67 protein-coding genes (2 of these 67 running past the window's edge) are annotated in these 55920 nt (G+C 52.3%); 19 read left to right on the top strand and 48 right to left on the bottom strand.

The genetic code is table 11. The features are described 5' to 3' along the window. The 5 genes from FFS57_RS06955 to FFS57_RS06975 form a co-directional block, all read right to left on the bottom strand. Positions 1-240 carry the 5' end (the start) of a hypothetical protein gene (locus FFS57_RS06955; protein WP_137937049.1) on the bottom strand. The gene continues 279 nt to the left of window position 1, outside the view, so only the first 240 of its 519 coding nucleotides appear in the window; its start codon is at positions 238-240; its stop codon lies off the left edge, out of view. A 175-nt stretch (positions 241-415) separates the two neighbouring features. Continuing rightward, on the bottom strand, positions 416-760 hold the full coding sequence (locus FFS57_RS06960) for a glycoside hydrolase family protein (RefSeq protein WP_137937050.1): 345 nt from the start codon (positions 758-760) through the stop codon (positions 416-418). A gap of 218 nt (positions 761-978) precedes the next feature. Further along, positions 979-2325 carry a sigma 54-interacting transcriptional regulator gene (locus FFS57_RS06965; RefSeq protein WP_137937051.1) on the bottom strand — a complete coding sequence of 449 codons (1347 nt, stop codon included), beginning with the start codon at positions 2323-2325 and terminating at the stop codon, positions 979-981. 4 nt (positions 2326-2329) lie between these two features. Beyond that, positions 2330-2929, bottom strand: coding sequence for a hypothetical protein (locus FFS57_RS06970; RefSeq protein ID WP_137937052.1), 600 nt, complete (start codon positions 2927-2929; stop codon positions 2330-2332). After that, positions 2926-4371: a HAMP domain-containing sensor histidine kinase gene (locus FFS57_RS06975; RefSeq protein ID WP_171013706.1), complete on the bottom strand. Its 1446-nt coding sequence runs from the start codon at positions 4369-4371 to the stop codon at positions 2926-2928. Before FFS57_RS06975 ends, FFS57_RS06970 begins: the two co-directional genes overlap by 4 nt. A gap of 195 nt (positions 4372-4566) precedes the next feature. On the opposite strand from FFS57_RS06975, the gene trhP reads away from it, so the two are divergent. Then, complete coding sequence (gene trhP / locus FFS57_RS06980) at positions 4567-5919, top strand: prephenate-dependent tRNA uridine(34) hydroxylase TrhP (protein WP_137937054.1); 1353 nt, start codon at positions 4567-4569, stop codon at positions 5917-5919. A gap of 105 nt (positions 5920-6024) precedes the next feature. Here the strand turns inward: trhP and FFS57_RS06985 are convergent, their stop codons facing one another. From FFS57_RS06985 to FFS57_RS07010, 6 genes are all read right to left on the bottom strand, one after another. Beyond that, positions 6025-6228, bottom strand: coding sequence for a cold-shock protein (locus FFS57_RS06985; RefSeq protein ID WP_137937055.1), 204 nt, complete (start codon positions 6226-6228; stop codon positions 6025-6027). 159 nt (positions 6229-6387) lie between these two features. Beyond that, positions 6388-7041 carry an SCO family protein gene (locus FFS57_RS06990; RefSeq protein WP_137937056.1) on the bottom strand — a complete coding sequence of 218 codons (654 nt, stop codon included), beginning with the start codon at positions 7039-7041 and terminating at the stop codon, positions 6388-6390. 3 nt (positions 7042-7044) lie between these two features. Then, positions 7045-7941: a heme o synthase gene (gene cyoE, locus FFS57_RS06995; RefSeq protein ID WP_137937057.1), complete on the bottom strand. Its 897-nt coding sequence runs from the start codon at positions 7939-7941 to the stop codon at positions 7045-7047. A 2-nt stretch (positions 7942-7943) separates the two neighbouring features. Further along, a complete protein-coding gene (locus FFS57_RS07000) occupies positions 7944-8936 on the bottom strand; it encodes a COX15/CtaA family protein (protein WP_137937058.1) in 993 nt (330 codons plus the stop codon). A 210-nt stretch (positions 8937-9146) separates the two neighbouring features. Then, positions 9147-9749, bottom strand: coding sequence for an SCO family protein (locus FFS57_RS07005; protein WP_137937059.1), 603 nt, complete (start codon positions 9747-9749; stop codon positions 9147-9149). Further along, positions 9709-10446, bottom strand: a complete 738-nt coding sequence (locus tag FFS57_RS07010) for an SURF1 family protein (protein WP_137937060.1) — start codon at positions 10444-10446, stop codon at positions 9709-9711. Before FFS57_RS07010 ends, FFS57_RS07005 begins: the two co-directional genes overlap by 41 nt. A gap of 31 nt (positions 10447-10477) precedes the next feature. Between FFS57_RS07010 and FFS57_RS07015 the strand changes: the two genes are divergently transcribed. Then, on the top strand, positions 10478-10675 hold the full coding sequence (locus FFS57_RS07015; protein WP_137937061.1) for a twin transmembrane helix small protein: 198 nt from the start codon (positions 10478-10480) through the stop codon (positions 10673-10675). 72 nt (positions 10676-10747) lie between these two features. Here the strand turns inward: FFS57_RS07015 and FFS57_RS07020 are convergent, their stop codons facing one another. From FFS57_RS07020 to bioB, 14 genes are all read right to left on the bottom strand, one after another. After that, entirely contained in the window at positions 10748-11602 is an 855-nt protein-coding gene (locus FFS57_RS07020) for a cytochrome c oxidase subunit 3 (RefSeq protein WP_137937062.1), read from the bottom strand. A 30-nt stretch (positions 11603-11632) separates the two neighbouring features. Beyond that, positions 11633-11794: a DUF2970 domain-containing protein gene (locus tag FFS57_RS07025; protein WP_502705899.1), complete on the bottom strand. Its 162-nt coding sequence runs from the start codon at positions 11792-11794 to the stop codon at positions 11633-11635. Between the two features lie 46 nt (positions 11795-11840). Continuing rightward, a complete protein-coding gene (locus FFS57_RS07030; protein ID WP_137937064.1) occupies positions 11841-12374 on the bottom strand; it encodes a cytochrome c oxidase assembly protein in 534 nt (177 codons plus the stop codon). Beyond that, entirely contained in the window at positions 12371-12466 is a 96-nt protein-coding gene (locus tag FFS57_RS25585; protein ID WP_212749159.1) for a cytochrome oxidase small assembly protein, read from the bottom strand. The genes FFS57_RS07030 and FFS57_RS25585 overlap by 4 nt, the downstream gene beginning before the upstream one ends. Before the next feature lie 71 nt (positions 12467-12537). Next, complete coding sequence (ctaD, locus tag FFS57_RS07035; RefSeq protein ID WP_137937065.1) at positions 12538-14187, bottom strand: cytochrome c oxidase subunit I; 1650 nt, start codon at positions 14185-14187, stop codon at positions 12538-12540. Positions 14188-14196: 9 nt separating this feature from the next. Next, positions 14197-15234 carry a cytochrome c oxidase subunit II gene (coxB, locus tag FFS57_RS07040; protein ID WP_502705901.1) on the bottom strand — a complete coding sequence of 346 codons (1038 nt, stop codon included), beginning with the start codon at positions 15232-15234 and terminating at the stop codon, positions 14197-14199. 925 nt (positions 15235-16159) lie between these two features. Next, positions 16160-16471, bottom strand: coding sequence for a hypothetical protein (locus FFS57_RS07045; RefSeq protein ID WP_137937066.1), 312 nt, complete (start codon positions 16469-16471; stop codon positions 16160-16162). A gap of 4 nt (positions 16472-16475) precedes the next feature. Then, a complete protein-coding gene (gene bioD / locus FFS57_RS07050) occupies positions 16476-17153 on the bottom strand; it encodes a dethiobiotin synthase (RefSeq protein ID WP_137937067.1) in 678 nt (225 codons plus the stop codon). 2 nt (positions 17154-17155) lie between these two features. Then, complete coding sequence (gene bioC, locus FFS57_RS07055) at positions 17156-18055, bottom strand: malonyl-ACP O-methyltransferase BioC (protein ID WP_137937068.1); 900 nt, start codon at positions 18053-18055, stop codon at positions 17156-17158. Between the two features lie 53 nt (positions 18056-18108). Beyond that, entirely contained in the window at positions 18109-18870 is a 762-nt protein-coding gene (gene bioH / locus FFS57_RS07060) for a pimeloyl-ACP methyl ester esterase BioH (RefSeq protein ID WP_137937069.1), read from the bottom strand. 3 nt (positions 18871-18873) lie between these two features. Continuing rightward, a complete protein-coding gene (locus tag FFS57_RS07065) occupies positions 18874-19371 on the bottom strand; it encodes a hypothetical protein (RefSeq protein ID WP_137937070.1) in 498 nt (165 codons plus the stop codon). Further along, complete coding sequence (locus FFS57_RS07070; protein WP_137937071.1) at positions 19371-19889, bottom strand: LpqB family beta-propeller domain-containing protein; 519 nt, start codon at positions 19887-19889, stop codon at positions 19371-19373. The genes FFS57_RS07065 and FFS57_RS07070 overlap by 1 nt, the downstream gene beginning before the upstream one ends. A gap of 34 nt (positions 19890-19923) precedes the next feature. After that, entirely contained in the window at positions 19924-21078 is a 1155-nt protein-coding gene (gene bioF, locus FFS57_RS07075) for an 8-amino-7-oxononanoate synthase (protein WP_137937072.1), read from the bottom strand. Positions 21079-21275: 197 nt separating this feature from the next. Continuing rightward, entirely contained in the window at positions 21276-22265 is a 990-nt protein-coding gene (bioB, locus tag FFS57_RS07080; RefSeq protein WP_137937073.1) for a biotin synthase BioB, read from the bottom strand. A gap of 115 nt (positions 22266-22380) precedes the next feature. Between bioB and FFS57_RS07085 the strand changes: the two genes are divergently transcribed. Further along, positions 22381-23037, top strand: coding sequence for a ComFC family protein (locus tag FFS57_RS07085; RefSeq protein WP_249383927.1), 657 nt, complete (start codon positions 22381-22383; stop codon positions 23035-23037). Positions 23038-23051: 14 nt separating this feature from the next. Here FFS57_RS07085 and FFS57_RS07090 read toward each other — a convergent pair whose 3' ends face one another. After that, on the bottom strand, positions 23052-23672 hold the full coding sequence (locus tag FFS57_RS07090) for a phosphohydrolase (RefSeq protein WP_137937075.1): 621 nt from the start codon (positions 23670-23672) through the stop codon (positions 23052-23054). Between the two features lie 157 nt (positions 23673-23829). On the opposite strand from FFS57_RS07090, the gene FFS57_RS07095 reads away from it, so the two are divergent. From FFS57_RS07095 to FFS57_RS07105, 3 genes are all read left to right on the top strand, one after another. Beyond that, complete coding sequence (locus FFS57_RS07095; RefSeq protein ID WP_137937076.1) at positions 23830-24561, top strand: transporter substrate-binding domain-containing protein; 732 nt, start codon at positions 23830-23832, stop codon at positions 24559-24561. A 90-nt stretch (positions 24562-24651) separates the two neighbouring features. Next, positions 24652-25116: a tRNA (cytidine(34)-2'-O)-methyltransferase gene (locus tag FFS57_RS07100; RefSeq protein WP_137937149.1), complete on the top strand. Its 465-nt coding sequence runs from the start codon at positions 24652-24654 to the stop codon at positions 25114-25116. Continuing rightward, on the top strand, positions 25113-25844 hold the full coding sequence (locus tag FFS57_RS07105; RefSeq protein WP_171013710.1) for a DUF481 domain-containing protein: 732 nt from the start codon (positions 25113-25115) through the stop codon (positions 25842-25844). Before FFS57_RS07100 ends, FFS57_RS07105 begins: the two co-directional genes overlap by 4 nt. A gap of 100 nt (positions 25845-25944) precedes the next feature. Here the strand turns inward: FFS57_RS07105 and FFS57_RS07110 are convergent, their stop codons facing one another. The 6 genes from FFS57_RS07110 to FFS57_RS07135 form a co-directional block, all read right to left on the bottom strand. Further along, positions 25945-26940 (bottom strand): NAD(P)H-dependent glycerol-3-phosphate dehydrogenase, encoded by a 996-nt coding sequence (locus FFS57_RS07110; protein ID WP_137937078.1) that lies wholly within the window; start codon positions 26938-26940, stop codon positions 25945-25947. Then, the gene (locus FFS57_RS07115) at positions 26940-27401 is read right to left on the bottom strand and encodes an SH3 domain-containing protein (protein WP_137937079.1); all 462 of its coding nucleotides are present in this window, start codon (positions 27399-27401) and stop codon (positions 26940-26942) included. The genes FFS57_RS07110 and FFS57_RS07115 overlap by 1 nt, the downstream gene beginning before the upstream one ends. Further along, on the bottom strand, positions 27370-27837 hold the full coding sequence (gene secB, locus FFS57_RS07120) for a protein-export chaperone SecB (RefSeq protein WP_137937080.1): 468 nt from the start codon (positions 27835-27837) through the stop codon (positions 27370-27372). Before secB ends, FFS57_RS07115 begins: the two co-directional genes overlap by 32 nt. A gap of 278 nt (positions 27838-28115) precedes the next feature. Further along, entirely contained in the window at positions 28116-28538 is a 423-nt protein-coding gene (gene trxC, locus FFS57_RS07125) for a thioredoxin TrxC (RefSeq protein ID WP_137937081.1), read from the bottom strand. Positions 28539-28557: 19 nt separating this feature from the next. After that, positions 28558-28803: a glutaredoxin 3 gene (grxC, locus tag FFS57_RS07130; protein ID WP_171013716.1), complete on the bottom strand. Its 246-nt coding sequence runs from the start codon at positions 28801-28803 to the stop codon at positions 28558-28560. Positions 28804-29004: 201 nt separating this feature from the next. Then, a complete protein-coding gene (locus FFS57_RS07135) occupies positions 29005-29325 on the bottom strand; it encodes an ArsR/SmtB family transcription factor (protein WP_137937083.1) in 321 nt (106 codons plus the stop codon). Positions 29326-29585: 260 nt separating this feature from the next. On the opposite strand from FFS57_RS07135, the gene gpmI reads away from it, so the two are divergent. The 4 genes from gpmI (at position 29586) to FFS57_RS07155 (ending at position 34380) form a co-directional block, all read left to right on the top strand. Continuing rightward, positions 29586-31112: a 2,3-bisphosphoglycerate-independent phosphoglycerate mutase gene (gene gpmI / locus FFS57_RS07140; protein ID WP_137937084.1), complete on the top strand. Its 1527-nt coding sequence runs from the start codon at positions 29586-29588 to the stop codon at positions 31110-31112. Then, on the top strand, positions 31109-32416 hold the full coding sequence (locus tag FFS57_RS07145) for a murein hydrolase activator EnvC family protein (RefSeq protein ID WP_137937085.1): 1308 nt from the start codon (positions 31109-31111) through the stop codon (positions 32414-32416). Before gpmI ends, FFS57_RS07145 begins: the two co-directional genes overlap by 4 nt. A 54-nt stretch (positions 32417-32470) precedes the next feature. After that, positions 32471-33919: a S41 family peptidase gene (locus FFS57_RS07150; RefSeq protein ID WP_137937086.1), complete on the top strand. Its 1449-nt coding sequence runs from the start codon at positions 32471-32473 to the stop codon at positions 33917-33919. A 62-nt stretch (positions 33920-33981) separates the two neighbouring features. Next, entirely contained in the window at positions 33982-34380 is a 399-nt protein-coding gene (locus tag FFS57_RS07155) for a hypothetical protein (protein ID WP_137937087.1), read from the top strand. A 34-nt stretch (positions 34381-34414) separates the two neighbouring features. Here FFS57_RS07155 and FFS57_RS07160 read toward each other — a convergent pair whose 3' ends face one another. Next, entirely contained in the window at positions 34415-34786 is a 372-nt protein-coding gene (locus FFS57_RS07160) for a PilZ domain-containing protein (RefSeq protein WP_137937088.1), read from the bottom strand. A 38-nt stretch (positions 34787-34824) separates the two neighbouring features. Here FFS57_RS07160 and FFS57_RS07165 point away from each other — a divergent pair, with 38 nt between their 5' ends. Both FFS57_RS07165 and FFS57_RS07170 read left to right on the top strand, forming a co-directional pair. Beyond that, positions 34825-35760: a carbohydrate kinase family protein gene (locus FFS57_RS07165; RefSeq protein WP_137937150.1), complete on the top strand. Its 936-nt coding sequence runs from the start codon at positions 34825-34827 to the stop codon at positions 35758-35760. A 35-nt stretch (positions 35761-35795) separates the two neighbouring features. Next, a complete protein-coding gene (locus FFS57_RS07170) occupies positions 35796-36266 on the top strand; it encodes an outer membrane lipoprotein (RefSeq protein ID WP_137937089.1) in 471 nt (156 codons plus the stop codon). A gap of 78 nt (positions 36267-36344) precedes the next feature. Here FFS57_RS07170 and FFS57_RS07175 read toward each other — a convergent pair whose 3' ends face one another. Together FFS57_RS07175 and queG are read right to left on the bottom strand one after the other, a co-directional pair. Further along, complete coding sequence (locus tag FFS57_RS07175; protein ID WP_137937090.1) at positions 36345-37112, bottom strand: substrate-binding periplasmic protein; 768 nt, start codon at positions 37110-37112, stop codon at positions 36345-36347. Between the two features lie 148 nt (positions 37113-37260). After that, positions 37261-38382 carry a tRNA epoxyqueuosine(34) reductase QueG gene (gene queG / locus FFS57_RS07180; protein ID WP_137937091.1) on the bottom strand — a complete coding sequence of 374 codons (1122 nt, stop codon included), beginning with the start codon at positions 38380-38382 and terminating at the stop codon, positions 37261-37263. Positions 38383-38520: 138 nt separating this feature from the next. On the opposite strand from queG, the gene tsaE reads away from it, so the two are divergent. The 3 genes from tsaE to FFS57_RS07195 all read left to right on the top strand — a co-directional run bounded on the left by tsaE (position 38521) and on the right by FFS57_RS07195 (position 42173). Further along, positions 38521-39006 carry a tRNA (adenosine(37)-N6)-threonylcarbamoyltransferase complex ATPase subunit type 1 TsaE gene (gene tsaE / locus FFS57_RS07185; protein WP_137937092.1) on the top strand — a complete coding sequence of 162 codons (486 nt, stop codon included), beginning with the start codon at positions 38521-38523 and terminating at the stop codon, positions 39004-39006. Then, positions 38976-40334, top strand: a complete 1359-nt coding sequence (locus FFS57_RS07190; protein WP_137937093.1) for an N-acetylmuramoyl-L-alanine amidase — start codon at positions 38976-38978, stop codon at positions 40332-40334. Before tsaE ends, FFS57_RS07190 begins: the two co-directional genes overlap by 31 nt. Positions 40335-40889: 555 nt before the next feature. Continuing rightward, a complete protein-coding gene (locus FFS57_RS07195) occupies positions 40890-42173 on the top strand; it encodes a diguanylate cyclase (RefSeq protein WP_137937094.1) in 1284 nt (427 codons plus the stop codon). On the opposite strand, the gene FFS57_RS07200 is transcribed toward FFS57_RS07195, so the two are convergent. The 13 genes from FFS57_RS07200 to FFS57_RS07260 form a co-directional block, all read right to left on the bottom strand. Further along, a complete protein-coding gene (locus tag FFS57_RS07200; RefSeq protein WP_137937095.1) occupies positions 42100-42576 on the bottom strand; it encodes a hypothetical protein in 477 nt (158 codons plus the stop codon). The genes FFS57_RS07195 and FFS57_RS07200 overlap by 74 nt on opposite strands. Positions 42577-42665: 89 nt before the next feature. Continuing rightward, entirely contained in the window at positions 42666-44504 is a 1839-nt protein-coding gene (locus tag FFS57_RS07205; protein WP_137937096.1) for a nitric oxide reductase activation protein NorD, read from the bottom strand. Between the two features lie 11 nt (positions 44505-44515). Beyond that, positions 44516-44983, bottom strand: coding sequence for a bacterioferritin (gene bfr / locus FFS57_RS07210; RefSeq protein ID WP_137937097.1), 468 nt, complete (start codon positions 44981-44983; stop codon positions 44516-44518). A 14-nt stretch (positions 44984-44997) separates the two neighbouring features. After that, entirely contained in the window at positions 44998-46008 is a 1011-nt protein-coding gene (locus FFS57_RS07215) for a 4Fe-4S binding protein (protein ID WP_137937098.1), read from the bottom strand. Between the two features lie 7 nt (positions 46009-46015). Continuing rightward, positions 46016-46393, bottom strand: coding sequence for a hypothetical protein (locus tag FFS57_RS07220; RefSeq protein WP_137937099.1), 378 nt, complete (start codon positions 46391-46393; stop codon positions 46016-46018). 2 nt (positions 46394-46395) lie between these two features. Then, positions 46396-47199 (bottom strand): CbbQ/NirQ/NorQ/GpvN family protein, encoded by an 804-nt coding sequence (locus FFS57_RS07225; protein WP_137937151.1) that lies wholly within the window; start codon positions 47197-47199, stop codon positions 46396-46398. Positions 47200-47234: 35 nt separating this feature from the next. Beyond that, positions 47235-47480, bottom strand: a complete 246-nt coding sequence (locus tag FFS57_RS07230; protein ID WP_137937100.1) for a cytochrome C oxidase subunit IV family protein — start codon at positions 47478-47480, stop codon at positions 47235-47237. 10 nt (positions 47481-47490) lie between these two features. Continuing rightward, positions 47491-48072 (bottom strand): cytochrome c oxidase subunit 3 family protein, encoded by a 582-nt coding sequence (locus FFS57_RS07235; RefSeq protein ID WP_137937101.1) that lies wholly within the window; start codon positions 48070-48072, stop codon positions 47491-47493. Between the two features lie 241 nt (positions 48073-48313). Beyond that, a complete protein-coding gene (locus FFS57_RS07240; protein WP_137937102.1) occupies positions 48314-48958 on the bottom strand; it encodes a hypothetical protein in 645 nt (214 codons plus the stop codon). 78 nt (positions 48959-49036) lie between these two features. Next, on the bottom strand, positions 49037-49495 hold the full coding sequence (locus tag FFS57_RS07245) for a putative adhesin (protein ID WP_137937103.1): 459 nt from the start codon (positions 49493-49495) through the stop codon (positions 49037-49039). A 101-nt stretch (positions 49496-49596) separates the two neighbouring features. Continuing rightward, positions 49597-50379: a GNAT family N-acetyltransferase gene (locus FFS57_RS07250; RefSeq protein WP_137937104.1), complete on the bottom strand. Its 783-nt coding sequence runs from the start codon at positions 50377-50379 to the stop codon at positions 49597-49599. A gap of 250 nt (positions 50380-50629) precedes the next feature. Beyond that, on the bottom strand, positions 50630-52006 hold the full coding sequence (locus FFS57_RS07255; RefSeq protein ID WP_137937105.1) for a cbb3-type cytochrome c oxidase subunit I: 1377 nt from the start codon (positions 52004-52006) through the stop codon (positions 50630-50632). A 118-nt stretch (positions 52007-52124) separates the two neighbouring features. Continuing rightward, complete coding sequence (locus tag FFS57_RS07260; protein WP_137937106.1) at positions 52125-52550, bottom strand: c-type cytochrome; 426 nt, start codon at positions 52548-52550, stop codon at positions 52125-52127. A gap of 352 nt (positions 52551-52902) precedes the next feature. Between FFS57_RS07260 and FFS57_RS07265 the strand changes: the two genes are divergently transcribed. The 4 genes in view from FFS57_RS07265 to FFS57_RS07280 are tightly spaced (at most 53 nt apart) and all read left to right on the top strand, a layout consistent with a single transcriptional unit that may run on beyond the window. Next, positions 52903-54642 (top strand): nitrite reductase, encoded by a 1740-nt coding sequence (locus FFS57_RS07265; protein WP_137937107.1) that lies wholly within the window; start codon positions 52903-52905, stop codon positions 54640-54642. Positions 54643-54695: 53 nt separating this feature from the next. Beyond that, a complete protein-coding gene (locus FFS57_RS07270) occupies positions 54696-55028 on the top strand; it encodes a c-type cytochrome (RefSeq protein ID WP_137937108.1) in 333 nt (110 codons plus the stop codon). Positions 55029-55037: 9 nt separating this feature from the next. After that, the gene (locus tag FFS57_RS07275; RefSeq protein ID WP_137937109.1) at positions 55038-55373 is read left to right on the top strand and encodes a c-type cytochrome; all 336 of its coding nucleotides are present in this window, start codon (positions 55038-55040) and stop codon (positions 55371-55373) included. Continuing rightward, positions 55339-55920, top strand: the beginning of a protein-coding gene (locus FFS57_RS07280; RefSeq protein WP_249383929.1) for a cytochrome D1 domain-containing protein. Its footprint extends 696 nt past the window's final position; the window shows 582 of its 1278 coding nt (coding positions 1-582); it begins with the start codon at positions 55339-55341; its stop codon lies off the right edge, out of view. The genes FFS57_RS07275 and FFS57_RS07280 overlap by 35 nt, the downstream gene beginning before the upstream one ends.

The following is a 55920-nucleotide window of genomic DNA, read 5'->3' on the forward strand; positions in this document are numbered from 1 at the left end:
GCGCACATTCAACTGGAACCGCGACATTTGCGCCCATCGTTTGAGCGCAGACAGACCAAGCAGCAGTTCCAGATGAATCTGCTCCGCCGCTGCACGAGGATGTTTCGTTACAGCGTAAAGATAACGTTTCAACTGCTCACAATAAGGGTTCATCAACAGAACACGTAATTCGCGAAAGGTTGACTCACTCGTCAACGGGAAATCCGATAACTCGGCTCCCGTTCCACCTACAAAATACATGACAGCGTGTCGACTTGGCTGATGCCACAGGCTTTGTCGCTGTTTTGCACGATCCCTTTGGACCTGTGCCGGAAAATGTTCAGAACGCAACATCCGGTTAAAGTCTGCCAAATCGCGCACCTCGTTTTTATCTGCTGTTATTCAGGCCCGCAGCCAACAACACTCAATAATTCAATTACTTCTTAGTCCAACTATCGCCGTTGCCAACCACCACAAAATCACCGCTATGGGTTTGGGGCGTCTCAACGGCGATCTCTTTTCCCGGCTTCACCGTTTTTTCCAAGGCAACCACTGCCGTTTTTCTGGACTTCTCATCTACTACACCAGACAACTGCGGCGCCACGGCAGGCTGTGCTACCTCTATTGGATGCACCGGAGCGACATTGTCCGCTTGCTCCGCCAATCGCACTGACTCAGGCTTGTACTCGACTGCCTCATAGGCAGACAGCAGATTCAACCCGATCATTGCCATACCGGCGGTTAGGCTGACTGCATAAAGTGTGGTGTCAAATCGTTTCATGTTTCGCCTTTTCAGGCCGGTGAAATCAGCACCGGCAATCCTGTATAAGCACATTCCATGCCAAAAACGAAAATTCACGCAATATCAATTACATATAAAATAAATCTAATTTACCAAAACAAAAGACTGTCGCCGTTTAGCGACAGCCTTTTTTCGTAAAAAAATAAATCAATTAAAAACAACATATTACAGTGTCGCCAATCGACGACAAATTTGATTCATTTGTCATCTTTAAACGACGCAGGATCCAGCTCGTGACGCTCAAGTAATTTATAAAACTCAGTCCGGTTACGTTTTGCCAATTTTGCTGCCTGCGACACGCTGCCATTGGTAATCTTCAGCAGTTGTATAAGGTAATCTCGCTCGAACCCTCGACGGGCCTCTTCAAACGAAGTGATCCCTTCCCCCTGGCGAGCCAGCACCATTTCCACAGCAGCACCAGACACCACTGATGTGGTACAAAGCGCTACTACCTGCTCAATTACATTCTGCAACTGACGAACATTGCCAGGCCAGGTACTGGTAACCAAATGTTCAATCGCTTCTGGTGAAAAACTGTTGATCTCCTTGCGATAACGAGGTGCCAGCATCTGCAGAAAATGCATGGCAAGCAATGGAATATCCTCACGTCGCTTATCCAGTGACGGCAAACTCAATGACACCACGTTAAGCCGGTAATACAGATCCTCCCGGAACACCGCATCGCGAATAGCTGCCAGCAGATCCCGATGTGTGGCAGAAATGACCCGCACATCGATATCCACCAACTTGACCGCTCCAACAGGACGAACCTGCCGATCTTGCAACACCCTCAATAACTTGACCTGCAGACTCAATGGCATATCACCGATTTCATCCAGCAACAGGGTGCCACCATTTGCAGCCTGAAACAGTCCAGTATGGTCACGTTGCGCACCTGTGAACGCCCCCTTCACATGACCAAACAGCTCAGACTCAAGCAGATGCTCCGGAATGGCACCACAGTTGATGGCGATAAATGGCTTGTCATGACGATGGCTAGCGGCATGAATCGCACGGGCCAATACCTCCTTACCTGTACCACTCTCGCCCTGGATTAGTATGCTGGCATCACCCTGCGCAACCAAAGCCGCCTTGGTCAGCACTTCTTGCATCTGCGGATTGCGGGTTTGAATTGCATCACCAAAAGGCGTGGCATGCAGCCCTTCCACAACCGGGGCTGATGTACGAAGCGCCTGGGCCACCTCATCGAGCAAGACCTTGCCATCCACCGGTTTTGCCAAGTAACCAAACACCCCGCGGCGGGTCGCGGCCACGGCGTCAGGAATGCTGCCATGCGCAGTCATGATGATGACCGGTAGGCCAGGATGTGTACGATGCACAACATCAAACAATGCCAGGCCATCCATACCTGCCATCCTCAGATCGGTGACAATCAGTGACGGTCTAGTTTGTGCAAGTGTCACCAGCGCCTCCTCCGCGCTGCTCGCTGCAATCACGTCATGACCAGCACTGGTCAAACGAAGATTGAGCAAGCGCAATAAGTCAGCATCGTCGTCAACTATCAGAATACGTGTCCCAGGCATCTATTCAGCTCTTTCTTCCAGCCTTGCGGAGCTGCAGCTCCAAGGTTTTCAGGGCTTCCAGCTTGGTCTGCAGATCATTGGCCCGCAGGGCTTGCTGTTCAGCTCTCTCCTGTGCCGTTTCGGCCTTACGTTGCTCTTCCTTGATCCGAATGGCCGCTTGCTCTGCACCGTCTTCCAGACGCTTCATTTCACCGGCCATTACCGCGAGCAAATTGACCAATGGACGCCTTACATCATCACCACGACCTTCACGTTGTGCGAGATCCAGCAACATCATGGCACGCTCCAATTCCTTGGCACGTGCACCGGGCTGCAAATACAGCATGGCCAGCTGAATACGCCGCTGATCGTTACGATCTCTGACGTAAGCAACACGTACCGCCTCCAATTCCCGTGCCAGTTCCGCAGAAGGTAATTTACGAACCCGCTCCCAATATTGCAGCAACTCATCCAGATCATTACGTGGTACAACCGCTGCGGCTTTAGCATCGGTTTCAACCTTGATGGGCCTGTTTGCATCCCCCCGCTCTGACTTGCCAGTCAGAACATGACAACCGGTCAGCCACAACGTAGCCAGCAATGCAATCGTGCAGTGCTTTGTCATAGTGCTTCATCAGTCCAATATGAAATAGGCAAGCGCACACGAAAATGCGCACCCTGTTCGCGATCACAGACTTCAATCGAACCGGCCAATGCCCGCACGAATTCAGCCACAATAGCCAACCCCAAGCCTGAGCCGGGTACAGGTCCTTGCTCAGGGGCTGCCCGATGATAAAAACGCTCAAAGATCTTCGTCCGCTCACTGCGTGGGATGCCAGGCCCTTCGTCAATCACATCCACCCACAACTGATCATCATGTTGCGCCAAGCCAAGTTGAATCGCAGACTGCGGCGGTGCATGTTTGATGGCATTGGATAGCAGATTATCGATGATCACCCTCAGCTTCTCCGCATCCGTTTCGGTGACGGCACGCGGGCAAACCAACTGAATGTCGATGGACTTGTTCAGTGCCTGCATTTGCAAGCCACTCATAACCTTGCGCACCAATTGTTTGAGTGGCACCAGCTCCAACTTGACTTGGCGTGCTTGCGACTGCACGGCACCGTATTGCAACAGCTCCTCAATCTGACGTTGCAAGCGGATGGCATTCTGTCGAAGAATACCAGCGACCTCTTTCTGGGTTGGTGTTAGTGCACCCAATGAGCCATCAGACAGTAGATCCGCCCCCTCGCGCAAAGCGGAGAGTGGTGTTTTCAAATCATGTGACACCTGCTGTAAAAAGCGGGTTTTCTGCTCTTCCACTTCTCTCAACTGTTCACGCAACCAGTCCAATCGTTGCCCTAAGCGGCGCAGATCCTGTGGCCCATCCACCTCAATCGGTGTACGCAGATCCCCCCGCCCCAATTGGGCAATCGCGGCCTCAATGCCACGTACAGGCCGCGCCAGCATCATTGCAAATACAATGATCAGGCCCAGTGCAACCGGCATCATCATCCATAGTTGCTTTAGCACGATGTTGCGAGAATGTGCCGCCATATCACTCATCGACTCCACTTCCCGCTCAATGAGTGCATCGCTCTCCTTCAATACGATGCTCATTGCCTGCCCAAGTTCCTCATATCGATCCAGCGCTGCCACCAGCCGATCGATTGATGCTGCGTGGACATTGACCTCGGTATCGATCTGAGCCTCCAACTGGCCCAGATTCTGCAAGTAGTGGCGATATCGCTGACGAAGAGCCAGTTGCTTGAGCGATGCCATGGTCTTACCAAAATCGGCATGTGCACTACGATAGGCATCCAGAAAGTCTGCATCGCCCAAAATAGCGTATTGCCTGATATTCCGCTCCATCCGGTCCGTCTCGTCCGCAAGTTCGCGGGCTCCCTGTGCGAAGCGAGTGGCTTGTATTACTGCCCGCTGACTTTGCTTGGAAAGCTTGTCGATAGACAACGCACTGGTGATCAAGGCAAGGGCCAGCGGCAATCCCACCAGCGTAAAACCGATGACAACCAGCATGAGAAACGACTTGGGATAACGGACCTGCATGCTCTTGTCGAATTTGATGTTAGCCAAACATCATATGGCAACTTGATTGAAAGCTACAATGGCTTCATTAAATTAAAGAAAAACGGACTGATTCATGCGCTTTGAAATACCCCTACAAAACAAAGACAATTAAACTTATTTATCAGAGGGTTAAATACGCGTATAATCGCGCCCCTCCTCTTCAAAGCCGAAATCATGTTGAAAGCTCCTGAACTTTTGTTACCTGCCGGTACGCTCGACAAAATGCGTGCGGCGTTCGATTACGGTGCCGACGCAGTCTACGCTGGCCAGCCGCGCTACAGCCTGCGGGCGCGCAATAACGAGTTCAAGCTGGAACAGTTGCAACAAGGCATCGAGGAAGCACATGCGCGCAGCAAGTTATTCTTTGTTGCCAGCAACATTCTGCCGCACAATGCCAAGGTGAAAACCTATCTGGCGGACATGGAGCCGGTCATCCAGATGAAGCCAGATGCCTTGATCATGGCCGATCCAGGCCTGATTGCCATGGTAAGGGAGAAATGGCCGGAAGTACCCGTCCATTTGTCGGTTCAGGCCAGCACCACCAATTATGCGGCAGTCAAATTTTGGAAAAGTCTGGGATTGACCCGCATCATCCTGTCCCGTGAACTGAGCTTGGACGAAGTTGAGGAAATCCGTCAGGAATGCCCGGACATGGAACTGGAAGTATTCGTGCACGGTGCACTTTGTATCGCCTATTCCGGCCGCTGTCTGCTATCCGGCTACTTCAACCACCGTGACCCGAACCAAGGTACCTGCACCAACTCCTGCCGCTGGGACTACAAAGTCCACAATGCCGAAGAAACCGATGGTGGTGACTATGAAGTCATCAAGTTCGACTTCAACAAGGCATTAGAGCAAGCCAACCAGAGCTTCTCTTCAATGGGCAACCAGCAGCGCCATCCACTAGCAGATCGTGTCTATTTGATTGAAGAAGGCAACCGACCCGGTGAAATGATGCCGGTGATGGAAGACGAGCACGGCACCTACATCATGAACTCGAAGGATCTACGTGCTGTAGAACACATCGAGCGCCTGGTGAAAATGGGCGTGGATTCATTGAAGATTGAAGGCCGTACCAAGTCGCTGTATTACGTCGCCCGTACCGCGCAGGTTTACCGCCAGGCCATTGACGATGCCGTGGCAGGCCGCCCGTTCAACCCGGCATTGTTGGCCGATCTTGAAAGCCTGGCGAATCGTGGCTACACCGATGGCTTCTATGTCCGTCATCACACTCAGGAATACCAAAATTACATCAACGGCCACTCACAGGCGCATCGCAGCCAGTATGTGGGCGATATCATCGGAGTGGACCCGGAAACTGGCTGGGCAGAGATTGCGGTGAAGAATCGATTCCAGATTGGCGACAAGCTGGAAGTCATCCATCCGTCTGGCAATCGCACCATTGAGCTGAAAGAAATGAAGACCAAGGAAGGTCTGGCGTTGAACGTGGCCAGCGGTAACGGTTATATCGTTTATGCACCGCTGGGCGAGAACGTGGAGAAAGCGCTGCTGGCGCGCTTCATGTAATACCTTGGCAGCCAGTCTCCATTCCCGGTTGGCGGCGGCGACTACAGGCAGACAAAAAAAAGCCCGTCTTGCGACGGGCTTTTTTTCATCCGGTTCAATCTGCGATTAAGCAGCTTGAATATTCGATGCTTGTTTACCCTTCGGGCCTTGAGTGATTTCGAACGAAACCTTTTGGCCTTCCTTCAGGGTTTTGAAGCCTGGCATATTAATAGCCGAGAAATGGGCAAACAGGTCTTCACCACCACCATCAGGAGTGATAAAGCCAAAACCTTTAGCATCATTGAACCACTTAACAACACCAGTCGCCATTGCGATCTCCTAAAATTACAAAGTTCTACAACATATTACGGTTTCAGTTTCAAGACCGCAAACGGCTTAACCAGTGATGCAGAAAGCTTGAATCCAAATACCAAGGCGCATTTGTACGCTTGTGATACACCGTCGTCAAGCTATTTCTGGTAGCCGTATTTATCTAACACTGTTCACTTTTAACAACTGTCTTAAATCATTCTCAAAGACAGCCGCACCAGCACCATAATTTACGAAAACACGAATATTACCTTCACGATCAAACAAGTAAGTCCCAGCGCTGTGATCCATGGTATATCCCCCTCCTTCGGTGGGCGATTTCTGCGCCACGATCTTGAATGCACGCGTCACTTCGGTAAGCTGTGCTGGCGTGCCATACAGACCGATAAATGACGAATGAAAGGCCGGAACATATTGTTTAAGCACTTCGGGCGTATCTCGCTCAGGATCTACTGTCACGAACAGCACTTGTATGTCTTTAGCAGCTGCGCCCAATTTTGTCATGACTTTTTTCAGCTCGATCATGGTGGTAGGGCATACATCCGGGCAATGGGTATAGCCAAAAAACATTACCACTATCTTGCCACGATAATCGCTAAGCCTCCGTGGCTGGCCATGGTGATCTGTCAGCTGAAAATCACCACCAATGGTCGACCCAGTCACATCTGTAGCTTGAAAGGCTAGCTTAGGTGCTTCTGGAGCACGTTCGCAGCCCAGCAATAGGCTCGCAGCCAATGCTACCACCGACAGCTTCAACACCACACGACGACGACCAAGCAAGCCAGTCTTAAAACGATTTACTACAGGTAACATAAATTATGACCAGTTAAGTGGCAGATAATGATCCACCATCAGCGCGCTGAATAGCACACTCAAATAAAGAATCGAATAGCGGAAAGCGCTGCGGGCCAGCGTATCGCTATAGTTCACCAAAATGCGCCAAGCGTATATCAGATAGATCAAGTCCAACACCAGAGCCGTGATCAGATAGATGGCGTGGCTCATGCCTGTGGCTACCGGCAGCATGGTCACTGCGGTCAAAATAATGGTGTAAAGCAACACCTGCAGGCGAGTGTATTCATCACCATGTGTCACTGGCAACATTGGCAGGCCTGCACGAGCGTATTCCTGCTTGCGATACAGTGCCAGCGACCAGAAATGGGGGGGAGTCCAAGCAAAAATGATCAGAAACAGCAACAACGCATCATGTGAGATGTTACCCGTCATGGCCGCCCATCCCAACACGGGAGGCATAGCACCTGATGCCCCGCCAATCACGATATTTTGTGGAGTTGCCGGCTTCAGCAATACCGTATAAATGATAGCGTAACCGACAAAAGTCCCCAATGTCAGCCACATGGTCAATGGATTGACCAGCACATAAAGCAGCCATAGCCCGGTCCCGCCCAACAATCCGGCAAACAGCAAGGTCTGGCTGTTTGTGATTTGCCCGCGTGGTAATGGTCTGGCACGGGTACGTGCCATCACCGCATCAATTTTCTGTTCAACCAAGCAGTTAATAGCAGCAGCGCTCCCCGCAACCAAGCCAATACCCAATGTTGCAGCCATTAGCGGCACCAAAGGCGGCAAACCGGACGTAGCCAGGAACATACCAATGACGGCACAGAATACGATCAGCGTCACCACCCGCGGTTTGGTCAGTGCCCAGAACTCACGTGCGCGGCCACGTGGTAAAGATAATGTTACGGACATGGTCAGAGCTCCTTGGCAGAAAGACGGTAGTTAACGGTAACCAGACTGATCAGCAACAACGCTGCACCAGCGTTGTGTGCCACAGCTAGTGCCAGTGGCAGATGCAAGAGCACATTCGCGATACCAAGCAGCACCTGACATGCCAGTGAGGCCAATAACAACCAGCCGAATGGTTTCAGTTTGGGGTTATTGATTAACCTTACAGCCAGCCAGCCAGCCACCAAAGTGGTCAGGACAGCGCCGACACGGTGGGTAAAATGAATGGCCGTCAGATTGTCATGGCTCAGCAGAGTACCGTCAGGAGTCATGCCTAGTTCACGGAAAATATGAAAGGCATCTGCAAATGCCATATCAGGCAGCCATGTTTGATGACAGGTCGGGAAATCGGTACAGGCCAAGGCTGCGTAATTGGTGCTCACCCAGCCCCCCAGCACGATCTGGGCACAGGTCACAACCAGCGCCAGCCAGCCCAAAGGACGAAGCGAACGTAATCCGGCAATCGGCCTAGGAATTGGGAACAACTGACGTAACAACAGCCACGTCAGCAATGCCAATGTCGTCATGCCACCGATCAGATGAGCAGTCACGATGGCCGGCTTCAGCAGCAACGTCACGGTCCACATCCCCAACAGCCCCTGGAATACGATCACGACTACCAACCCGCTAGGCAACCAGGGTGATTGCCGAAGCGATTGGCGCTTCATCCAAGCAATAACCGCGATCAGTAAAACCAACAAACCCAATGTACTGGCGAAATAGCGGTGCACCATTTCCTTCCAGGCCTTGGGCATGGAGACTGGACCATGAGGCTGCTCTGCCATGGCCGCCGCAATTTCATCCTGCGCATGAACCGGGGTAAGCTTGCCATAGCAGCCCGGCCAGTCCGGGCACCCCAAGCCCGCATCCGACAAGCGAACATAAGCCCCCAGCACCACAACAAACAAGGTCAGCAGCATGGCCACCAACACCAGTCTTCGATACCAACCTACTGCCATATACTCCCGCTCCCCATATTGCTTCTCAGAAATGATGTGCAACCTCTGCGTGCTGCGACATCAGCCGGCATGACCCGGCTTGTTGCCTAGTTCCGTTGAATGGTTTCATGGCTCACGCCAATCCAAGTCTTCTGGCAAAACGAGATGTCACAAGCGCCGCTTAGCAGGCTTTCTCAGCGCGTAGCAACAACGGATTGCCAAAGGATAGACCTAACCCAGTGCCTCGTTGTTCTTCAGTAATTTGGCAATTTCCTTAAGCATGCGAACCGGGTCTTGATCCAACCGATAACGCATCACTTGATTACCGAGCGGGTCCACCAAATACACATAGTCCCGACGGTCTCTATCACCGGGTACTGGCAAGGCTTGTATCAACTCCGAACCAGCAGCTCTCCAGACATGCACACCCCGTACGGTCTCCGGCGTTGTTACTGGTTGGGTGTCATCAACCAACCACAGTCGCTCCACCCTGACCCGCTCCTTGCCTTGAGCCGTGCGGACTTGCTGTAACAAATAAGACTTCCGTTGGCAGCGCGCATCGCAGGCAGCACCATCGGCCATCAGCAAGATCCATTTTCCGCGCATATTCATCAACGAGACCGGCTGCCCAGCCTGATCCACCATCAAGACCGTTGGCAATGGCTGGATAGTCAGTAACTGGCCATGAGTCTTGGACTGCGTGGGTTTCCACACGTAATAGGCAAGGTAGGACGCAACAAAAGGCGCGACAGATACCAGCAACAACAGCGACATGACACGCCGGTTGGCCGGTTTATTGGCCGACAGGCTGACGTTTGATATTGAGGACGACATACAACACCACCACCGCAAGAGCGATGCAATACCACTGCACCGCATAAGCCACATGTTTATGGACGCCGGCATCCGGCTTCTTCCACTCCCGAATCAGCCCGTCATCCTTTGAACTGGCTTGCTCCACCAGTACCGGCATGACGGACATGACGTAACGCCGTGCATAGCGTTCTACTGACAGGTTCTGCCAGATCGGCCCAGACACGGTTTGCTGCGACAACTCCACATAGCTTCCAGGCGGCGGTACCGACCGGCCCAATACCTCCACCAAACCGTCTGGCACCGCTGCCATTCTGGCCAAGTTGGCAGAACGCGGTACCCAGCCACGGTTTATCAATACATAGCGGTCTGTGCCAGGAAAATGCAGTGGCATGATCAGGTGATATCCCGCTAGCCCCTGGTGTGTGCGGTTATCGATCCAGATTGCCTTTTCCGGCACCCACGAGCCCAGCAATCGAACGTGGCGGTATGCCACCTGTTGCAACGTTTCCGTGCCAACAACCAGTCTACGTGGCTGTTGCTCTGCCAAGTCATATCTTGCCTGCAACGTGCGTTTCTGTTGTGCTCGGCCTTGCTGCCACTGTGCAGCAGTCAATGCCAGCGCCACCATGGCTATCGTCGCCAGCGTGGTCATCCACTTCGGGCGATACACGAAACGGCCAAAACGAAAGACTGGAGGCATGGTGACCGATGGCATACACTAGTTCGATAACAAGGAGAGACAACATATGAAAATTGTTGTTGTACTGATGCTGGTTGCCATTTTGTTCAGCCTATTCACAGCCCTGCGTGGCGTGCTAAAGCGGGGCGGATCTCAGGACAAGGCCGTCAAGGCGCTGACATTACGTGTCGCCTTGTCGATCTCGTTGTTTGTACTGTTGATGGTTGGCTTTTACTTTGGCCTGATTCCCACAACGGGCCTGTAACAACCTGTCTGAGCCTCATGCGGCGTCTATCTGGCGTCGCTTCCTGGCCATCGACAGCTCACCTTCCAAGCTTTACAACCAGTACACAAACACGAACAGAATCAGCCACACCACATCGACAAAGTGCCAATACCAGGCCGCAGCCTCAAAGGCAAAATGGTGTTCCGGTTTGAAATGGCCTTTCATGGAACGGAACATCACCACCGCCAGCATGATGGTACCCAGCGTGACATGCGCACCGTGGAAGCCCGTCAACATATAGAAGGTGGTGCCATAAATACCTGATGACAGCGTCAGGTTCATCTCATGCATGGCATGAGCGTACTCATAGGCTTGCAGACAGATAAACAGAATGCCCAGCGCCACCGTCATCATCAGGCCAGCAATCAGTTGGCCGCGTTTGTTCTTCAACACACCCCAGTGAGCCCAGGTCACAGTTGCACCCGATGTCAACAAAATCAATGTATTGATGGCAGGCAACCCCCATGCTCCCATAGGCCGGTAAGCCTCTGCTCCGGCTGGGGCTACCTGACTTGGCCAGTTGGCAACAAAATCGGGCCACAGCAATTTCTGCGACATGGAGCCAAGTTCCGGTACCGAAATCACCCGGGCGTAGTAAAGCGCCCCAAAGAATGCCGCGAAGAACATCACTTCCGAAAAGATGAACCAGCCCATACTCCAGCGAAACGATAAATCGACCTGATCGTTATATTTGCCACTTTCGCTCTCGCGGATTACATCCCCAAACCAGCCAAACAACATGTACAACAGAATGGCAAAACCAATCGCCAGACAGATATTGCCTGCCGACACGCCATTGACCGCCAGTGCAGCGCCCAAGCCCAGAAAAAACAAGGCGAACGCGCCAACCAGCGGCCATTTTGACGGTTGCGGCACATAATAGTGATGCTCTGCATGCGTGCTCATGTGTCTCCCCTTCGCTCTTTTTTGTATCAGTCAGCTGGTGACCAGTTTTACCAGCAAGACAAGCATCATGACAAAAATCACCCCGCCGATGATGCCCGCCAGGATGATTTGTTTTGGTGTCAACTTGGCCATATCCGCCGCGTGATCGCGCCCTTTGCGCACCCCGAAGAAAGCCCAGAAAATGGCCTTCACCGCCTGTAATCCACTGCTGTGTTTATTGTCCATGTGCATGTAGCGCTCAGGAGCGCTTGCCTCCTTCCACCTCGAAGAACGTGTAGGACAGTGTCACGGTGTTCAGCTCCTTCGGCAGTGCACTGTCTAACAGAAACACAACTGGCATGCGACGCTTTTCACGCGGTTGAATGGTCTGCTGCGTAAAGCAGAAGCAATCCAGCTTGCGAAAGTGTGGGCCTGCCTGAGCGGGGCCATAGCTCGGTATGGCCTGACCAACGATCACCTTGTCGGACAGGTTCTCCAGTTCATATTCCACCTGTACCAATTGCCCTGGGTGCACTTTCATGCTGACCAGCTTGGGCTTGAAACGCCATGGCAGATTGCTGCGCAAATTGGCATCAAATTCAATCGTCACTTCACGCGTAGCATCCACCTGCGTGTTTGTTGGCGTGTCGTCCGCCTTCAGTACATTGTTGATCCCAGTGGCTTCACAGATCTTCTTGTACAGCGGCACCAGCATGAAACCAAAGCCGAACATGAATGCTGCGATGATCGACAATTTGACGAACAACTGGCGGTTATCGCTCAGCGCACTCATCTGCCAATCAGCCACTGTTTCACGATGAACCCTGCAAAGAACACCAGGGCGCAGGAAGCCAGAATCAGCGCGGTCTTCAGGTTTTTACTCATGTTCCATGTCCTTCTCCAACCAAGTGGCGAGTGCAATTGTCACCAGTGCACTCGCCTTCATTGACACTGTTTCAATGCAATTTCTGCGCGGCACTCAACTGTTCGACCAGCTCTCGTTGCGGTGGGGTCTCCCAGGTATGGAACGGCGCAGGTGAAGGCACTTCCCATTCCAGGGTATTCACACCATCCCATGGTTTCTGCGATGCAGGGCCCGCACCACCACGAAGTTGTGGCATTACCACGAAAAACAGGAAATAGATCTGGGCCAAACCAAACGCCAATGCACCAATCGAAGCAATTTCATTGAAGCCGGTAAACTGGGTGGCATAGTCTGGAATCCGGCGCGGCATACCAGCCAGACCCAGGAAGTGCATCGGAAAAAATGTCACATTGAACGCGATCATCGACCACCAGAAATGCAGTTTCCCTCTACCCTCGTGATACATGAAACCAGTCCATTTCGGCGACCAGTAGTAGTAAGCAGAGAACAAACTGAACAACGCCCCCGCAACCAAGACATAGTGGAAATGCGCCACAACGAAGTAAGTATCCTGATACTGGATATCCACTGCCGCGATCGAGAGCATCAGACCGGACAAGCCCCCCAAAGTGAATAGGCACACGAAGCCGATTGCGAACAGCATCGGTGTTTCGAAGGACATTGAACCCTTCCACATGGTGGCAATCCAGTTGAATACTTTTACCCCGGTTGGCACCGCGATCAGCATGGTCGCGTACATGAAGAACAATTGACCCACCGCCGGCATCCCGGTGGCAAACATATGGTGTGCCCAGACAATGAAGGACAGGATCGCGATCGACGAAGTCGCATACACCATCGAGTGATAACCAAACAAAGGCTTGCGTGCAAAAGTCGGGATCACCTGGCTGACCACCCCGAATGCAGGCAGGGCCATGATGTACACTTCCGGGTGGCCAAAGAACCAGAAGATATGCTGGTACATTACTGGGTCACCACCACCGGCAGGATTGAAGAACGACGTCCCGAAGTGGCGATCCGTCAACAACATGGTGACCGCACCGGCCAACACCGGTACCACCGCGATCAGCAGGTAAGCAGTGATCAGCGTAGTCCAGGCAAACATTGGCATCTTCATCATGGTCATGCCAGGGGCACGCATGTTGAGGATGGTCACGATAATGTTGATTGAGCCCATGATCGAGCTCATCCCCATGATGTGCACAGCAAAGATGGTCAGATCCATCCCCATGCCCATTTGGGTGGACAAAGGTGCATACAACGTCCACCCTGCAGCGGCGGCACCACCTGGTACAGCAAAACTGATGATCAGCAGCAGGCCAGCCGGTGGCAGCAGCCAGAATGACCAGTTGTTCATGCGGGCAAACGCCATGTCGGGCGCACCCAGCATCAGGGGCAACATCCAGTTGGCCAGGCCCGTAAAGGCCGGCATGATGGCGCCAAAGACCATGATCAAGCCATGCAGGGTGGTGAACTGATTGAATAGTTCTGGGTTGATGAATTGCATCCCGGGCTGAAACAGTTCCAGCCGGATCATCAACGCCATGACACCACCAGACATGAACATCACAAAACTGAACCAAAGGTACAGTGTTCCGATATCTTTATGATTGGTGGCCGTCAGCCAGCGTGACAGGCCACTGGGATGGTCATGTGCATGGTCGTGGCCATGCCCGTGCTCATGCAGGGGCGCCTCAACCGTCTTGGTTGCAGAAGTCATGTGGGCTCCTTATTTGCGCGCAGCTTTGACATCAGAAGGTTGCACCAGATCACCCTTGTTGTTGCCCCAGGCATTACGCTCATAGGTCACCACAGCGGCGATTTCAGTATCGGAAAGGTGCTTCCACGGCGGCATGGCAGCCTTACCATTCAGTACCATGTCAATGTGGCCGCCAGCCGGTCCCACCGTAATTTTGGAACCGACCAGTGACGGGAAGGTACCGGGCACGCCTTGCCCACTGGCTTGGTGGCAGGCTACGCAGTTGGCGTTATAGACCTTCTCACCTCGAGCCATCAGCTCATCCTTCTTCCAGACCTTGTTCGGGTCATCCTGCTGAGCAGCAATTTCCTTCTTCTTGGCTTCCAGCCATTTGTCGTATTCCGCCTGGGTCTTGGCTTCCACCACGATTGGCATGAAGCCATGATCCTTGCCACACAGTTCCGCGCATTGACCACGATAGATACCCGGTTTGTCGACTTTGAACCAAGTATCCCGAATCAGCCCAGGAATAGCATCTTGCTTGACTGCGAAGGCTGGTACCCACCAGGAATGGATCACATCGTTGGCTGTCAGCAGCAGGCGGATTTTCTTGTCCACTGGCACCACCAGGTGGTTATCCACCTCCAGCAGATAGTTTTCACCTTTGTTAGCGGCTTGGCCTTGATAGTCCTCGATTTGATCACGCGGAGTGGACAGGTTGGCATAGAAACTCACACCATCCTGCAGGTAGTCATACCCCCACTTCCACTGATACCCCGTCACCTTGATGGTCAGGTCTTCGCTCTTGGTATCTTTCTGTGCCAGTACAACCTTGGTAGCAGGTAAAGCCATCAACACCAGAATGATCAATGGAACGATGGTCCACACCACCTCCACAGTAGCGTTCTCGTGGAAGTTGGCAGCCTTGTGACCTGCACTTTTACGATGTTTGAAAATGGAATAGAACATCACACCGAATACGGCGACAAAGATGGCACCGCAGATGTACAGCATGAGTTCGTGAAGACCGATCACCTTGCTGGCCAACTCGTTGGCTGGTGCCTGCATATCGGTTTTGTAATCGGCCATACAGGCCTGCGAGATAAGGGCGATCGCCCCTGCCTGCGCAGCTGCTGTGATGCGCGTCAGCTTGCGTCTCATGGTCTCCCCGTTACTTTATTATTCAAGTCTTTGGGTGTGAACCGCAGGGCCGGAAATCTTGATGCAACGAGCCCTACGGCACTTGCTTCAACAACCCGGCTGAGACTGCAGATAATGCCAGCGTTCAAGACGGGCTCAAGATGTGCTACACAGTGTCAAAATGACTAGATACAAGCACTGGCGCGACATTTTGCCGGTGATACTAACAAACGACCTATGGGAAAACAAGCGCGGAAACACTTGTGCAGCGCAACATTAATCCTTTATTAAACAAGTAATTACGCATTAACGAATCTTACAAAAAATGCAAAAAGCATACTTCGTAACGGCCCTGAAGACCGCTAGGAGCTTTACTCTAATTCATCAACTCAGATATTGAAGTAATAACTGGTATGCCGCTCATCGAAACATTTTCCGTTCAATCAAATCGATATGACATGTGCGCTGCAGCACGTGATAAGTAGTTGTTTATGAATCTGCATCCAGTGATGCAATATGCTATGGACGGGGAATTGGAAGACGTAAGACTGGCCACACTGGTTGAATGTGGCAAAAAGGGTATGAAGTGGCGCGTTGCTTCACACCAACCATAGCAGCATTGTGAGATTTAACAGACCAAACTCGTCTGACGTACTTTGCCAAGTTATCCGTTACAGTGGTTGGCAAAGCACAGATTGACTAAGAGCCGCTAACAAAACCCTTCTGGTGTTGTTGTGCAAACTTGTCGTACTTTCTTACTGCTTTCGTTTGTACGCCTAACCAGAACTGCTTCGCTGGGTTTTGTTAGCGGCTCTTAGTGAATAAACGAACGCTATCTATACATAAACGGTAATCATGTCAGCGACACAGGGTACCGTACCCCATCCTGATCCATGTACAGGATCACCGATGTGGATAAATGATTACCCAGGACGGGTTGTGACTGAAAAACGGTCCGAATGGTCTGGATGGCAGATGTAGCGTCTGTTGCCGTAAGAAAGACAACCAACAAGGTCTCTTGGCCAACACGGGACTCATAATCATACCCGTCATCTTGAATATTACCGCCTGAATGCTGCCGCAACAGATCGGGAATCACGTAGCGCAGATCCAGATCAGGGTTATCCAACCGATCGGGATCCAATTCAATAACCAGCTTCACCATTGACCTAACTCAGCAGTGGCTCCAGATTTGCACGCCCCAGTATCGGAATGGTACCTGCCGGCGCATGGGGTACCAAACCCAGCAGTGGCGCTGATATACGTCGTTCCAGCGTAACCAGGTTGGCATCGAACTCCAACATATCAGGTACTACGCGATTAGCCACCCAACCCAGCAATTGACAGCCGCTGGCCTGGATGGCTCGCGCTGTCAGCACCGCATGGTTCAAACAGCCGAGCCGCATGCCCACCACCATGATCACAGGCAACGACAAAAACGCTGCCAAGTCCGCCATGTCGACCACGTCGGATATCGGCGCCAGCCAGCCGCCAGCTCCTTCCACCAACACCGTGTCAGCTTGTTCGGTCAAGGTGTCATAGGCTGTTTTCAACTCTTGGAAAGACACGACCACACCGGCCCGTAACGCTGCAATATGTGGCGATATCGGTGGTTCAAAAGCGTATGGATTCAGCAAGCGATGTGGCACTTGATGATGTCCAGCAGACAACAATGCTTCAACATCTTCATTGGTCAGGCCATCTGCCCCTATATGGCAACCAGAAGCAACCGGCTTCATACCCAGTGCTGCCCGCCCATTGCGATTCAATTCTCGTAGTAACAGCGCAGTGACAAATGTCTTGCCAACCTCAGTATCCGTACCTGTGATGAAAAAACCGTTTGCCATCGTTATTTACTCGGTCGAGGACGAAACTCAATAATCTGCCTGCCATCTGGCAACGAACGTGACGGCTTATCGATGGGGCGCCAGGCATGACCATAAACCACTTCATAAGTCGCTGGCAGGCGGCCATCACGACGCAGCTGTTCATAGCGTGCCAATACCTGCTGCCATTTCTGTTTACCCATCAACCCAACACTGCGGCCCTGAGTTACATTGTGGGCACCAATCCTTTTCAGGTCTTGCATGACGGCTTTGACTGAATCATAGGTCATGGTGATGATCTCCATGTCCATCACCGGTTCTGAAAACCCCGCCCGCACCAATGCATCGCCAATGTCGTGCATGTCGATGAAACGATTGACATGGGTATGGCCATCCAGCCCAGCAAACGCATCGCGCAATTCCTTCAGTGTATCTGGCCCCAAGGTAGAGAACATCAACAGGCCATCTGGTCGTAATACCCGGTGCAACTCACCAAATGCCTGATCGGGTGCATTGCACCACTGCAGGGTCAGATTTGACCACACCATGTCGACACTACCATTGGCCAGTGGCATGGCTTCCACATCGGCACAAACCTGCGGCGCCCTACTGTTGGTACGGGCAAATGGCAGGTGCTTTTTCCACCAAGCGGGTTGCTGCTCACCTACTTTCAGCATGGATAAGGCCAAATCCAGCTCCACGACTTTTGCATGTGGATATTGCGCACGTAACTTGCGTGCGCCATAGCCAGTGCCTGCACCCACGTCCAGCACCCATTGCGGATCATGCTTGATGTAGCTCAGGCGTTCCTGCATGCGGTCACTCACCTCACGCTGCAATATGGCCGCAGCATCATAGGATTGCGCAGCACGCTCGAACGATCGGCGAACTTGGCGTTTGTCGGTGTAAAAATTTTCTGCCATGGCTATTTTCAATCTGCTTGATTCACTGCATGCAGCCGGAGTTTTCCGGGCAATCAGGAGAGAAATTGGATCACCCGCTCCGCAAAGTGATCGGGATGGGAAATAAAGGGAGCATGTGCACTATGCTTCAACATCATCAATTCGGCATCAGGCAGATTGGCTGCCAACCAACGGCCAACCGGCGCCGGGGTCAACCCATCGCGCTCGCCATAAATCAGCAAAGTCGGGGGATCAAGGTGTTGGAGTTCATGCCGCATATCAACATCACGCAGAATATCCAGCCCTTTGCCCAGTACTACGCCATCGGGTCGACCGCGCTCGAACAGTTTATCCTGCAACGCGCGAAGTACCTCACGGGTCGCTTGCCCGCCCATGGCTTGCAATGCCAGAAACCGCTTCAAGGTACCTTCATAATCAGCCTGCAAATTGCTGGCAAAACCTGCCAATACCTCCTGTTTCATCGCACTAGGCCAATCTGGTCGTTGTGCAAAGCAGGGTGAACTGGCAACCAGTACAAGTTTATTGATTGCCGTAGGATGATCCAGCGCCCAACGCAGCGCCACTGCACCACCTAACGACCAGCCAAGCACATGCACAGGCCAGGGAAACTCCGCAGCCACCCGCTCTGCCAGCATATTCAAACCAAATGGCTCGACAGCAGTGCTATGACCATGCCCAGGCAGATCCACCAGATGCACACAGAAATGTGCGGCAAGCCGCTCTGCTACACCGTGCCAGATACCGCCATGCATGGCCCAACCATGTAACATGACCAGATTGGGTCCACGCCCAATGACCTCAACATGCAAAGACACAATCTATTTACTCAATTCTGCGATGCTTTTTTCAGCCTGTTCAGCTAACAAACCATCACCTTCATCTCTGGCTTGCGCCATCCTGTCTGCCAACAGCCGCTTGGCAGTAGCCACATTCACGACGGGCCGCAACAGATTGGGCTGAACCAACAGCCAACGCCCCTGTTTTTCGGTCATCTGTAACTTCCACTCCAGCACCTTACTAGCTGCCACAAAACGATTGCCATCCAGTTCACCCAACACCTTGAATTTGACAATCAAGTCATGCCCATCACCTTGCAATTCTACGGTATTGGCAATGATGGGCTGTGAAGCCCCAACCAAACTGATACCCTCGGTGGCACTCAACCATTGATCACGCCGCTGAGCCATCTCGGTGGCATGACCCTGCAGCATATCCTGCACCAATTGGCGGGCACTGGTAGCAGCATCTCCTGCTGTAGCCCAAGTTGGTAAACAAGCCAATAACACAAGCAGGGTACGCGACAGATAGGTACCCATTACTTCAAAGCCTTGATACTCTCTTCAATTTGTTGCACTACCGCCGAGTCACCCAGGCTCTTGGCCTGATCCAACTGCTCCAGCAACAAGGGTAAAGTAGCGGCCGGCAGTAAACGTGGCTTCGCCGGATCACCAATGATTTTCCACTGACCACCCTGTTGGGCCAACTGCAACGTCAATTGATCCTTACGTGGTGCCAGGGCTACTCTGACCCCATCAAATTCACCCACTACGTCATAGCTGACAACGACAGTGGCTTTACCATCTGTTTCAGTGGATTGACCAATCTGGTGGGCTTTCACCACCAAGCAACCATCCCAGCTATGCTTGGCTGGCCATTGGGTGTACTGCTGAACCGCACCCCAACTTGTGGCGCTCATCGCAGCACCTGCCAAATCAGCTCTAATATATGCATCCACCACCGCCTTGGGACTCGCAGGATAATCCGCTGCAATAAGCCACCCCGACAACATCAGTGTGGTTAACAAGGCGGCGTTTTTTCCTAAAGATTTGAGCATGTGGGAGCTTCCAATCCTTCGAAAAAAGAGGCCATTATCGCGCAAGTTGCTGCAGTGCAGCACATAGCTTATCGATATCTTCCGATACATGGGCTGCCGATAGCGAAATACGTAATCGCGCTGTTCCCGGTGGCACAGTGGGAGGCCGGATCGCCGGTACCCACAAACCCATGTCCCGCAACGCCTCGGTCACACGCAGAGCATCACCGTTGTCACCGATCACCAATGGCTGGATCGGTGTATCCGATGGCATCAATGACCAAGGCAAGCCTGACAAACCAGCCTTCAATTGATTGATCACTTCATGTAGCCGTTCGCGGCGCCATTCTTCTCGCTCGATCAACTCCAGACTTTTCAGCAGAGTCGCAGCCAGCATCGGAGGTTGCGCAGTGGTATAAATATAAGTTCGAGCACGTTGTACCAGCCATTCGATCAGCTCGGCATTGCCTGCCACAAATGCGCCGGCAACCCCCGCGGCTTTACCCAACGTCGCCATATAGATGGCACGCGGCGAACGGACATCGTTGGCCAGCAACGAACCACGGCCGTTCGGCCCCAGTACGCCGAATCCATGCGCGTCATCCAGCAACAACCAGGCGTCGTGTCGATCAGACAGCGCCACCATCTCACGAATCGGCGCAACATCGCCATCCATACTGTAGACAGCATCGGCCACAATCAGCTTTGTACGCGCCGGGGTGGTTTCCAGCAAGCGGGCCAGGGCACTGATATCATTATGTTGAAAACGACGGAATTCAGCCCGAGACAACACGCAGGCATCGTTCAACGAAGCATGGTTGAGCTTGTCCGCAAAGATGGCATCGCCACGTCCAACCAAAGCCGTTACCGTCCCCAGGTTTGCCATGTAACCATTACTGAACAGCAGTGTGTCGTCCTGTCCAACAAAGCGGGCCAGCGCATCCTCCAGCTTGTCGTGAGCACCAAAGTGGCCAGAGACAAGATGGGAAGCACCGCCGCCAACTCCCCATTCCAGCACCGCTTTCTGGGTCGCTTCGATGAGTTCAGGATGGCCTGCCAGCCCCAGATAATCATTACTGGCAAAGGCGATATAAGGCTTGCCATCCACCAATACATGGGCGCCTTGGGGCGATTCCAGTGTACGCCTGCGGCGCCTCAATCCTTGGTCTTCAAGCATTTTCAATGCCGTGTGCAAGTCTTGCCTGTGCATGGATTATTTGCCCTGAGCCAACGGGCCAATGTGTGCACGTGATCTGTGCGCACCCTGGTATGACGATATCAAAAGGAGAACGAACCCTGTGGCACAAGTCCATACGGACTTAAGTTTTGTCGAGGTCATTTCATCGCCCAAAGAACAAATCACCCCAACTCGAATCGGCATGGGTCATGAAACCTAGTCAACAGAACTTAAAGCGGTTCCAGATTCAGTTTAGCAAGCAGTTGCCGATCCCGTTCAACTTCCGGGTTTCCTGTCGTCAACAACTTATCACCATAGAAAATGGAATTGGCCCCAGCCAGGAAGCACATGGACTGCATGGCCTCATCCATTGCTTGACGGCCGGCAGACAGGCGAACAAACGATTTTGGCATAGTGATGCGGGCAACGGCGATGGTACGTACAAACTCGGTCCAATCCAGTTTCTCCGTACCAGACAGCGGGGTCCCCGGCACTTGAACCAGATTATTGATCGGTACGGACTCTGGAGGTGGGGCAAGATTAGCCAGCTGTGCAATCAAGCCAGCGCGTTCTTCACGCGTTTCACCCATGCCCACAATACCACCACAGCACACGTTCATGCCAGCATCGCGCACCTTGCGCAGCGTATCCAACCGGTCTTCATACTGGCGGGTATGAATGATATCGCCGTACTTTTCTGGTGCCGTGTCCAGGTTATGGTTGTAGTAATCCAGCCCGGCGTCCCGCAATTGTTCGGCTTGTCCTTCCTTCAACATGCCGAAGGTACCACAGGTCTCCAGGCCCAACGCCTTCACATTACGGATCATTTCTTTGACCTGATCCAGATCCTTTTGCTTGGGGCCGCGCCATGCCCCCCCCATACAGAAACGGCTGGCACCCGCTTGCTTTGCAGCCTTGGCCGCATCAAGCACATCGCCCAACGACAACATCGCCTCAGCTTCAACACCAGTGTTGTAACGAACCGACTGCGGACAATAGCCACAGTCTTCCGGGCAACCACCCGTCTTCACACTCAATAGGGTGGATAGCTGCACTTTATTGGCATCAAAGTGTTCACGATGTACTTGCTGAGCGCGAAACAGTAGATCATTGAAGGGCAGGTTGAACAGTGCTTCCACAGCTTCAACTGTCCAGATTTCGTTACTGGGGTGCGGGATGGCAATTGCTTGCCGTTGGAAATGCAGAGCGGTGTCGTTCATGATGAAGAAGCGGTCCGATGATGAATTTGCGAACCATCTTCAAAGAAAGCATGAACACTTGTCAATTTATATGCACACAATACTGAACAAGTGTCTAAAATTTGTGCGATCCATCGTGCCGCACCAATGCACGCTATGCGGCGCAACGACCAACGAACCGTTCCTGTGTCAAGGCTGTTATACCGACCTACCCTGGCTCCCCAATGCACGTTGCCCCATCTGTGCCATCCCAACGCTGGACAACCAACCTTGTGGCCGCTGTCTGCGTGACCCACCTGCATTCGATGCCACCTACTGTCAATTGGCCTATGCCTACCCGCTGGACGCCCTGATCCGCGACTATAAATTCAACAATCGGCTGAATTTGCAACCGCTGTTGAGCAGCCTGCTGCAATCAATTGCCACCCACAACACTCCTGACTTGCTGATCCCTGCACCGTTGTCATCCAGGCGTCTACGTGAGCGTGGTTTCAATCAAGCTCAGGAATTGGCTCGCCCGCTATCAAAGCGGGGCTGGCAGTTGAGCACCCAGCACATTATCAAAATCCGTGAGACCGCGGTGCAAAACACCCTGAAATGGCAACAGCGGGCCAGCAATGTAAAAGGGGCGTTCGAATGTATCGACACCGTACAAGGCAAGCATATTCTGCTGGTAGACGATGTGATGACCACAGGTGCAACACTGAATGAACTGGCAACCACATTGAAACGTTGGGGGGCGGTCGAAGTGAATTGCCTGGTTCTGGCTAGAACGTTGTCAGAACGAAGCTGATACACGTGACATCATTAAGCCAATACCTGCTTCAAGCGCTGTAGTTCCACCAAGAACCGTTCGGCCGCCACGGCGGGGGGCCAGGGTTCCCACTCGTTCCCACCATATACAGCTTGTAGCACATCCTTATCCATTGGCTTGTATCTGATTTTAAGGGTTTGGAGGATCTCCTCCCGTTGCCAGCCCACCACATGCAACGCCTCTGTGGCAGCAGCCACCCTATCTGCGCGCTTGTGAATTCGCTTTTCATCCGATGTCCAAGCCGGCAAGCCATAACGCAGAAAAACGGCGGCTTCAAGACGTGCGGCCAAAGATCGGAAGCCTTCACCCAAAAAAGGCTTGAGTACCGAAATACAGTCAAAGCCCAGTAAACCTTCGTCCGCGTCATGCATCAGCTCGCGCAATTCGATGACCGGATCAAGTGGGGCTTTTGCCCAATGTCGACGCAATAACATCACCGTCAGCGAATGCTGTGCCACTGACAGTGGCAACGGCCAAGCAGAATGACCACCCCAGCGGTAGGTTCTGGCTAAACCAAGGGCCAAATCTTCATCATCCCAATCAAACGGGGTCGGGCTCAACAAATCCAGTCGCTTGCCGGATGGCAGCCGAACCCATGCTCGTACGTGACTCATACAGAGCCTCGCAAATCCAAACGCTGGCTTAAAAAGAAATGCATTTGCTAATTACCACAGGAAGGAAAAGTGATAGGGGCAAAATCATCTGTATCAGCATCCGTGCCGTCAAGCTGACTGCATTCAATCAGGTGATGACATCCACTATGCTTTTATTATGCGTATCCTGATTTTCTTTTCATTCTGGCTATCCACGTTCAGCTTGGCAGATGACGTATTGCTGATCAAATACCGGGAAAAGGCTCCTTACCATTTCACGGTCAATGGGCAACCCAGCGGATTTCTCAATGACCTGATCCGAACCGCATTGACCAACGCCAGGATCCCTGCCACTTTTGAAAGCGTACCCGTCAAACGTATTGTGGCTGAGATGCAGCAAAATCCGATGGAACGCACTTGCTCGCTTTCTTGGTATGACCTGCCCGAACGGCACCAGTTTGCGCAGTTCTCGGTTGCATTGCACCGCGATCTACCTCATGTAGTGATTACCCACACCACCATGGCACCTTTACTGCAAAGGCTGGGAACCTTGGAAGCGGTCTTGACCGCACCAGACATCATACTGGGGATCGTTGAAGGTGTATCGTATGGCCCTGAGCTGGACAAACTGATTGCAGCGCGTCAAGGTGGTACGGAGCGATCCATTGTGACGCCCGAAACATTGGCCAAGAAATTGGCCGCCGGTCGAATTGATCTGATGTTTGTTGATCAGGAGGATTTGGCTCACTTGCGTCAAGTTGACCCTCAAGCCAGTCAGGGGATCGTGCAGCTTAAACTTCGAGATATGCCCGCCGGCCAAACTCGGCATTTGATGTGTGCCAAATCCATTTCGATCAATGAAATGAGAAAACTGAACCAAGCACTTGGAAAATTGGTCAGAGTTCGCTGAATTACTCAAATCAAGTGGCATAAGTTCATAACCAATCCACCAACTATGTATAAAATGGCAGACTTTCCGTCTGCTGTTGCCGTCACTTGCATGTTCCACATCATTCTTTTTCAACCCGAAATACCACCCAATACCGGCAATATCATCCGCCTGTCAGCCAATACTGGGTGCCAGCTACACCTGGTCAAACCCCTTGGCTTTCCACTTGACGACGCGAGAATGCGCCGTGCCGGACTGGACTACCACGAGTATGCCGAGATCAAGGTGCATGAGAATTGGGCAGATTGTCTGGCGCACTTCGACCCAACCCGCATTTTTGCAGCTACTACCAAAGGGGCTACGCGCTACGATCAAGTCGCTTATCGGCCTGGCGACGTGCTGTTGTTTGGCCAAGAAACGGCAGGACTGCCTGCGGAAGTCCGTGAAAGCTTTCCACCAGCGCAACGCATCAAGTTACCCATGGCACCCAACAATCGCAGCCTGAATCTGTCCAATGCGGTTGCCATCATGGTGTACGAGGCATGGCGCCAGAACGGGTTTGGAGGTGCCGCATGAAGTATTGGATCAATTTGCTGGTAGCTAGCCTGATCAGCACACAGGTGTTGGCAGATGCATCACCGGAAGCAGGCTGGAACGGTGACCTGGAAGTCGGAATGCATTTGACCAGTGGCAGCGAAAGTAGCCAGCTCTGGCTGGGTGAGATCGACATCTACCATCAGGCGGCAGGTCGAAGTGACCGGTTGCAGCTGGACGGCCGCTATCAACAGAAACGTGATCGCGAAGATCATGCCAAAACAGTGTCATCGGCCCGATATAAATTCAGTCTCAAATCCGAGTTTGCCGACACACCACAGGATGACTACCGGTTCATTCTGATTCGTAATCGCTACAACCGCTTTGCCTATTACCAGAACATGCCATCGTTTGTGGCTGGTATCGGCCAGTATTTCAAACCAACCGAATCATCCGAACTGGCGCTTGAGATTGGCCCTGGTATCCGCTGGAACCGGCGCTCGCATGGCGTGATCGACCGGGAAGCACTGCTTCATATTGCCGAAGAACTGGAGTGGAAACTGACCGAGCAAACATCGCTGGTCCAGGAGGCAAGCATCGAGGCTGGCCGGCGAGTGGGGGTATCTCAATTGGAAGTGAGTATTCGTAATGCGCTGAGCAAAATGCTGGCTCTGAAAGTTGGGGTGACCAACACCCGAGAAAACAAATTGCCCGATACAGAGACCGAGTCAGAGACGGAAACCCGCGTTACATTGGTCTATAGTTTCTGATTGATCAGTGTACCAATTAAAACAGCTGGCCTCCTGCGAGAAAGTCAGCTGCTCTAAATGGTACTGAGGATGACCGCCATCAAGTCACTATGATTCTGATTCAGTGATGAAACTCAGGCTTGGATTGCCGTTCCAGTAAGGAATCCAACACCAGCGGTACCGGTTCATCATCAAATAAGGCACGGCATACGGCCTGAGTAATGGGCATCTCCACTCCGTTTTCGTGGGCCAAACGCAAGATTTCACGTGCCGAGGCAACACCTTCGGCCACATGACCTAGATCATGCAGAATCTGATCCAGCCTCTTGCCTTCCGCCATCATCAGACCTACACGTCGGTTACGCGACAAATCACCAGTACAGGTCAAAATCAAGTCACCCACGCCCGCAAGCCCCATGAAAGTTTCAACCCGACCACCGAGTTTCATACCTAAACGGGTGACCTCAGCCAAACCACGAGTAATGAGCGCAGCCCGGGCGTTATGTCCCAGTTTCATCCCATCGGCAATACCTGCCGCAATTGCCATCACGTTCTTGACCGCCCCACCGACCTCCACCCCCACCACATCATCGCTGGAATACATTCGCAATCGGCTGCTATGCAGGCGTGCAGCCAAATCCACTGCGAACGCCTTGTCGTGGCTGGCAATGGTCACCGCAGCAGGTAAGCCCAAACCGACCTCCTTGGCAAAGCTAGGCCCAGACAGCACTGCGGACGGTACACCACCCGGCAATTCCTGTTCCACGACCTTGTGTGGCAGCAATGCAGTTTGCGCTTCAAACCCTTTGCAAGCCCATACCACTGGCACGGGCTTGGACATGGTGGCAACCACCTGCTTCAAAGTACTACGCAAGCCGGCACTGGCTGTAACAATCATCACCAGTTCGACATCTGCCAGTGCCGCATCGAAATCAGCCGTTACCTTCAACGTATCCGGGAATGGACATTCATCCAGATATTGCCGATTGACACGATCTGCAGCTAACGCTGCCATCTGCTCAACATTACGCCCCCATAATGTTACGTCGTGCTTACGGGCAAAGCTGATCGCCAAGGCAGTACCCCATGCGCCGGCACCCAAAACGGCAAGCTTCATCAAATTCCCCAAATATCTTTCAGGCGGACATAACCAGCCGGCCCGTCCGGCAAACGTACCTTCACCCAGCCACTGACCGGACGTTCCAACGCATCCAGCAGTACATCACGCTCCGCCTCGAACACAATGCCGGCAGCCTCATCAGCCTTAGCTCGAACTATCGTACGGCTGACATTTACGACTACCACACTACGAGGTGACAACTGTTTACGTTCCAGCCATCCCATGCTGCCATCTCGATCACGCACTTTGGCCCAGTCACCATTGAGCAACATCACCTCAAGTGGCGTCGACCGACTCAATACAAATATAGGCTTAGCTTGGGAAGATGGCGCAGTCCTCAGCACCCCAACGCCAGGGGCGACTGACTGGAAATCCAGCGCAGAGACAGCTGCCGGCATCAAAACCGGCAGCAAATAGAGCAGTGACTTAGTGTGTTGCAGCAGGTGCTGGCTGTTCATTCGACGCCTGTTGTTGCGCGTACAATACTTCGAAGTTGATTGGCGCCAGGATCACCGGGGGGAAGCCAGCGCGGTTAACCATATCGGAAATTGTTTCGCGGACATACGGGAACAGAATGTTCGGGCAGCCAATACCCAGAATCGGGCTCATGTCCTCTTCCGGCACATTGCGGATCTGGAAGATACCTGCTTGCGATGCTTCAGCCAGGAACATAGTCTTATCACCAGCCTTTGCGGTCACAGTCACCGTCAGCACGTTTTCGAAGTAACCTTCGTCGATCTTAGTGCTGTTGGTGCGCAACTGCATATCAATTTCGGGCTGATTACGATCGAGGAACACTTGCGGCGCATGAGGGATCTCAAGGGACAGATCCTTGACATAGATCTTCTCAATTTGGAACACCGGCTGTTGTTCGCTCTGTTGTTGGTCGCTCATTATTATTTCCTGAATGATGATTCAATAAAGTAAAAGCAGGCCGCCATCATCTCATGAATCGACGGGCCCGCCAAGGGAAGGACCAGCCATGTGTAGCCTACCTCGCCTCCCTTGTCCCACAAGGGAAATGAGGCAATCGTCACATGCCGACACTCGGGGGGCACACCATTGCACAAGCGCAAGTAAATGTACAGTCATTGGATCAAGCATTTGAGCGAGACGATGGCGTATTCTGCCCGAAGACACGCATTTTTCGCTCACACGCTGCAGAACTGGTATCAAGCAAACTGCGCCAACCACTCAGCAAATTGCCGGGCAGGCAGTGCTCCGGATACACGATTGACTTCTTGTCCATTCCGGAAGATTGCCAAGGTTGGAATGCTTCGAATACCGAACCGGGCGGCTAACGTCGTCTCGGCTTCAGTATCGACCTTGGCAAAGCGGAAATGGTCGGACTCAATCTGTGCAGCCTGTGCAAACAACGGGGCAAAACTACGGCATGGTCCGCACCACGGCGCCCAGAAATCCACCACAACAGGCATATCGTTCCGGGAGATAAAACGGTCGAAATTCGCAGCACTCAATTCAATCGGGTGGCCTGCCAGCACGGACTGCTTGCAATGCCCGCATTTGGGTTGATCTGCCAGCCGATGATCCGGCACATTATTGACGCTGAAACAATGGGCGCACACTAAGTGCATGTCAACTCCTGTCCTACGTTTATTTGCCTGCCAGTAACGACTCTAACCCACCAGCATGATCCAGTGCCGACAAGTCATCAAATCCACCCACATGGTGATCGCCGATATAGATCTGTGGAACAGTACGACGGCCGGTCTTTTGCATCATCTCTTCCCGCAAGACTGGATCCAGATCAACGCGGATTTTGCGGATTTCCCGCACACCTTTATTGCTCAGTAACCGCTCCGCGGCAACGCAATATGGGCACACCGCGGTGGAATACATGACAACTTCGACCACAACACACTCCTGTCTTCAACACACAAAATTAACAACAGGCAAGATACGGGCTTGCCTGCTCAGTGAAATCACCTGCACATGCAAACACATATGTAATGACAATCTCCCTAAAATTCAAGCATAGAAAACAAAAACGGCATGCTTAAGCATGCCGTTTTTTGGAATCCGATGATGAAACAGTTGTATTTACTTGGTAAAGCCACAGAATACATCATGAATCATACCAATCACCTCTAACGTTCTGGCATCACCCACACGGTAATACACACGATTGGCATCCTTGCGAGTACGCAAAACACCTTTGTCACGCATAATGGCCAAATGTTGCGAGATATTGCTTTGTGACGTTCCAACCTGATCAACGATATCCTGTACGCTGACTTCTCGATCCCCAAGCACATAAAGGATCTTCAAGCGGATCGGATGAGACATCGCCTTCATGGCACGAGATGCCTGCTCAATTTGGTCATCCATCACCAACAGGTCATCGGCGGTGTCTTGAGTCATAATTCAGCGTTCCCCAAAAGAGTCTGGATAACCGCTCCCGCGCAAAGCCAGGGCGGATTGGTATTAGAATATTCTAATGATACCAGCCTTGCAATTGCCATTCAAGCCAATTTGCATGCATCCAAGTACCAGACTAGGGGTATTAACATATCATCATTCGACAACGTTGGCAGACCGCTAGGCGCATTTCCTGATTGGACAGCCAACATTCACTGGTAAAATACCATATGCCCTTCAACCGGTGAAAGCTTGTTATTGATATGAACGCCGTTAAACCCGTTGTACTGCTGATTCTGGATGGATTTGGACACCGACTCGAAGGAGACGATAACGCCATTCTGCATGCGAACAAACCAAATTGGGACCGTCTGTGTCAGACCTATCCCTACACCACCATCAATGCATCTGAACAATTTGTAGGGTTGCCAGCACATCAATTTGGCAATTCTGAAGTTGGTCATTTGAATATTGGTGCCGGGCGAATCATCCGGCAGGATATCTCCCGAATCGATTACGACATCGACACCGGCGAATTCTTCAATAATTTGACCCTGGTTGAAGCCGCCAAACAGGCTAAACAGCGAGGCAGCAGGCTCCATATCATCGGGTTAGTGTCTGATGGTGGTGTACACAGTCATGAAAATCATTTGTTTGCACTTTTGAAACTGGCCTCTGCTCAAGGTGTGCCAGACGTTGTGGTGCATGTGTTTCTGGATGGGCGTGACACGCCACCACGCAGTGCGGAAACCTATCTGAAACGTCTGGAGGCCCAGTGTGCCGAACATGGTGGCCGAATTGCAACGCTCGCCGGACGTTACTTTGCGATGGATCGTGATAAGCGCTGGGAGCGGGTTGAACCGGTCTATGACATGCTGACCCAAGGTGTCGCAGAATTTCATGCAGACACTGCGCTGGAAGGTTTGGCAGCAGCATATGAACGCGGTGAAAATGACGAGTTCGTCAAACCCACCGTAATCGGCACATCGCGCTCAATCCACGATGGTGACAGTGTCATCTTCATCAATTTCCGAGCGGATCGAGCTCGGCAATTGACACAAGCATTACACTGGGCACATTTTGACGGCTTTGCTCGTAAAGTATTCCCCAAGCTCGCCTATTTCTGCTCCATGTCCAGTTACGGCGAGGCCTATGGCAACCCGGTTGCATTTCCTCCTCAGCGCTTCAGCAACACCCTTGGCGAATATTTGGGGAAGCTGGGTCTCAAGCAGCTTCGCATCGCTGAAACCGAAAAGTATCCACATGTCACCTACTTCTTGAGTGGTGGTGAAGAACAACCTTATCCAGGTGAAGATCGTATTCTGGTCCCCTCACCCAAAGTCGCCACCTATGATTTACAGCCAGAAATGAGTGCATTTGAGGTCACCGACAAGCTGGTTGCTGCTATCAAAAGCGGTCAATATGCTGCCATGATCTGCAACTATGCCAATGGAGATATGGTGGGACATACCGGCATGTTTGACGCGGCCAAACGGGCCATCGAAGCACTTGATCAGTGTGTTGGCCAAGTAGTTGAAGCGGCATTGCAAGTAGGTGCTGAGGTGCTGATTACCGCAGACCATGGTAATGCCGAAATGATGCATGACCACATCAGCGGCCAGATGCACACTCAGCATACAACCAATCTGGTCCCCTTCCTGTATATTGGAAGGCCGGCCACATTGTCTGCGACAGGTGCCTTGCAGGATGTGGCACCAACACTGTTGCATATGATGGGTGTGCCCAAACCAGATGAAATGACAGGCCACTCCCTGATTCAATTCACGTGACCCGCCTGCCGATCCCCCTGTTGACCTTGGCGCTGTTGATCACAGCGCCAACTGTGCTCACTGCGCCCAAGGAAACCGCCCCCCCCAAAGCAGAACTGAAAGAACTCAAACAGCAGATAGAAACCCTGCAGCAACAAATCCAGCAGGGTGAAGCTGTTAAGGCTGAAGCGACCGATGCACTGAAAGAGTCCGAGAGTGCGATCTCCAGCGCGCGGCGCACGCTTGAGCAATTGAGCCGTGAACATCAGCAATTGAGGCAAGAGCTACAAACACTGAAGGATAACTTAGCACAGCGCCATGATGAAACGACAAAGCGACAATTGCAACTTGGCAAGCTACTGAATGCACATTACCGTGCTGGGCAGATCGATGCGGTCAAACTGATCCTGTCCAATCAGGATTTAGCCTCAGCACAGCGGGAACTGGGCTATTACCGATATATTGCCCAAGCCGAAGCCAAATTGATTGGTGAGTTGCAACAGCAAATCAGTATCCTGAAGCAGCTGGTAGAAGAAACCGCCGACAAAGCACGACAATTACAAAAGGTCGAACAGGAAAAACGCGAATATAAGCGTGAATTGGAGGGCCAGAAGCAAGCCCGTTCAGCCACGTTGAATAAAATTTCCGCCGACCTGAAGACCCGTCGTGCGCAAGTCGACAAGCTGAAAGCAGATGAACAGCGGTTGACCCAGCTGATTGAGCGACTGGCCAGACTAGCGGAACAACGTGCCAAAGCGGAACGGGAACGGACTGCCAAACTGGCAGCTGAACAGGCAAAAGCCCGCCAACGCGCACTTGCTGCTGCTAATCGCAACAAGCGTGAAACCAAATCGAATGGTCAATCGTCTAACGGCTCAACCAAACCGATTGAACGGAACGAACAAATTCCAGAGCCTACAACTGGCAGCAGTAACTTTGTTACCCTGAAGGGTCGGTTACGACTCCCGGTACGCGGTGACATCCTGCATCGTTTTGGTGATGCCCGTGCAGATGGGGGCACCACCTGGAAAGGTATGTTCATTCGGACAGGTAATAATGACCCGGTACATGCAGTTGCCGCTGGTCAGGTGGTATTTGCCGACTGGCTGCGTGGCTTCGGCAACTTGTTGATCATTGACCATGGGGGTGGATACCTTAGCTTGTATGGCCATAATGAATCCGTGTTGAAACAACCGGGTGATCGGGTCAGTGCCGGGGATGTTGTGGGTCGTACGGGGAATACCGGCGGGTCGGATGAAACCGGGTTATACTTTGAATTGAGACATTTGGGTAAGCCATTGAACCCCGCTCAATGGGCCAGCTGACCTACTGTTTGGTTTATCTGCAATATAGTGTGTATCAGGAGGCAAGGCGCTTACATGCGTAACAACGTTCAGAAATTTAGCCTAGTATCTGCCGGCGTGGTCGTCGGTGTGCTACTGAGCCTCAACTTCAGCGCCATCGCTGACAAAGCCGAACCACAACCGTTACCGGTTGAAGACCTCCGTGCATTTACTGACGTCTTCGGTCGTATCAAAGCAGATTATGTCGAGCCAGTTGAAGACAAGAAACTGATTCGTGAAGCCATCAATGGCATGCTGTCTGGGCTGGACCCCCATTCCGCTTACCTTGACGAAAATGCGTTCAAGGATTTACGGGAATCCACTCAGGGCGAATTTGGTGGCCTGGGACTGGAAGTTGGCATGGAAGACGGTGTAGTCAAAGTAATCTCACCGATTGAAGACAGCCCGGCATACAAAGCCGGTATGAAGGCAGGTGACTACATCATTAAGTTGGACGATACCAATGTGCGCGGATTGAGCTTGACTGATGCAGTCAAGAAAATGCGCGGTAAGCCCAATACCAGCATTACGTTGACAGTGCTGCGTAAAAGCGAAAGCAAGCCGCTGACTTTTACGTTGACTCGCTCCGTCATCAAGGTACAAAGTGTCCGCAACAAATTGCTGGATGATGGTTACGGTTACGTACGGGTTTCTCAGTTTCAGGAACATACGGTCGAGGATCTGGCCAAGGCAGTTGATAGCCTGTACAAGCAAAACAAAGGTGCACTGAAGGGATTTGTGCTGGACTTGCGCAATGATCCGGGCGGACTGCTGGATGCCGCAGTAGGTGTCTCCGCAGCTTTCCTGCCTGCTAATACTTTGGTGGTCTATACCGACGGTCGCGTTCAGGATGCCAAGATGCGTCGTTTCACCGTCAAGGACGACTATGCTCGTCGTGGTGATGACCCACTGAAAAACCTGCCCAAAGAAATCAAGAATGTCCCACTGGTAGTACTGGTCAATGGTGGCTCAGCATCAGCGTCGGAGATCGTGGCAGGGGCGTTGCAAGATCATAAACGCGCGATTGTTGTCGGCACCCAGACATTTGGTAAAGGCTCGGTGCAGACTGTGTTGCCATTATCTCCCAACACAGGTATCAAGCTAACGACTGCACGGTATTACACCCCCAACGGTCGATCAATCCAGGCCAAGGGGATTGTGCCAGATGTGGAAGTGGAAGAAGCCCGACTGAGCGCCGTGGATGGCTTTGCTGGTTTGCGAGTACGTGAAGCTGATCTCACCGGTCATTTGGAAAATACCCAGGAATCCAATACTGACAAGCCGTCAGACAAGGCCAAGGATAAAGAACCAGCCAAACCTGCAGCCAAACCCAAAGCACCAACCAATAAACCGGACAGAACCGATGATGCCAAAGTTGAGGGTCCGATTGAGTTTGGATCAAAACAGGACTATCAGTTGCAACAAGCGCTGAATGTACTGAAAGTTCAACAGATCGTTGTCAACAAAATGGGCAGTAAGTCCTGACTGGTAAACGGGCCGCAATTGCGGCCCGTTTAATCTGTGCCCGCCAGGATGAGAGGGGGATCATGCACGCAAGCGATGTGGTCAAAACCCACGATATCCGCTTTCATGTCCATCCAATGGAACAAGCCTCACAGGCCGCAACATGCTTGGCCACGCTCCCGAATGTCACTGTCGCTTATCTCCCAGCACATCAAAAAGTAGTGGTTCGCTACTCGTTGGAACACTACACCCTTGCCGAGCTGGAGTGCTGGCTTATTGATCTAGGTTTTCATCTGGACAGCAGCTTATTAAGTCGTCTCAAACGCGCCTTGATCACTTATTGTGAGCAAGTGCAACGCGATAACCTGCAACAACCAGAACGACTGATAAAAAGACCAAGAGAAATCCACATCCGGGAATGGCAAAAGCATGTACATGGTGACGATGACGATACGCCGGAAGAATGGCGACATTACCGCTAAATCAGCTCTGTTGCGTATGTTGGATCCAACTGGCCTATTCTCGTTGTGACAAATTCGCCTGCCAAGTCAGGAAGTGGTCAATGGCATGCAACGTATCCGATGGGCTGGAAATGAAATCCAGAAACTGCAGACCTAGATGATAATGTGTGCTGCTGACAGGCGTACAGCTTGTCACCAGGCAACGAGCCTGCAGCAAATGCTCGCCACGATTGTCCTGTAGCATAAAGATCACGTGGCAATCCTTACCTGGCGGTAATGGCTGATTATCAAGTACACCAACACCACCTGACGAAATATCCTCAATGTTGCCGATAACACTATGCCCATCAGGTGGAATGACTTTCACCCAGGTCTTCAGCTTGGCACGGGGATGGATTCGATTTTCCATATCGTGTAAGGCCCTCATGCTAGAATCGCCGCCAATTTCAACTTAAGGAATCGATGATGAATGCGCTGATTTGCGGCTCTATGGCGTTTGACACAATCATGGTCTTTCAGGATCGCTTTCGCCACCACATTTTGCCGGAGAAGGTTCATATGTTGAGCGTTTCCTTCCTGGTACCTGAGATGCGCCGGGAATTTGGTGGTACTGCTGGCAATATTGCCTACAACCTGAAATTGTTGGGTGGTGAGCCGCTGATCATGGCAACGGTAGGTGACGATTTCGCGCCTTATCAAATTCGTCTCGAATCCATGGGTATTCCACAAACGCATATTCGCCATATTCCTGGCAATTTCACCGCGCAGGCATTCATTACAACAGATCTGGACGACAACCAGATTACTGCATTCCATCCTGGTGCCATGTCGGAAGCACATCGTAACCACGTTGCGGACGCCAAGTCTGTTGACATTGGCATCATTGCCCCGGATGGCCGGGATGGCATGGTAAATCATGCACGCGAATTCAAGGCGGCTGGCATTCCATTCATTTTCGACCCGGGGCAAGGGTTACCGTTGTTCAATGGGGACGAGCTGCTACAGTTCATTGAACTTGCAGACTATATGGCAGTCAACGATTACGAAGCCCAGCTGTTGCAGGAACGTACTGGCCTATCCCTGGACGCATTAGCCACGCGCGTCAAGGCTTTAGTTGTCACTCGAGGAGCTGACGGCTCGGAAATCTATGCCGATGGGCGCATCATCAATATTCCGAGTGTTGTCCCCACGGCAGTGGTTGACCCTACCGGGTGCGGCGACGCCTATCGGGCTGGATTGATTTATGGCATTGAACAACATTGGGCCTGGGAAAAGACAGGTCGGCTGGCCTCCCTGCTGGGCTCATTGAAAATCGCCTGCCGGGGTCCACAAAACCATACCTTTGATCGGGATAGCCTTGCAGCAGCCTATCAGGCGGCGTTTAATGAGTCGCTGTGGTAAGCAGACGACATCGAACACAAGTGAGTGAATCTATCATGATGCAATCCCATAAATTAGTGGTCTTGACGTTACTGACCGGATCAATCGCCTTGGGTGGCTGCGCCAGCGGCCTGACGGGTGATACCTATAGCCGTGACGATGCACGTGTTGAACAAAGTGTACGCCATGCAGTCGTTACGGGTGTACGCCCTGTTGTACTGGAAGGCGAGTCATCTCAACTGGGCGTGTTGGGTGGCGCGGCCCTGGGTGGTATTGCTGGCAGTGAGATGGGCAAAGGCCGTGGCAGCGCGGCTGGTGCAATTGCAGGTGCAATTGTAGGTGGCATTGCCGGCGCAGCCATTGAGAAATCTTCCGGCACCAAGCAAGGGGTCGAGGTCACGGTCAAATTGGCCGATGGGCGCGAAGTCGCCATTGTTCAGGAGGCATCATCAAAAGAGATGTTCCGCCCGGGGGATAAGGTTCGCCTGTTGTCTCGAGGTGGTACCACACGTGTCACACCCGAATAATTCCGTTACAAGCCTGAAGCCCCCTGAATCGGTGCTTCAGGCCATTCTGATCTGCCATGGCTTTCGATTTCAGCAGTACTATCTCAGGCTGATATCCTGTATCTCTTTTTCGAAACGTGCTATATCCCCCCGCCCTCTGATTGTCTCCAGTCCTTTATCAAACTCTTCAATCAAAAATGCATTGCGTGGTAATTTACGGCTCAGGATCAGATGTAAGGTCTCAACCTGAAGCTCTTTAGGGTGATAAGTCAGGCGACTGGCTTCATCCGGTGTCAATTGCGCCAATAAGGACAAACCCACGATGCGGTTCATCGGGAATAGGTCGATTCGCCCACCAGCCAGTTTTCGCAAGTTGACAAGGTCACTACTGGCTACTGCTGTTTTAAGTTTGCCGAGCTGCCGCAACGCATTGAATGCCTTGCCATAATCGTAACCATCAGAAATACCAATCCGGTAGGGCTGGATGTCCGCCATGTTTTCCCAATTGAAACGCAGATTACGTCGATGAAAGAAAACATAGTCCCCATAGATCACCGGGGCACTGAAGTAAAACTGCTGCTCACGTTCTGCATTTTTAAGCCAGACCACCGATCCATCCCATGCCCCCTCCCTAGCCAGCTCAAAAGCCCGTTTCCAAGGAAAGAAGCCATATTCAACATTGATGCCACGTTCGGCATAAGCCACCCTGACAATTCGAGAAGCCAAGCCATCGTACGGCATCGCCGGCGACAAAAAAGGCGGCCAATCACCATTGGTCAACCGTACCGTCGTATCCGCATGGCTTGAGCCGGCAAGGAACAAATACAGCAGGCACCAGCCCCACGACCTCCTCAATACTCTCGTCATGCCATCCGCCGCACCACATATAATTGTGAAAATTGTATTTTACCCATATGACAGTTCGTTTCTTTCACTCGCGGCACCCCCATCTTTTGGGGCGGTTACCTAGTTTGCGTTGACATTGTTTCATAGTGCGAAATCATATCAACGGAGCCTAGGATAGTTCCTCACCTGTAGGCTGACTTTCAATATTTGCCGCTAAAACATGCTGGGCCAACGACCAATTGACATGTTCCCGTACTAATGGTGAGGGATCATCTGCTCGTGCTTGTAGTGCTGCTATCACAGCGGGGCTACTAGGAGCATTACCTAGGCCTACAGCCAGATTACGCAGCCAACGCTCGTAGCCAATACGATAAATGGCACTCCCTGCCATACGCAGTTGAAAGACTTCCTCCGTCCAGGCGAATAGATCAATCAGACTGCTACTGTCAAGGCCGTTGCGAATGGCGAAATCCGGTTCAGTACTATGCTGGGCGAAACGATTCCAAGGACAGGTCAGTTGGCAATCATCGCAGCCATAAACACGGTTACCGATCATAGGACGAAATTCAACTGGAATTGGCCCATGCAGCTCGATAGTCAAGTAGGAAATACAGCGGCGCGCGTCCACTTGGTAAGGTGCCACAATCGCTTGTGTCGGACAAATATCGATACAACGGGTACAACGTCCACAATGCTCCTGTACCGAGTCATCAGCTGGCAAAGGTAAGTCGGTAAAGATTTCGCCCAGAAAAAACATTGAACCAGCATCCCGCGACAACAGCAGCGTATGTTTACCACGCCACCCATTCCCAGCTTGGGAAGCCAGCTGTACCTCCATCACGGGCGCCGAGTCAGTAAATACCCGAAAACCCATTGGTCCTGCCACTTTATTGATCTTGTCTGCCAACTTTTGCAGTCGATTGCGCAGTACCTTGTGGTAATCACGTCCCAACGCATAACGGGAAATATAAGCAGCATCACCATCCTTCAGTGTTTCCCAGGCATCACGACTATTTGCCGGCACATAATTCATGCGACAGGAAATGATGGATAAGGTACCCGGTACCAATTCCGCAGGACGGGCACGTTTCAGCCCGTGACGGGCCATATAATCCATTTCACCATGATAGCCAGCCTCCAGCCAAGCCAACAACCCAGGCTCCATAATGGAAAGATCGATACCGGACACGCCAGCTTGCCCAAATCCCAGATCGTGCGCCCAGGTCTTGATATTGGCTTTGAGTAATTGGTAATCCATGGAGGGAGACTCGAAAGCATTCATATATTGCATCCATGTGATGATACTGGAAACGCCAATACAGTGCCGCATAGCGGATTGGCCTATAATCCCAGCCGCCGGGCTCATCTGCCAGGTATGAACGATTTGACCGCTTGCCAATCTATTGCCGATGTTGTCTACGGAGTTGCCATGTCCACTCGCCCTACCCTGCTGACCAGTCACCACCACTTACCGGATGAAGCAGCCACACTGGCACTGGGCGAACGACTGGCCCACTCCTTGCAGATGGGCTTGGTCATTTATCTGCAAGGAGACTTGGGTGCAGGTAAAACAACGTTATCTCGCGGATTGCTGAGAGGGTTGGGATTTACTGGCAAAGTGAAAAGCCCAACCTATACCTTGGTTGAACCTTATGTAATTTCTAGCTTATACTTGTATCACTTTGATTTGTATAGATTCAACGATCCGCTCGAATGGGAGGATGCGGGATTCCGAGAATATTTCAATGCCGAGTCAATTTGTTTGGTGGAATGGCCTGACAAAGCGAGCGGCTTGCTACCCGCTCCTGATCTTGCGATTTACCTGGATGTTGCCGATAGCGGCCGCAAGCTAAGGATCGACGCGCTTACTACACGTGGTCAACAATGCCTGAACCGATTTACCCCACCGAACTGACACCCACTGAATCTCGCCGGTCTTTTTTGAAAGCCGGGGCAGCTGCCATGTTACTGACACTGACCCGAGTCGGCCACGCTGAAGGACAACCGGTCATTGCAGCCGTACGGGTATGGCCCGCCAGCGACTATACACGCGTAACACTGGAATCTACCGAAGCGCTCACCTTCAAGACCCTATCGATCAAAAACCCGGAACGGCTGGTGGTAGACATCGAAGGTGTGGACCTTTCCAAAGCACTGGAAAGCCTAGCTGATAAAGTGGGTCCAGATGACCCTTTCATTCAACGGCTGCGAGCAGGCCGCTTCAAACCGGGTGTAGTACGCCTGGTACTGGATTTGAAAACCGAGGTCAAACCGCAAGTATTTACCATTCAACCCGTAGGCGAATACCAGCACCGACTGGTCATTGACCTGTATTCCCCAAGTAGTGCCGAAACCTTACTTGGGGCGGATAGCAAACCAAAGGATGAAGCTGCCAAATCAGCCCGCGATGACAAAGGTGACAAATCACCTACGCCGGAAAAAGACACCAGAACCGACACAACACAAGCCGAGAAGCCTACCAAGCGCGCAAGTGACGACGAAGAAGTTGACCGCCGCAAACTGGCGGTAGACCGGCTGATTACCATCGTGATCGACCCCGGACATGGAGGTGAGGATCCTGGTGCAATTGGAGCCAGTGGAACCCGAGAAAAAGATGTGGTGCTGTCCATTGCCAAAAAGCTGAAAGAAACCCTGGAGAAACAGCCCAATGTGCGCGTTGTGCTGACGCGAGACGAGGATGTATTCATTCCACTTGCCGGACGTGTAGCAAAAGCCCGCAAGTTGAATGCCGACTTGTTCGTCTCAGTACATGCCGATGCATTCTTACGGCCAGAAGCCAGAGGCAGCTCCGTATTTGCACTATCAGAAAAAGGTGCCACCAGCACGGCGGCCAAGTGGTTGGCAAAAAAGGAAAACGACGCCGACTTGATAGGTGGTGTCAAACTGGTCAACGTAAAAGATCGGTACTTGGCGCATACTTTGTTCGATTTGACACAGACAGCGACAATCAATGACAGCCTAAAGCTTGGCAAAGCTGTTCTCGGTGAGCTGGGTGGCATCAACAAGCTGCATAAGGATTCTGTTGAACAGGCGGGATTTGCAGTGTTGAAGTCACCCGATATCCCATCCATTCTGGTGGAAACAGCATTTATTTCCAATCCGGAAGAGGAACGCAAGCTGCAGGATGAGGATTACCAGTATAAGATGGCCAAAGCCATCAGCAATGGCATAAAACGTTACTTCGCAAAAAATCCGCCACTAGCCCGCACCCGGATTGCCTGATACTGGCCAAAGCCATATTCCCCTTAGAGCCTGTTCAAGGTCTGTGATGAGCGACCACCAGCGGGGTGAAGCGCAGCGCAAAAACTGGCGTGTAGGCGTGATACATGAGGATGTTGAGCAGCACATGAACCCCGATCGTGGTCGCGCAATAAGACATTGAACAGACTCTTCATCATCTCAATACCGCTTTTCAAAGTATGGCCTTGAGCTGAATGAATCACTCAAGGTCACCCTTCTTCTCTGGCCCGCTCTTATCGATCTGCAACTGCTTTAATCCCGAATTGATCATGTCAATTTCACACGGCCTCTCACGCTTTCTGCTGGCGGCCCTCTTACCTAATTGGCCCCCGGCTGTCATTGTTGACTGAAAAGCGTCGTTATTCCATGTAATATGGAATCAGATATGAATGCACACCCATGCTCGTTAGTCATACCCTATCGTTAGCGGTCACGGACATGGCAAGAGAAGTTTGTAACATGCGCGATTCCAAGATGATCATTCCCACCACTTACCATGCATGCTCGCAGCGTTGCTACCAATCGCAGTAGCACGCCATGACCCTACGTCTGAAATTCAATCTGGTTTTGTTCCTTGTCTGCCTGTGTAGCTTGGGTGGAACCAGCTATTACATTTATCGGTCGTTGTATCAGAATGCGTTGGAAGAAGTACGTCGTGAGTCACGTTTGCACATGGAAACTGCGCTCGCAGTACGCTTATACACCACACATCATGTGAAACCATGGTTTGACAAAGTAGCGCCCAACGAGCTGATTCCCCCCACTGTCCCGGCTTTTGCTGCCCGCCAAACAATGAGTGTGTTGCATGCGCGTTATCCTGGTTATGAATATCGCGAGGCAACATTGAATCCCACCAACCCAATCAATCGTGCAATGGGTTGGGAACGTGCACTGGTCGATCAATACCGCAGTGGCAAATTGACTGGTCAAGTTGAACACATCATTGAAGACAAGGGGGCACACGTACTCAAGGTGACCCGTCCGATTCAAATCAATAACGAAAGCTGCCTCAGTTGCCATGGAGATCCGGCCAAAGCAGATCCGATGATGCTGAAACACTATGGCGACAAAGCTGGCTTCAACTGGCATTTGAATGAGATTGTGGGTGCCCAGATCATCACGGTACCTGCAAATGTACCATTGGAGCATGCTCGCAGCGCATTCGTCATGGCACTTGCCTCTCTGATTGCAGGGTTTGCCGCCTTGTTCATCGCGCTGAACGTGATGCTAAGCCTCGCCATCATCAACCCAATGAGCCGAACCAATGCCTTACTGGAACACATGGCGGCCACAGATGGTTTGACTGGCTTGCTCAATCGTCGAAAATTCATGGAGAAACTGAATGAAGCCATTGAAACCAGCGGTGACGACCAGTTTCCGCTGTCAGTGATCATGTTCGATGTCGATCATTTCAAGCAGGTCAACGATAACCATGGCCACAAGACTGGAGATGAAGTACTACGCATCGTTGCGCACGCAGTCGGCAACCTGATCAAAGGTGGAGATAGCCTGGGTCGATTAGGGGGTGAGGAGTTTGCGGTGATTCTGCCGCATACCCCTCTGTCAGGGGCTGCCACACTGGCAGACGCCCTTCGCAAACATATTGCTGGGCTGTATTACCCAGCTGACCTGAAGATCACTGCAAGCTTTGGCGTGGCGTTGATGCGTGCGGGAGAATCGGCCGACTCGGTGCTACACCGAGCCGACGATGCATTGTATGCAGCCAAACGGGCCGGCCGCAATCAAGTCATCTGCGCGCCAGATGCGGGAGAGACTGATTCCCAGGACGTAACCAGTCATCCAGGAATGGATCACCGCTAGGGCCGAAGGTGTTTTCAAACTGTTCCGCCAAGCCTGTCGGCACCACGACAGGCAATTCATCCGCTCCAAGATTACGCAGGGCATACAACTGGTGACGGCCGGTATCAACCACCATCTGCTTGCTGACATCACGCCGGCGGGAATTCAATACTGGCATGGTCAATGGACGGTTGGTTTCAATATCACGGAACACCCGGTTCAAGTTCTCCAGATCACCAATCAGGCTGGACAGGCTACCCCGGTCATGGGTGATGCGATCGGCCAGCTTATCCAGACTTAGCGTCACCACACAACCATCTTCGTTCTCGAACAATCCTGCCAACAATGGGGGCAATAACTGCACCTCCCTGAAGCCCTGGTTGACCGGATTCGCCAATCTCACCACACAAGAGTTATATGTCATCACACCCTCCAATTGATTTATGTCAATTGGATTATTGGCATCATGAACAATAAAATCAAATGATTTCGACGTTACTGAGCAATTATATGCTAATGAATAGTAACAATGTTTTTGTATATATTTACCAGCCGAGCAGGTAACTGTGTCACATCAGATACGACGGTATATCCGTTTTTACCAAACAGGAAAGGCAGGTATTGTTGATGTTCGTTATCAACAGTGACACAAAATGGCAGCAGCCCCATGGCCCGAGCGGACTGCACCGCCTGACGGGTATCTTCCAGGCCGTAACGGCTATCGTACTGGTCCAGATCATTGGGTTTGCCATCCGTCAGCACCAGCAATAATCGCTGCGCAGCAGGTCGTTTTGACAATATGGCCGAGGCATGTCGAATAGCGGCACCCATACGGGTATAGAATCCGGGCCGTAAAGCCGCAAGTCGGCCACGTATCCGGTCATCGTAACGCTCGTCAAACCCTTTCAATAAGTGGCAGCGGACATGATGCCGGCGCACCGATGAAAAGCCGTACAAAGCATAACGATCACCCAATGCACAGAGTACTTCACTGAACAGGAACAACGCATCGCGGATGACATCGATCACCCGTTGCCGGTCACTCACCCACGCATCCGTCGACAGTGACAAATCTGCCAGCAGCAGGCTGGCAACGTCACGCTGGTGTGGACGAATGGCGCTGTACAGTGCAGGCTCGGTCATTAGCAGCCCGGTTGTCCGATCCGCCGCAAAACGGACACAGGCGTCCAGATCCAATTCATCACCACTTGTTTGCCCCTTCAAGCGCAGGCGTTGCGGTGCCAGGGCCTGAAACTGTCGGCGTAATCGCTGTGCTGTTGGTTTCAGATGGAGTGGCAACGCACATGGAACCGCATCCCGCGACAGCATCATTTGAACCTGGCAATGATCCGGTTGCAACCGTTGCTGCCGGTAATGCCACTCTGGCAATAGGATGCCATCGGCCAGCACCAGGTCATCGTCCTGTTCCGATGGTAGATCCAGATCAAACTTCACTCGGCTGACACCTGCCCGAGCATCCCTGGTCACACTCATCACATCCAGATCATCGGCAGCCTTAGCTGCATCGGCTTGCTCGTCCTCATCCAACGGGCGATTGACCTTGACGTACTCTGCCCAGGAAAACAGGCTTTCAGCACGAAACAACAGCATGAAGCCGTCTTTGCCATCCGGCATGTCAACCGCCTCGGCTTTACGCTTGCGGACACCACCAGATTGGCTGGCAGGCGTAGAAGAAGGTGCCTCTGGTATGGCCGAACCGGCCTGCCGCTTGCCGCCGGCTGTTACAGGAGCGGGATGTAGCCATAATGTAACTGGTTGTGGTGGTCGTCTACTACTAGGTAGAACCGTCACGCTTCCCGGCACCAGCAAAGCCTGACGAATGGCTTGCTCAACCCTTGCCTCATCAGTGGGCAACGCTACCGGATCAGGTCGAATCGCCAGATATGCCGCCACCAGCCGCTGATATCTCACTTGCAAGCCGGGCCAGACAGATAAGGTAGCAATCGTGGCCCGCTGACCATGGACGAACCACATCACAGGCTCGACATCCGTTTGTGCCGCCAATGCAATCAACCAGAGATATAAATCACGATTGAGTACAAGATCGGGAAACACATCGATACGCTCGGGCAAGAACAGCGTGTTGCCGTCAGTCCACGCGTATTCTTGATGAGTACCAATACCCGCAATACGTTCCAGCCAGTTTCGACGGGCGCCATGTTGTTCCGGTGTACCAGAGGCTACAGTCAACGCAGCGTCACCCCCCAGGGCGCGGAAGAAGATTGGGGCCATTCTGGCCATGTCCGACAAATTGACACGAGCTTCCGGGAAGCCACGATACGCGGCTTTCCTGATCAAGCGGTCCCACAAGCCACCAACGATCTCTTCCATACTTCAGCCCATCACAGTTGAGACTGGATATAGTTCTGCTCACCCATCAGCCTGATCAACTTGAGCTGCTGTTCCAGCCAATGCGCGTGATCATTCTCGGTGTCATCCAGCATTTGTTTCAGAATGTCGCGGGTAACATAGTCACCAGCAATCTCCACCACAGCAATTGCTTTGCGCAACGCATCAATGACTTCGTATTCCAGTGCCAGATCGTTCTCCAACATGCTCTGCACCGTGCTGCCAATACGTAGTGGATGTGCCGGCACCATGCCGGGCGTACCACCCAGGAACAAGATCCGACGGATCAGTTGATCGGCGTGCAGGGTTTCGTCTTCCATTTCGTGACCAATGCGGGCGAACAACTTGGTCAGGCCCCAGTCCTCATACATTCGGGAATGGATAAAGTACTGGTCACGCGCCATCAACTCGCCGGCCAGCAGTGTGTTCAAAATATCGATAACTTGGGATTGTGTTTGCATGAAGAACTACCGGGTTATGAACAGGATTGCTGTCCTCGCGCCTGCCGCGCATCCAATGCCGCTTCTGACGCTGCTTGAGCCTCATGCACCCAGTGCAGTAACGCCCCCTGCTGATTTGCCGTCTGAACCTGCGAACAGGTATCAATACACTGACCGCATTGCACACAGGCAAACATCAGTCGTTTCACGTTGCGCGGCTTCAGACGCATCGGACAAACATGATCACAGGCAGAGTAGCAACTGGCGCAATCGGCGGCGCGATGACGAGCGAAGCCTACCACCATCGCCCGCTTGTTGCCCATCCAAGCCAGACTTTGAAACAAACCGACAGCACAGGCATAGCGACAGAACAGATGTCTGGCAAACAGGAATTCGATCAAAAAAGCGAGTGCTGCCGCCAGCAGAAAGATGGTCTGATTGCGTGTCAAGGCAACCCGGCACAGATTGCCGTAGATTTCAGCGGGAGGGAGCAGATAGGTCAGCAACACCACCGACCACAATGCAGCAAACCCTGCCGCCAATGGCAGTATCAGCCACCACCAGCGAGTATCGGGTTGAAAGGGTGAGCCATCTGGCTGCCGATTCGGTATCAGCTTGACATCCCATAGGCTTTGCTTGCCAATGGCACGATGCATGACCTGATTGATGGTTTCCACCACAGAAAAATGCGGACACACCCACCCGCAATACAAGCGTCCCCATCGCCACGCCACATAAATTACAACGCCACCAATCAGCACCAGCGGTAGAAAACCACGCCAGACCAGATTCAATGCTGCGGCCTGTGTGCTGATCCGGCCAGCCAGCAAGTCATCCAACCCTAAGGTCCAGTTGTAGCCAAGCAAGATGAAATGTTTCAGGTTGAGATCAAGCCGGAACAGATCAAACACAGGCGCCAACACAAACAGCAAGAAGAAACCGGCTTGCATCAGCAAGCGCCAGCGCTGTACCGGCCACCCCAGCCAGCCACGATGAACAATTACCACTGGCTGAATGGGAAATACACTGTGCAACGGCGCGTTCATAACGAGCTTACCACCTACGAATACCAATTAACGGGTAGCGAAACTCTTGCCCTGCAGCAGCCCTGGACCAAGCATACAGCGCCATCAGAATCAAAGCGGAATGGCAGCAGATGAAATACAACAGCAACACCACCCATGTCCCCGGCACCGTCAGCCCCCCCATACCGACAATCGATATCGACACCATGCCCAGCAGCACGCCTGCCCATATACTGGCCCACACCGCACCACGAACATGGCAACGTACCAATGCAGCCGAATGATGCCAGTGCCGTCGGGCAATCAATAGCAGTACCACAAATGCAACGCCTGGCAGTAAGGTGATGTTAAGCAGGTTCATCAACTGCGCACGTGCAGCCAACTGAATAGCGACACCATCGCGCATGATCATCGCCCAAACCCGGCCAGAATCACTTCACGTAATGCCATCGCGGTATCCGGGTCGTCAGTCAACGGTTCAACCAGTGCCGCTTCACAAGCCGCAGCCGGCTCACAGCCAGCCCGAATCAAATTGGCGGCATACACCAACAGGCGTGTTGATGCCGCCTCTTCCAGGTCATGCCCAGTCAGCTTGCGCATGCGTTGTGCCAAATCCACCAACTGTGCTGCCACCTTGTCATTCACGCCGCTTTCAGCGATGACAATGCGGGTTTCCAGCTCGGGGGGAGGGAAGTCGAAGCCCAATGCGACAAAACGCTGCCGTGTCGAGGGCTTCAGACTTTTCAGCAAATTCTGGTAACCTGGGTTGTAGGACACCACCAACATGAACTCATCCGGTGCCTGCAATTGTTCGCCGGTGCGTTCGATTGGTAGCACCCGACGGTCATCGGTCAACGGGTGCAGCACCACTGTCGTATCCTTGCGTGCCTCGACAATCTCATCCAGATAGCAGATCGCCCCTTGTCGAACAGCACGAGTCAATGGGCCATCGGCCCAATAGGTTTGCCCATCACCAATCAGGTGCCGGCCTACCAGATCTGCTGCTGTCAGGTCATCGTGGCAGGAAACGGTAATCAGCGACCTGCCCAGACGTGCGGCCATGTGTGCAACAAATCGGGTCTTACCACACCCCGTTGGGCCCTTGATCAATAGTGGTAGTCGATTGCGGTAGGCATGCTCGAACAACTGGCACTCGCTACCCAATGGCTGGTAAAAAAGCGGGCTGCCAAGCCCTGCACTGTCCGGTGGCATTCCCGTGTCGTTCATCATGCGTTCCAGAATCCTATTCAATATGCGATGGCAATCAAACCAAGTACCAGCAGCAACCAGCCATGCACCAAGCCTCGCCACAACCACTCCACCCGACGCAGGTCCATGAAGTGATCAATCACCAAATGCCCCTTGAGCAGCGTCACCCCCAACAGCCCAAATACCACCTGACGTCCAGTCATGCCGACCTCGCCAATGGCAAAGGTAGCCAGTGTCAGCAGTAATAAAACCATCCATAGCCCGGTCCGTGCTTTGATGTGCATCAGCTTTGCCTCAATGAATCACGTAAACCAACGGGAACAACACAATCCATACCAGATCGACCATATGCCAATAGGACGCTCCCGTTTCCACCCCCGCATGGTCCTGTGCCGAATAGCCTCCCCGCCATGCCTTGATGGCACACGCGACAAGGATGATCATACCGAGCAATACATGCAGAAAATGGAAGAACGTCAACGACAGGTAGAACATGTAAAAGGTGTTGGTCGACAAGGTAATATCAGCCGCCAGCTTGTCCGCAAATTCGACCAGCTTGATCGCCACAAACACGGCCCCACATCCTAGCCCTGCCATCAGCCACCAGCAGCATGGTCGGCCCAACCCTTGCCGAACCGCTGCAACAGCTTGCACCACACAGTAACTGCCGGTAATAAGCACCACGGTATTGATCGCCCCAGATACCCGGTCCAACGTCAACTGTGACGCATTGAACAATTCGATGTGTCGGGCACGCGTAAAGGCATAGGCAACAAAGAACACGCCAAATACGAGGAGTTCAGCAAAAATGAAAAACCACATTGCCAAATCACCCGGTAACGGTGATACAGGACGCGCAGTTGCAGCATCAGACATGATGACGGGTCACCACCAACACAGGCCTAACCTGATCCAGGTGGCGATAACAGAAGTGGGCCAGCGCATATTGAAGCATTGCTACTGGCCACACGACATTGATGCAGGTCAGCTTTGAGGAAACCGCCTGATAGCCGATCCAAACTTTAAAAGCAATGGTAAACACTACAGACATCGACCACCCACATGGCCCACCTGAGCAAGGCCCAGTCAGCCCAAGGGCTTGTTCAATCGTGAAACACTATTTCACGATTTGATTGATCGACCAGCCTTTTGCTTTGACATCCAGTGCCCAGCGCTTTTCAGGCGGCAACAGATCATTGAATAGAATCTTGTGTTGTTTCAGCAAAGTACAACGACTCTTATTCACTTTATTGATAGTCCCGCACTCCGCCTCATAGGTACTGGTCAAATACCAATAACCTTTTTCCGGTTCCCCCAACGCTTTGTGATAGCGACCGTAATATTCACCAGCCAACATTCTGGCGCTCAGGTGCTTGTCCGCAATAGCGCCATAAGCAGCAATCACTTCCCAAAGTGCAGCCAACGGCTCTGGCCGCTTATCGATATCTTCAATGATTGGTCGGATATTCATCTGGGTGGTACCTTGAGACTCGACTATCATGCCCCAACCGGATGTTCCGAGGATTTTTTCCTCAAAACAGACCAACCGATTATTCTGCAATCCGCCGTAGTTCATGGCAATCTCGATTGAACCAGCATCGGCCTGCTTCTTCTGATCGGCAACAAACTTGGCAAATGCTGCCTTCTTTTTATTGCCAATCAATACATCACAATCTTCCAGATCCGCGTCAGTCAACGCCGCTGCATGTCCCACACTGACACAAGCCATGGTCAATGCTGCCACCCACTTCAAAGGCCACATGTATCTTCACCTCCATCATGTTGTGATCACGCATCATAACTGAAGTGGTTATGGGCACCCGGTACTGCTAACTGATGATCAGAACTGGAAAGTCAGCTTGTTGATACGGCAAGCAAAGCTATGAATGACGGTATAACGGAGTTGGTGCGCGCGAATCGCCTCGAACACTTCATCCATATGCGCCTTTCCATTGGGTGAAATGGTAATCAGGTCATACTGCGCGGTGGGAATGGCCCGATCAAAGATATGATTGTGTTCGAGCGAATAATTCTCGATGACAGACCCGCCGGGTTTGGTATCCATTGGCAGCACATCGTATCCTTGTAACAAATGAAATGCCTTGGTACCAATTGAAACCGTGTCGTCGGCACTATTGAAATAGAGCGTCATGCCTGGTGGTACGATCACCTTGCCCGACCCGCTTCGAAACATGCCGCGGCTGGGCGTATAGCCGCCATGAGACAGCAGCAAAGCCGTCGTTGCCTGATCTCCGATGCGCGTGATAACTACATTTTTATGTCTTGATACAGTTTTCATTTTTCCCCTTGATACATACTGCGTAAAAGAACAATTTGTCAGGTACCGGCTTGGTTTAGTTCCATGGTTCATGCGAATAAGCAAATGAAAACGTTACATTCTTATTCTTTGGCTAGTTTTTTCCGGTATGGCTGCGTCATACAAATATGCTGAAACCCGATACGTTCCAGAATCGGCCTGCTCATGGGTGATGCATCCACCGCCACAAATTCATAGTGACGTTGCCTTGCCTCAACAAAACGGACATGAAACAAATCGCCATAGACACCTCTGCCACGAAAAGCCGACAACACCGCACCACCATGGAGCTCTGGAAAACGGGAACCTGCTGGGTACTCAGTCCAACCACTACCGATAGGTTGTCCGTCATGATAGGCACCAAACATCGACAAGGTTTCAGGTCGATTCAGCAACGTGTCAACCAATTGCTCATATAGCCAGCCAAAATCCCGCTCCCACACTTGCTCCTGTACTGCCACCACATCGGCCAAGCCGGCTAAGTCATCAATCCGTTTCACATCCCATTCCCGTTGCCGAGCTGACACCTTCAGCGCAGCCTCCTGCAACGAGAACATCATCAATGCTTCTTCCTCATCCGGCACAAAACCTTGTGCGCGCAATAACGCTGCCAAACTCTCAGGCTGATCGAATGCATAAACCTTCCATTCAAAATCCACGCCCAAGGTATGAAAATAATCCGTCTGCTCCATAATCTGACTGGCAGTCTGATCAACAGGCAAATCGGTATACATGACGACTCCCTCCATGCCATCCAGCAATGGGGTGTAACGTACGAAACCTGGAAAACCTTCATGCTTGAAGCCATCGATCTGCTGATGTCGACGATCAGCAACATATTGTTGAAATAGAGTCAGCTTGTTCATCAATCTCTTACCTCGGTTTATTCAATTTATGAGTTATCCATACAAGGCCTTAGAGGTTAATTGCACAACATGGCAAGATCAATATCAGAAATTGGTTCCAGCAAAACTGATAATCAGCGCGTACTTATGATTTTGATATATGTTCAAACTGGATACTTATTATTCACAGTATTTTTTACTAAGAATAGCCAAAATAAAAACGCAGCGATAACGCTGCGTTTTTGTTCATTTCAGCAGATTGTCTAACATATCAAGCCATCTTGATGTGTTCACCCTTCACAAAAAAACTCAACACATACAATACCAACCCAACCATGAACACCACACCACTCCCCTCACGCAACCAGTAAAATAGCGCTACCTGATCCTGCGCAGCCATGAAAGGCATGGGAGTTGCCGAAACACGTTGTAGCCAGATTTGTAGAATACCGGCAGCGGTCAGGAACAGGGTGATGAATACCATGGCAATGGTCATTAGCCAGAAAGACCACATCTCCAGCACTTGCGCACGTTCCGAATTCGCAGTGCGACCACGCAGTACGGGCATGGCATAACTGATGATGCACATCACCACCATGGCATACGCACCATAGAACGCCATGTGGCCGTGGGCGGCAGTGATCTGTGTACCATGGGTGTAGAAGTTGACTGGTGCCAATGTGTGCAGAAACCCCCATACGCCGGCCCCCAGAAAGGACATCACTCCGGTACCCAATGCCCACAATGTGGCAGCCTTGTTGGGATGGTCGCGTTTGCGACGGTTGACCATGTTGAAAGCAAATACCGTCATCATGAAAAATGGAATAGGCTCTAGTGCGGAGAAAATACTACCCCACCACTGCCAATATTCCGGCGTGCCGATCCAGTAATAGTGGTGACCCGTACCGATGATACCGGTGATCAGTGTCATGGCGATGATCACATACAACCACTTCTCGATCACCTCACGATCCACACCCGTTACCTTGACCAGCACAAACGCCAGCAGTGCACCCAAGATCAGTTCCCACACGCCTTCCACCCACAGATGTACCACCCACCACCAGAAGTACTTGTCCTTGACCAGATTGGACGGGTTATAAAACGAGAACAGGAAGAAGATGGCCAAACCCCACAAACCTAGCAACAGCACCAGCGAGATGGTGGTCTTGCGACCAGCCAGTACGGTCATGGTGATGTTGTAGAGGAATGCCAACGCCACCACCACGATACCAATCTTGGTCAGCAACGGTTGTTCGAGGAATTCCCGACCCATGGTTGGCAAGATATCGTTACCTGTCATCTGTGCCAGCGTGGCGTATGGCACCATCAGATAGCCCAGGATGGTCAACGCACCCGCCACCAGAAATATCCAGAACATGGCGAGAGCCAGCCTGGGGCTATGCAGCTCGCGTTCCGATTCTTCTGGTATCAGATAATACGCGCCGCCCATAAAGCCAAACAGCAACCAGACGATGAGCAGGTTGGTGTGCACCATGCGCGCCACATTAAAGGGAATGGCCGGGAACAGAAAGTCACCGACCACATATTGCATGCCCATGATCAGGCCAAACACAATCTGCCCGATGAACAGGCCGATCGCGGCGATGAAATACGGTTTCGCCACCGCTTGGGATTGGTATTGCATGGTTTTCTCCGTGTTGATCCAAGCTATTGGTTGCGGTGAGATGAATGCTGTCGCGCCGGAGTGAATCCCGAACGACAACATGACTCGACAGTTATCCCCCCCTCACGATCGGTACGGGTCAGCCTTCGATGTTGGGTGGCCATTTGTTGGTCTTGATCTCCGAGCTGTATTTGAGGAAAGCCACCATGTCGTCCAATTCAGCTTCAGTGAAGTCGAACTGTGGCATTTGGCGACGGCCAGGGGCACCGGTGGGTTGCGCCTTGATCCAAGCCTTGATGAAATCCGGCCCGCGACGAGGGTAGACATTGCCCAGCTCCGGCGCGAAATAAGCTCCTTCACCCAGCAAGGTGTGACAGCCAATACAGTTACGCGTCTCCCACAAGTGCTTGCCGCGAACAACCTGCGGTGTCAGGTTTGCACTGTTGTCGTACTTGGGGAGGGCTTTGACGGTATCAAATGTCAGGGCGAGAAACAGCAAAAAGAAAAATACCGCACCACCATAAAAAATATTGCGCGCGGTGGACTTGGTAAAGGTTCCGCTCATGGGTCAGCTCCCTTGTTCAGGTAACACCAGGAACAGTAGGCCCAGTGCTCACCTTTTGATTTCAGGTGTCGCCAATTTAATCGCTGGCATGCCTCGCCCTCATTGATGGATATCAAATAAAACCAGCCTCGCACACCATTACGTGCCATTTCTGACAAGCCATCGTCCTTTCGAACTAGTTCCCCTAGTTCTTCTGCCATTCCTGCGTTTTTTGCTGCATTTGATACGCATCAATGCCAACAGATCGTCAAAGCGGGATGCTGTCGGCAACCAATCAACTGCCGACGCCAGTTCCAGTAAGCCTTGGCGCGGTACCTGACTTGGGTGTCTCGTTCCGATCAAGGAGAACAATATGAAGCGCAAGGGATATTCGCGGATGGCCAAGCTGTTCGTGCTGGCAACATTACCCTGGGCAGTGGGCAGCGCCTTGGCAAATGATACCAAGCAAGAACACAGCAATACGCCATCTGCCCAGTATTCAGCTGGAGGGGGGTCACCGCTGGCCAAGGAGGACATGCACCAGAATGTAAATCCCAAAGCGCCATCCATGACGGAAAAGGAGTTCACGCAAGGCAAGCAAATCTACTTTGAACGCTGTGCAGGCTGTCATGGCGTGTTGCGAAAAGGCGCTACAGGCAAACCCCTGACAACCGACAAGACCCTGGCTGCCGGCACTGACTATCTCAAGGTGTTCATCAAATATGGTTCCCCGGCAGGGATGCCGAATTGGGGTACCTCAGGCGAGCTGACCGATGACGAGGTCGATCTGATGGCTCGCTATATTCAGCAAGAGCCACCGACCCCACCGGAATTCGGCTTGGAAGATATGAAGAAGACATGGAAGGTACTGATTCCAGAGGATAGGCGGCCGAAGAAGAAAATGAACAGCTTCAATATCGAGAACCTGTTCTCCGTCACCTTGCGCGATACCGGGGAGGTCGCGCTGATCGATGGCGACACGAAGCAGATCATCAATATCGTCAAAACTGGCTATGCCGTGCACATCTCGCGCTTGTCAGCATCTGGCCGGTATCTGTTCGTGATCGGGCGTGATGCCAAGATCAACATGATCGACCTATGGATGGAAAAACCTGACAACGTCGCCGAGATCCGTGTCGGCCTGGAAGCACGGTCGGTCGATACCTCCAAGGCCAAAGGCTATGAAGACAAGTACGCAATCGCCGGTGCCTACTGGCCACCACAGTACGTGATCATGAAAGGCGATACGCTGGAGCCCCTGAAGATTCAGGCGACACGTGGCATGACCGTCGACACACAGGAATTCCACCCGGAACCGCGTGTCGCATCGATTGTCGCCAACCATCACAAGCCGGAATTCGTCGTCAATGTGAAAGAAACCGGCAAGATTCTGATGGTGGATTATTCAGACCTGGATAACCTGAAAACCACCAGCATTGATGCCGCTCGCTACTTGCATGACGGTGGCTGGGACATCACCAAACGTTACTTTCTGGTTGCTGCCAACCAATCCAACAAGATTGCCGTGGTTGATACCGTGACCGGCAAGCGCGCTGCACTGGTGGATGTCGGCAAGATTCCACACCCCGGCCGGGGCGCCAATTTCACCCACCCGAAATTCGGGCCAGTCTGGGCCACCTCACATCTCGGGGCCGAAGATATTTCGTTGATTGGTACAGACCCGGCCAAGCATAAGGCCAACGCCTGGAAAGTGGTGCAGGTGCTGAAAGGCCAAGGCGGTGGCTCATTGTTCATCAAAACCCACCCGAAATCGAAAAACCTGTGGGTGGACACCCCACTGAACCCGGACACCAAAATCAGCCAGTCCGTGGCCGTCTATGACATCAATGACCTAAATAAACCGGCACAGATCATCGACATCGCCGGTTGCGCCAAAGATCTGGGTGAAGGTGCCAAACGGGTGGTACAGCCGGAATACAACAAAGCTGGTGATGAGGTCTGGTTTTCGGTGTGGAGTGCCAAGGACAAACGCTCGGCGATCGTGGTGGTGGACGACAAGACCCGCAGCTGCAAGAAGGTCATTGCCGACGCCAAGCTGATCACGCCGACCGGCAAATTCAACGTGTACAACACCCAACACGATATTTACTGATTCGCGCGAACGGGCGGTCGTGAACCGCCCACTCTCACTTCAAGGAGAAGAACATGCTGTTACGTTCCTTACTCGCCATTGCCGGTGTCGCCTGCCTGTGGTTGGCGAACCCAGCCAGCGCAGCAGTCGATGCAGCCAAAGCACAAGAGCTGTTGGGTAAATCTGGCTGTGTGGCCTGCCACACCAAGGATAAAAAGCTGGTTGGTCCCGCCTTCCAGGAGATTGCCAAAAAGTACAAAGGCAATGCTGGTGCCGAGGCACAACTGATCAAAAAAGTGGTAGATGGCGGCACGGGCACTTGGGGGCCGATCCCAATGCCACCCAACAAGGGAAAAGGTAGCGATGCCGATTTCAAACTGATGGTGCAGTACATCCTGGCTCAGTAAGCAATTGCCATGCGTACCGCATTCATGTTGCTACTCAGCTTGGCCCTGGTCAGCCCGAGTCCCGGTGCACCGCTGTCGTCTCAGCGGCAAAGCCAGTTGCTACATTTGCTGAAACAGGACTGCGGTGCCTGCCATGGTATGACACGCAAAGGAGGGCTAGGCCCACCTTTGACAGCGCATGCATTGAACGACAAACCCACCGACAGCCTGGTCGCTACCATTCTGTACGGCCGCCCGGGCACCGCCATGCCACCTTGGCAAGCCTTTGTGACCGAAGCAGAAGCGCTCTGGCTCATCCAATGGATAAGCAATGAATCGGGCAATGATCCGCCAGTATCTCGTTAACTGGCTTGGGCCACGATCTGGTCGCCCTGCCCTGTCAGCAGATAATCTCAATCCGCTTGAGCACGGCCGGTATTCGCCATATCTTGTTGCAGCTTTGCTTGGCATAACATTGCTGGCAGGTTGTGCCACAACAGATCACAGTCAGGCAACGGGTGATCTCGGCGTGATCGTTGAACGGGCCGATGGTGCCGTGCAGATTGTCGAACGCAGCCGACATCGCAGTCTGGCTACCATTTCTGGTCTTGGCGACCTCTCCCATGCATCGGTGGTGTTCTCGCACGATGCACGCTTTGCCTATGTGTTTGGCCGCGACGGCGGCTTGACTAAGCTGGACCTGCTTGAACGCCGCATCGCCAAACGCGTGATACAGGCTGGCAACAGCATTGGTGGTGCCATTTCGCAAGATGGCCGCCTGGTGGTGGCACAAAACTACGAGCCAGGTGGCATCCGGGTATTCGATGCAGACTCGTTGGAAACCCTGGCGACCATCCCCGCTGTCACAGCGACGGGTCAGCCCTCCAAAGTCGTTGGCTTGGCAGATTTACCA

This window comes from Chitinivorax sp. B (genome assembly GCF_005503445.1).
GTDB lineage: Bacteria > Pseudomonadota > Gammaproteobacteria > Burkholderiales > SCOH01 > Chitinivorax.

Coding starts and splice junctions, on each gene's coding strand:
- FFS57_RS07095 (WP_137937076.1), top strand. CDS start 23,830: ATGCGTATCCTGATTTTCTTTTCATTCTGGCTATCCACGTTCAGCTTG.
- grxC (WP_171013716.1), bottom strand. CDS start 28,803: ATGTATTCCACCGCGGTGTGCCCATATTGCGTTGCCGCGGAGCGGTTA.
- FFS57_RS06970 (WP_137937052.1), bottom strand. CDS start 2,929: ATGACAAAGCACTGCACGATTGCATTGCTGGCTACGTTGTGGCTGACC.
- FFS57_RS07105 (WP_171013710.1), top strand. CDS start 25,113: ATGAAGTATTGGATCAATTTGCTGGTAGCTAGCCTGATCAGCACACAG.
- FFS57_RS07250 (WP_137937104.1), bottom strand. CDS start 50,379: ATGAACAAGCTGACTCTATTTCAACAATATGTTGCTGATCGTCGACAT.
- FFS57_RS06985 (WP_137937055.1), bottom strand. CDS start 6,228: ATGGCGACTGGTGTTGTTAAGTGGTTCAATGATGCTAAAGGTTTTGGC.
- bfr (WP_137937097.1), bottom strand. CDS start 44,983: ATGCAAACACAATCCCAAGTTATCGATATTTTGAACACACTGCTGGCC.
- FFS57_RS07070 (WP_137937071.1), bottom strand. CDS start 19,889: ATGCTCAAATCTTTAGGAAAAAACGCCGCCTTGTTAACCACACTGATG.
- gpmI (WP_137937084.1), top strand. CDS start 29,586: ATGAACGCCGTTAAACCCGTTGTACTGCTGATTCTGGATGGATTTGGA.
- ctaD (WP_137937065.1), bottom strand. CDS start 14,187: ATGACTTCTGCAACCAAGACGGTTGAGGCGCCCCTGCATGAGCACGGG.
- FFS57_RS06960 (WP_137937050.1), bottom strand. CDS start 760: ATGAAACGATTTGACACCACACTTTATGCAGTCAGCCTAACCGCCGGT.
- FFS57_RS07005 (WP_137937059.1), bottom strand. CDS start 9,749: ATGTCGTCCTCAATATCAAACGTCAGCCTGTCGGCCAATAAACCGGCC.
- bioC (WP_137937068.1), bottom strand. CDS start 18,055: ATGGCAGAAAATTTTTACACCGACAAACGCCAAGTTCGCCGATCGTTC.
- cyoE (WP_137937057.1), bottom strand. CDS start 7,941: ATGTCCGTAACATTATCTTTACCACGTGGCCGCGCACGTGAGTTCTGG.
- coxB (WP_502705901.1), bottom strand. CDS start 15,234: ATGCAGGCACCAGCCAACGAGTTGGCCAGCAAGGTGATCGGTCTTCAC.
- FFS57_RS06975 (WP_171013706.1), bottom strand. CDS start 4,371: ATGCAGGTCCGTTATCCCAAGTCGTTTCTCATGCTGGTTGTCATCGGT.
- FFS57_RS07275 (WP_137937109.1), top strand. CDS start 55,038: ATGCGTACCGCATTCATGTTGCTACTCAGCTTGGCCCTGGTCAGCCCG.
- FFS57_RS07200 (WP_137937095.1), bottom strand. CDS start 42,576: ATGACATATAACTCTTGTGTGGTGAGATTGGCGAATCCGGTCAACCAG.
- FFS57_RS07010 (WP_137937060.1), bottom strand. CDS start 10,446: ATGCCATCGGTCACCATGCCTCCAGTCTTTCGTTTTGGCCGTTTCGTG.
- FFS57_RS07175 (WP_137937090.1), bottom strand. CDS start 37,112: ATGACGAGAGTATTGAGGAGGTCGTGGGGCTGGTGCCTGCTGTATTTG.
- FFS57_RS06965 (WP_137937051.1), bottom strand. CDS start 2,325: ATGCCTGGGACACGTATTCTGATAGTTGACGACGATGCTGACTTATTG.
- FFS57_RS07030 (WP_137937064.1), bottom strand. CDS start 12,374: ATGAGTGCGCTGAGCGATAACCGCCAGTTGTTCGTCAAATTGTCGATC.
- FFS57_RS07230 (WP_137937100.1), bottom strand. CDS start 47,480: ATGCACATCAAAGCACGGACCGGGCTATGGATGGTTTTATTACTGCTG.
- FFS57_RS07100 (WP_137937149.1), top strand. CDS start 24,652: ATGTTCCACATCATTCTTTTTCAACCCGAAATACCACCCAATACCGGC.
- FFS57_RS07020 (WP_137937062.1), bottom strand. CDS start 11,602: ATGAGCACGCATGCAGAGCATCACTATTATGTGCCGCAACCGTCAAAA.
- FFS57_RS07270 (WP_137937108.1), top strand. CDS start 54,696: ATGCTGTTACGTTCCTTACTCGCCATTGCCGGTGTCGCCTGCCTGTGG.
- FFS57_RS07000 (WP_137937058.1), bottom strand. CDS start 8,936: ATGGCAGTAGGTTGGTATCGAAGACTGGTGTTGGTGGCCATGCTGCTG.
- bioD (WP_137937067.1), bottom strand. CDS start 17,153: ATGGCAAACGGTTTTTTCATCACAGGTACGGATACTGAGGTTGGCAAG.
- FFS57_RS07265 (WP_137937107.1), top strand. CDS start 52,903: ATGAAGCGCAAGGGATATTCGCGGATGGCCAAGCTGTTCGTGCTGGCA.
- FFS57_RS07255 (WP_137937105.1), bottom strand. CDS start 52,006: ATGCAATACCAATCCCAAGCGGTGGCGAAACCGTATTTCATCGCCGCG.
- FFS57_RS07195 (WP_137937094.1), top strand. CDS start 40,890: ATGACCCTACGTCTGAAATTCAATCTGGTTTTGTTCCTTGTCTGCCTG.
- FFS57_RS07135 (WP_137937083.1), bottom strand. CDS start 29,325: ATGACTCAAGACACCGCCGATGACCTGTTGGTGATGGATGACCAAATT.
- bioF (WP_137937072.1), bottom strand. CDS start 21,078: ATGCACAGGCAAGACTTGCACACGGCATTGAAAATGCTTGAAGACCAA.
- trxC (WP_137937081.1), bottom strand. CDS start 28,538: ATGCACTTAGTGTGCGCCCATTGTTTCAGCGTCAATAATGTGCCGGAT.
- FFS57_RS07015 (WP_137937061.1), top strand. CDS start 10,478: ATGAAAATTGTTGTTGTACTGATGCTGGTTGCCATTTTGTTCAGCCTA.
- FFS57_RS06990 (WP_137937056.1), bottom strand. CDS start 7,041: ATGTTACCTGTAGTAAATCGTTTTAAGACTGGCTTGCTTGGTCGTCGT.
- FFS57_RS07240 (WP_137937102.1), bottom strand. CDS start 48,958: ATGTGGCCTTTGAAGTGGGTGGCAGCATTGACCATGGCTTGTGTCAGT.
- FFS57_RS07215 (WP_137937098.1), bottom strand. CDS start 46,008: ATGAACGCGCCGTTGCACAGTGTATTTCCCATTCAGCCAGTGGTAATT.
- FFS57_RS07150 (WP_137937086.1), top strand. CDS start 32,471: ATGCGTAACAACGTTCAGAAATTTAGCCTAGTATCTGCCGGCGTGGTC.
- FFS57_RS07090 (WP_137937075.1), bottom strand. CDS start 23,672: ATGAGTCACGTACGAGCATGGGTTCGGCTGCCATCCGGCAAGCGACTG.
- FFS57_RS25585 (WP_212749159.1), bottom strand. CDS start 12,466: ATGAGTAAAAACCTGAAGACCGCGCTGATTCTGGCTTCCTGCGCCCTG.
- FFS57_RS07165 (WP_137937150.1), top strand. CDS start 34,825: ATGAATGCGCTGATTTGCGGCTCTATGGCGTTTGACACAATCATGGTC.
- FFS57_RS07225 (WP_137937151.1), bottom strand. CDS start 47,199: ATGCCACCGGACAGTGCAGGGCTTGGCAGCCCGCTTTTTTACCAGCCA.
- secB (WP_137937080.1), bottom strand. CDS start 27,837: ATGAGCGACCAACAACAGAGCGAACAACAGCCGGTGTTCCAAATTGAG.
- FFS57_RS07205 (WP_137937096.1), bottom strand. CDS start 44,504: ATGGAAGAGATCGTTGGTGGCTTGTGGGACCGCTTGATCAGGAAAGCC.
- FFS57_RS07110 (WP_137937078.1), bottom strand. CDS start 26,940: ATGAAGCTTGCCGTTTTGGGTGCCGGCGCATGGGGTACTGCCTTGGCG.
- FFS57_RS07170 (WP_137937089.1), top strand. CDS start 35,796: ATGATGCAATCCCATAAATTAGTGGTCTTGACGTTACTGACCGGATCA.
- FFS57_RS07220 (WP_137937099.1), bottom strand. CDS start 46,393: ATGCGCGATGGTGTCGCTATTCAGTTGGCTGCACGTGCGCAGTTGATG.
- tsaE (WP_137937092.1), top strand. CDS start 38,521: ATGTCCACTCGCCCTACCCTGCTGACCAGTCACCACCACTTACCGGAT.
- FFS57_RS07115 (WP_137937079.1), bottom strand. CDS start 27,401: ATGAACAGCCAGCACCTGCTGCAACACACTAAGTCACTGCTCTATTTG.
- bioB (WP_137937073.1), bottom strand. CDS start 22,265: ATGAACGACACCGCTCTGCATTTCCAACGGCAAGCAATTGCCATCCCG.
- FFS57_RS07190 (WP_137937093.1), top strand. CDS start 38,976: ATGCCTGAACCGATTTACCCCACCGAACTGACACCCACTGAATCTCGC.
- FFS57_RS07245 (WP_137937103.1), bottom strand. CDS start 49,495: ATGAAAACTGTATCAAGACATAAAAATGTAGTTATCACGCGCATCGGA.
- FFS57_RS07045 (WP_137937066.1), bottom strand. CDS start 16,471: ATGGTGAAGCTGGTTATTGAATTGGATCCCGATCGGTTGGATAACCCT.
- queG (WP_137937091.1), bottom strand. CDS start 38,382: ATGCAATATATGAATGCTTTCGAGTCTCCCTCCATGGATTACCAATTA.
- trhP (WP_137937054.1), top strand. CDS start 4,567: ATGTTGAAAGCTCCTGAACTTTTGTTACCTGCCGGTACGCTCGACAAA.
- FFS57_RS07260 (WP_137937106.1), bottom strand. CDS start 52,550: ATGAGCGGAACCTTTACCAAGTCCACCGCGCGCAATATTTTTTATGGT.
- FFS57_RS07235 (WP_137937101.1), bottom strand. CDS start 48,072: ATGTCTGATGCTGCAACTGCGCGTCCTGTATCACCGTTACCGGGTGAT.
- FFS57_RS07065 (WP_137937070.1), bottom strand. CDS start 19,371: ATGGGTACCTATCTGTCGCGTACCCTGCTTGTGTTATTGGCTTGTTTA.
- FFS57_RS07155 (WP_137937087.1), top strand. CDS start 33,982: ATGCACGCAAGCGATGTGGTCAAAACCCACGATATCCGCTTTCATGTC.
- FFS57_RS07160 (WP_137937088.1), bottom strand. CDS start 34,786: ATGAGGGCCTTACACGATATGGAAAATCGAATCCATCCCCGTGCCAAG.